Origin of the sequence: Lentzea albida (assembly GCF_900111005.1) — a bacterium.
In the GTDB taxonomy this organism is placed as follows: Bacteria; Actinomycetota; Actinomycetes; order Mycobacteriales; family Pseudonocardiaceae; genus Lentzea; species Lentzea albida.
On record NZ_FOFV01000004.1, the window covers coordinates 447,856 to 504,846 of the forward strand.

The following is a 56,991-nucleotide window of genomic DNA, read 5'->3' on the forward strand; positions in this document are numbered from 1 at the left end:
GTCCGGCCACGCCACGGTCGAGTCGTGCGTGGGGTCACCCGGCTCGCCGAAAGTCACCCGCAGCACGAACGAGATCGGCAGCCGCGAACGCAGTTCCTCGGTCAGGTGGTGCGGGGTCCACGACGACGAGTCCGCCGCGTTGACGACACCCGCGTCCGGAACCCACGAGTAGCGCACCGGACGCACCTCGCCGGCGGCGTCGCGCCAGAGGAAGGCATGGATGGCCCAGTATTGCGAGGTACCGTAGCTCTCGGGGATGCCGACAGACTTGGCCGCCGCCAGCGCCGGGCCGACCGTCGGGTGCGCGCCCACGAACGACTTGATGTGCGGCACGGAGGGATCGGCGGCATCGGTGTCGGCCTTGGCCGCCTTGATGAAGTCCACGAACTCCTCGGGCGTCGCCGCCACGAACCGCTCCACGTTCACCATCACCAGGTCGGTGTTGGTGCCGTCGGCGAGGTGGAACTTCGTCGCGAAGCCGCGCACGGAACGGTCGCTGTCGAACGCGTGCGGGTTGGCGTCGGTGTGCGACAAGCGGACCGTCGCGCGGACAGGGGAACCCTGCAGGTGTGGAGCGGTGGTGAACGGCGCCGCCGAACCGTTGGGCGTGAACGTGGCCTCGTAGACGAAGCCTCGGGCGTGGGCTCGGCGGAAGCCGTGGTGGGTGCCCTTCAGTTCCTCGATCGCGTCCACGATGGTCGAGGAGATTTGGGACTTTGCAAGCTCGGATGACATGCGCCGAAGCTATCGGCGCATGTCATCCGCTGCTAGAACAACGTTCCATTTGGAGGTGATTCACTAGGGCGCCGGGCGGAAGCCCGCCTTCTCCGCGTCCGCCTCCGTGCGGAACCACACGTCGGCGCGGGTCTCGCCGAAGTTCGCCGACCCCTCGCTGTAGTAGCGGCGGCCGGTCAGCGTGGCCTTCACCGCGAAGTCCGCGGCCGGTGCGTGGCCGTCCGACTTCGGCAGCACCGAGCCCGGGCCGAACGGCGAGCGCGGGTTGAAGCCCTCCGGCTGCTGGAACCTCGCCGGCGCGGCCGAAGGAGCGGTGCCGTTCGGGCGGCCGCCGGTGGACGGCGAGAAGCCGACCGGGCGGGGGCGTTGCGGTAGTGCCGCCGGGGCGGCGGGCGCTTCCGGCTTCGGGGACTCGAAGGCCGCGAACGCCGGGAAGCTCTGCTGGCGTTGTTGCGAGGTGCTGCGCCTGGCCTCGCGGATCGGGAGGCCCGCCTCGGTGTGCCGCAGTTCGACCGGGGCCGGTTCTGGTTCCGGCTCCGGCGGGGCGGCCAGCAGGGGCTCGTCGCTCGGCACGAACTTCGGGACGAACGGCTGGTCGTTCGACGTGTCCGGGAGCGTGCGGGTCTGGCCGAGGGCCGGCAGCGGCTCGTCGGCGTCGAGCAGCGGCTCGAAGAGCGAGCGCGGGCGTTCGGCTGCGGGAGCGGCCGGGGGCGCGGGGGTTTCCGTGCCGTGGGAGAACGCGGCGCCGACGGCACGTGGGGTGCGCTCCGGCGTTTCCTCGGTCTCCACGCGGGGTTCGAAGGCCGAGAACGGCGCGGGCGGCGGGGCGCCGGGCGTCGTGAACGGCTGGGTGAACGACGCCGTGTACTCGGGCTCGACGAACTCCCGGTAGACCGGCTCCTGATAGGCAGGTTCCTCGTGGGCAGGCTCGTGGTGAACCGGCTCCTCGTGGGCCGACTCGTCGCGCAGCGAGTGGGTGGACTCCCTCTCGGGCTCCTGCTCCTCGGCGAGCGTCGACTCGAAGACGCCGTTGCGGACGCTCGGGGCGTCGAGGTCGGCGGGCTCGTCGGTGATCGGCTCGATCAGGCCGGTCTGCTCGGCCGGGGACTCCGGCTCCACCTCGGGCTCGGCGTCCGGCTCGGTGAAGCCGTCCAGCTGGCCGGAGAGCTCGTCGCGCAGGGCCGGGTACTCGCCGGTGAGGTCGTTGTCCGGCCAGCTGCTCTCCTCGACGGCGATGAACGTCGTCTGCTCGGAGCGGGTGCCGGCGGGCTCGTCCTCCTGCTCGGCGGCCTCGTCGAGGAACGTCTCCGGTTCCTCCTGCGCCCACACCTCGCGCGGCTGGTAGATGAAGTCGTCGGCCTGCTCGTCGACCTCGGGACCGGCGGTCGGCCGCGGCGACGGGACGCCGGGCTCGGCGACCGGTTCGACGGTGGGCACGTACGACGTCTGCTCGGCCGGGAGCTCCGGCTCGTCGTCGAAGTCCGCGGCCTCGAGGCCCGACTGCGACAGGACCGTCGTCTGCTCGGCCGGCGTCTCGGCGGGGACCTCGCCCGGACCGAGGCGCTCGAACAGCGACCGCGGGCGGTCGTCGTCGGCCTCGGCCAGTGCCTTCTGCTCTGCCAGCTGCTCCTCGAAGCGGCGCTGGGCCTCGTCGGGCTCCAGGTACTGCCGGACGGGCGCGGACGGCTCCTCGTCGACCTCGGGCCGGGACTCGAGCACGGAGGTCTCGTGCGGAGCGGGCTCGTCGACGACCGGCGGCAGCACCGGTGCGGGCGCCTGCACGGGCTCGCCGAAGTAGGCGGGCGGCTCCACGTACGGCGCCGGTGCCGGAACGGGTGCGGGCGGCGGCGCCAGCACCTCGTCGGTCAGCGACCGCGGAGGCGCGTTGTCCCAGTCGTCGACCTCGAAGTCGTCGACCGGAACGGGCTTCGCCGCCGGCCGGGCCGACTTCCGCGCGTCCTGAAGTTGATCATCGAGGTCGGCGATCTGCTTGCGTGCGGGGCGCACATACACCAACCAGGTGATCAGCGCTCCCGCAACGAAGGACAGCAGGCTCCACAGCCAGACCTGCCCGAAGATGTTCACGGGTAAGCCCCTTCTACGACCACACTCCGACCCCACTCACTCGGAAGGGTGAGCATGGCCAAACTACAGTGCCTTTGATGATGCTCCGTCACTACGCCGTTCAGCGCAAATAACGGGTGGAAAGCCCAGCGTAGAGTGGGATTTTGTGCCCCCTCTGACCACCTCTGCCATCAGTTCGCCAGAACTTCACACCCAGGGGCGAGGGGTCACCAGCGGCGCACTCGCCTACGTCCTTTGGGGCTTGTTCCCGGCGTACTGGCCACTCCTCGTACCCGCCCAGCCGGTCGAGGTGCTCGCGCACCGGATCGTCTGGTCGTTCGTCACGCTCGCCGTCGTCGTCGGGGTCCTCCGGCACTGGCGGCCCTTCCTCGAACTGTCGGGGAAGGGCTGGTTGATCGTCACCGCAGCGGCCGTCCTGATCACGGTCAACTGGGGCACCTACATCTACGCCGTGAACAGCCATCATGTCGTCGAGGCCGCCCTCGGCTACTTCATCAACCCGTTGGTGAGCGTGGCACTAGGCATGATCTTCCTCAAGGAACGATTGCGCATCACCCAGGTGGCCGCCATCGGTGTGGCCGTGGTCGCTGTGATCGTGCTCACCGTCGACTACGGCCGGCTGCCGGTGATCTCCCTGGTCCTGGCCTGCTCGTTCGGCGTCTACGGGTTGCTGAAGAAGAAGGTGCCGCTGGACGCGATCTCCAGCCTCACCGCCGAGAACGCCGTCATCGCGCCGATCGCGCTGGTCTACCTGCTGACGCTGGGCAGTGCGAACACCTTCGGTTCGGCCGGCACCGGCCACGTCCTGCTGCTGCTCAGCACCGGCGTCGTGACGGTGATCCCGTTGCTGCTGTTCGGCGTCGGTGCGCGGCTGATCCCGTTGAGCACCATGGGCATGCTGCAGTACATCGCGCCGATCCTGCAGTTCGCGTGGGGCGTGTTCGTCGTGCACGAGTCGATGCCGGCCAGCCGGTGGATCGGGTTCGGCCTGGTGTGGCTGGCCCTGGCGATCTTCACGTTCGACGCGCTGAGCAACCGGCGCAAGCAGGCGCTCGCGCCGGTCAGCTGATCAGCGGGTGCGCTCCACCACGTACGTCGCGAGCTCCTCGAGAGCGTCCCGCGCGGCGCACGGCGGCAGCTTGCCCAGCTCCGTGCGGGCCCGGTCCGCGTACTCGTCGAGGACCTCGCGCGACCTGTCCATTCCGGACGACTTGCGCAGCAGGTCGAGGGCCTCGTCCACCAGCTCGTCGTCGCTGATCGGACCGGCCAGCAGTTCGGCGAGCCGCGTCTCGGACGGGTCGGCGAGCGCGTAGAGCATCGGCAGCGTCTTCACGCCCTCGCGCAGGTCGGTGCCGGGGGTCTTGCCGGACTCCACGGACGGCGACGCGATGTCGATCACGTCGTCCGAGATCTGGAACGCGGCCCCGATCACCTCGGCGTACGCGCGCAGGGCGTCGATCTGCTCCTCGGTGGCGTCGGAGAACATGCCACCGAACCTCGCCGCGGTGGCGATCAGGACGCCGGTCTTCTCCTCGATCACCTTGAGGTAGTGGGAGATGGCGTCCTCGCCGGGCTGCGGGCCGACGGTCTCGCGCATCTGGCCGGTCACCAGGACCGAGAAGGTCTCCGCGATGATCCGCGCCGCGTCCGTCCCCAGGTCGGCCGTCAGCCGGGACGCGTGGGCGAACAGGAAGTCGCCCGTCAGGATCGCGATGCTGTTGTCCCACTTGACGTTCGCGGAGACCGCTCCGCGCCGCATGGTCGCCTCGTCCATGACGTCGTCGTGGTAGAGCGTCGCGAGGTGGGTGAGCTCGACCACAGTGGCCGCCTTGACGACCTTCTCGCGGTCCCAGTCGGCGCCGAACTGCGACGCGAGCAGTGTGAAGAGCGGGCGGATCCGCTTTCCGCCCGCCTCCACAAGGTGAAGCGAGGTCTCCGTCACCGGGGCGAACTCGCTCTGCACGACGTCGTGCAGGTTGCGCTCAACCTCGGCCAGGCCGTCCTGGACTACCTCGGTGAGCACGGGGTCCACCAACGCGAACCCCGGTCCCACATGCTCGCTACTGGTCACACCAGCAGACTACGTAGTCCTAGCTGAGGAAGGTGCCGGTACCCGCCCAATCGAGCACGAAGGTGGGCCACAGACCCAGCACCAAGGTCACGACGGCACCCAACGTGATGGCGATCGTGGTGAACGCGCCGGGCACCGTGACGGTCGGGCCGTCCGGGGCCGGGTCGCTGAAGTACATCAGCACGATCACCCGCAGGTAGAAGAACGCCGCCACGGCCGAGGCCACGAGAGCGATCACCACGAGCGGCGTGAGGCCGGCGTCGATCGCCGCGCTGAACACGACGAACTTGCCGATGAAGCCGGACGTCAGCGGGATGCCGGCCAGGGCCAGCAGCAGGAACGTGAAGACCGCCGCCACGATCGGCGACCGCTTCGCGAGGCCCGCCCACTGCGACAGGTGCGTCGCCTCGCCGTCCGAGTTGCGGACCAGCGACACGATGCCGAACGCGGCGATCGTGGTGAAGCCGTACGCCAGCAGGTAGAACATGGTCGCGCTCACACCGGGGGCGTCGCCCTCCGGCGTCAGGGCGATCGAGCCGATCAGCAGGAAGCCCGCGTGCGCCACCGAGGAGTACGCGATCATGCGCTTCACGTCGGTCTGGGTGAGGCCGAGGATCGCACCGATCACCATCGACACCACCGCGACGCCGTAGAGCACGCCACGCCACTCCCACTGCGTGTTCTCGAACGCCACCGTGAGCACGCGCAGGATGCCGCCGAACGCGGCGACCTTCGTGCACGCGGCCATGAACGCCGTGACCGGCGTCGGGGCGCCCTGGTAGACGTCCGGGGTCCAGGCGTGGAACGGGCCGACGGCGGCCTTGAACAGCAGGCCCACCACCAGCAGGCCGAAGCCCGCGAACAGCAGCGTGTCGGAACGGTCCGTGCCGCCCGCGGCCGTCGCGATGGCCGAGAGCTTCACCGAACCCGCGTAGCCGTAGAGCAGAGCCACGCCGTAGAGGAAGAACGCGGAGGCGAACGCGCCGAGCAGGAAGTACTTCACGGCCGCTTCCTGCGAGAGCAGGCGGCGACGGCGAGCCAGGCCGCACAGCAGGTACAGCGGCAGCGACAGCACTTCCAGCGCGATGAACATCGTCAGCAGGTCGTTCGCCGCGACGAACGTCATCATGCCGCCGAGCGCGAACAGCGTGAGCGGGAAGACCTCGGTCTGCATGCCGGTCTTCGTCGCCTGGGCGCGGTCCTGGACGGTGCCCGGACGGATCGCGGCCTGCGCCACGAACGCGCCGCCGGGCTCCACCGAGCGGTCGGCGATCAGCAGCACCGAGCCGAAGCCCAGCACCAGCAGCGTGGCCCACAGGAAGAGCGACGGCGAGTCGACCGCGATCGCCCCCGACAGCGTCGAGACGCCCTGCTCCGGGCGCTCCGACGTCGCGTAGAGGATCAGCGAGCCGACGGCGCCGACCAGCGTCACGAGCGTGAGCACGAGCTGCACGGCCCACCGCTGGTGCTTGGGCAGCAAGGCCTCCAGCAGCACGCTGACGCACGCGGCACCGAGCACGATCAGCAGCGGCGCGATGGCGCCGTAATCGATCTCCGGCGCCTCGATCGTCTGCGCCTGAGCGACGAGAAGGTTCACGTCACTTGCCTTCCTGCACGGTGACCGGGTCGGTCACGCCGACCTCGGTCAGCGTCGCCCCGACAGTCGGGGTGATGACGTCGAGCACCGGCTGCGGGTAGAACCCGAGGGCCAGCACGATGACAACGAGCGGTGCCAGGATCGCGATCTCGCGCTTGTCGAGGTCGCCGATCGTGGTCTTCTTCTCCGGGTCGCCGACGGCACCCGGACCGGCCGCGGCACCGATGAGGGCGTCGCCGCGCAGCGGGCCGGTCATGACCCGCTGGTAGAGCCACAGCACGTAGAGGGCCGCGAGCACCATGCCGACCGTCGCGATGATCGTGAACACCGGCTGCGTCGGGAACGAGCCGATCAGCACGAGGAACTCCGAGACGAACGAGTTCGTGCCCGGCAGCGACAGCGTGGTCAGACCCGAGATCAGCAGCATGCCGGCGAGCAGCGGCGCCACCTTCGACATGCCGCCGTAGTCGGAGATCAGCGACGAACCACCGCGCGCGATCACCATGCCGACCACCAGGATCAGCATGCCGGTCGAGATCGAGTGGTTGAGCATGTACGACACCGAGCCCACGCCGGCCTGCGACGTGAACGAGAAGATGCCGAGCGCGATGAAGCCGAAGTGCGCGATCGAGACGTAAGCGAGGAACCGCTTCATGTCCCGCTGGCCCGTGGCGAGCAGCGATCCGTAGAGGACACCGGCGACCGCGAGCACGAGCACGAACGGCGCCAGGTTCTTCGACGCCTCCGGGAACATCGGCAGCAGGTAGCGCAGCATGCCGAACGTGCCGACCTTGTCCAGGATGCCGACGACGATCACCGTGACGCCGATGGGCGCCTCGGCCGCGGCGTCGGGCAGCCAGGTGTGGAACGGCACGAGCGGCGCCTTGATCGCGAACGCCAGGAAGAAGCCGAGGAACAGCCAGGTCTGCGTCGTCGAGTCGGCGTCGCGGACCACGGTCACGAGCGTCGCCCAGTCGAAGGTGCCCTTGCCGAGCTCGTCCGACGCCATCGCGTAGGCGCCGATCGCGGAGGCCAGCATGATCAGGCCGCCGAGGAACGAGTACAGGAAGAACTTGACCGCCGCGTACTGCCTGCGCGCGCCGCCGTAGCCGCCGATCAGGAAGTACATCGGGATGAGCATGACCTCGAAGAGCACGTAGAACAGGAAGACGTCGGTGGCGGCGAACACCGCGACCGTCACGGCCTCCTGGACGAGGATCAGCGAGAGGTACCCGCCCTGCGACCGGCCGGCGGGCAGCTTCTCCGTCCAGCCGGCGCCGATCACCAGCGGGATCAGCAGCGCGATGACCGCGATCATCACCAGCGCGATGCCGTCGATGCCGAACGAGAGCCGCACGCCGAACGCCGGGATCCAGTCGACGCCGGTGGCGAGCTGGATGCGCTCGCCGTCCGGGTCGTAGGCGATCCACAGCAGCACGCCGAGCACGAGCTCGACGAGCGAGAACGCGAGCGCGACGAGCTTGGCCTTCTTGTCGTCCTTGCGCAGGAACGCCACCACCAGGGCGCCGACCAGCGGCACCACCAGCAGTGCGATCAGAACCCAGGTCACGAGAACCTCACCACCAGGAGCGCCCCGAGCACGAAGATCGAGCCCAGCAGCATGGACAGTGCGTAGGAGCGGACGAACCCGGTCTGCAGCCTGCGCAACCGGCCGGAGCTACCGCCGAGCAGCGCCGCGGTGCCGTTGACCAGACCGTCGACGCCCTTCAGGTCGAGGAACACCAGCGCGCGGGTGAGCCAGGTGCCCGGCCGCGCGAAGAGGGCCTCGTTCAGTGCGTTGCCGTAGAGGTCCGCACGGGCCGCGCGCACCGGGAACGACACGCGCACCGGGCGTTCGACCGGCTGCTTGCCGCGGCCGAAGAGCAGGAACGCGAGTCCGGCACCCACCAGCGCGAGGGCGACGGTCAGGATGCCGACCAGGCCGTGCGAGATGACGCCGTGCTCTTCCTTGAGCTCGCCGAGCGACGGCTCCAGCCAGCCGGCGAGACGTCCGCCGGAGGAGAGGAACCAGCCGCCGCCTATCGAGCCGACCGCGAGGATGATCATCGGAACGGTCATCGACAGCGGGGACTCGTGCGGGTGGTAGTCCTTGCCGTTCTCCGCCTTCAGGTCCTTCCAGCGGGGCTGGCCGAGGAAGACGAGGATCAGCAGACGCGTCATGTAGAACGCGGTCAGCGCGGCACCCAGCAGTGCGACACCGCCGAAGACCCACGGGCGCCAGCCTTCGCCGGTGAACGCCGCCGCGATGATGGCGTCCTTCGAGAAGTAACCCGCGAACGGCGGGATGCCGATCAGCGCGAGGTAGCCGAGCGTCCAGGTGACGAAGGTGATCGGCAGGAACTTGTAGAGCCCGCCCATCCGGCGGATGTTGCCCTCGTCGTTCATGCCGTGCATGACCGAACCGGCACCGAGGAAGAGCCCGGCCTTGAAGAAGCCGTGCGTCAGCAGGTGCATGATGCCGAGCGCGTAGCCGATCGGGCCGAGGCCCACGGCGAGGATCATGTAACCGATCTGCGAGACCGTCGAGTACGCCAGGACCTTCTTGAAGTCGTCGTAGGCGCAACCGATGATGCAGCCGATCAGCAGCGTGACGGCACCGATGATCATGACGACCAGGCGGCCGTCCTCGCTCAGGTTGTAGAGCGGGTTCGAGCGGGCGATGAGGTACACGCCCGCGGTGACCATCGTCGCCGCGTGGATCAGGGCCGAGACGGGGGTCGGGCCGGCCATCGCATCCGGCAACCAGGCCTGGAGCGGGAACTGGCCCGACTTGCCGCAGGCGCCGAGGAGCAGCAGCAGCGTGATCGCGAGGACCTCGGCCGAGGAGAACTCGCTGACGCGGCTGAAGACCTCGGTGTACTGCGTCGTCCCGAGCTTGTTGAACATCAGGAAGATCGCGATCGCGAGGCCCAGGTCGCCGACGCGGTTCATCAGGAAGGCCTTCTTGGCCGCCGACGCCGCTTCCGGCTTGTACTGGTACCAGCCGATCAGCAGGTACGAGGCGAGACCGACGCCCTCCCAGCCGAAGTACAGGGTCACGAAACCGTTGCCCAGCACCAGCAGGAGCATCGCCGAGACGAAGAGGTTCAGGTAGGCGAAGAACTTGCGCCTGCCCTCCTCGTGCGCCATGTAGCCGATCGAGTAGATGTGGATCAGAGAGCCCACACCGGTGATCAGCAGCACGAACGTGAGCGACAGCGGGTCGAGCCGCAGTCCGAACTCGACGGTCAGCGCGTTGACGTCGATCCAGTTGAACAGGTGCAGGTTCTGCACCCGCTCCTCGGGGTTCGAGACACCGAGCGTCGAGAAGAAGAGCGCGAGCGCGTAGGCGAACGACGCGAGCAGCACACCGCTGCCGAGCAGGTGGCCCCACTTGTCGGCGCGCTTGCCGCCGACCAACAGCACCGCCGCGCCGAACGCGGGCAGCGCCAACAGCAACCAGGCGAAGCTCGCGACCCCGCTGGCGACAACAGGTTCCGTCACCGGTGACCCCTCAGTACTTCAGCAGGTTCGAGTCGTCGACCGAGGCCGAGCGACGCGTCCGGAAGATGGACATGATGATCGCGAGGCCGACGACGACCTCCGCCGCGGCGACGACCATCACGAAGAACGCCATCACCTGACCGTCGAGCGAGCCGTTGATCCGCGCGAACGTCACGAGGCTCAGGTTGACCGCGTTGAGCATGAGCTCGACGCACATGAACACCACGATGGCGTTGCGCCGCACCAGCACGCCAACGGCGCCGATGCTGAACAGCAGTGCCGACAGCAGCAGGTAGTAGGTGGGGGTCACGACTCACTTCCCTTGAGCGCGTGCGCGTCGGGCTCGTGCGCGGTGCCGGCCACCTCGGCGACGTCGTCCGAGAGCTTGGACTTGTCGGTCGCCTCGATGACCTCGAACAGCGACTCCTCCGCCACCGTGCCGTCGGGCAGCAGTGCGGGGGTGGCCACCGAGTTGGCGGTGGCGAAGACGCCGGGGCCGGGCAGCGAGCCGACCCGCTTGCCGTCCTGGAAGCGCTCCTCGACGAGTTCCTTCTGCGTCTTCTTGGCGGGCTTCCCGTCGCGGCCGACGAAGGCCAGGATCATCGCGCCGAGGGCGGCGGTGATCAGCAGGGCCGACGTGAGCTCGAACGCGAACAGGTACTCCGTGAAGAGCTTCGAACCGATGTTGCCGACGTTGCCGCCGTTGGTGGTGTTCACCTCGGCGAGGCCGCGGGCGTCGACACCGGTCAGCGCGCGGCCGACCGAACCGACCAGCAGCACGGCGAACCCGATGCCGAGCAACGCGGCCGCGAGTCGCTGGCCGCGGATCACTTCGACGACCGAGTCCGAACTGTCGCGGCCGACCATCATCAGCACGAACAGGAACAGCATCATGATCGCGCCGGTGTAGACGATGATCTGCACGAAGCCGAGGAACGGCGCCTGCTGGATCATGTACAGCACACCGAGGCTGAGCATCGTCACGACGAGCCACAGCGCGGAGTGCACGGCGTTGCGCGCGAAGAGCATGCCGAGCGCGCCGGCCAGGGCCAGCGGGCCGAGGACCCAGAACGCGATGGCCTCGCCCGTGGTGACGGTGTCGACCACGCGCTGCACCGGTTCCGGCTGCTGCTGCGCGAGGAACTGGACCAGGAGGCTCACTGCTGAGCCTCCTTCGCCAGGCGCGGGCCGTTCACGTAGTAGTCCTGCTCGTTGTCGCCGAGCCGCATCGGGTGCGGCGGCTGCTCCATGCCGGGCAGCAGCGGGGCGAGCAGGTCCTCCTTCGTGAAGATCAGGTCCTGGCGGTTGTCGTCGGCGAGCTCGTACTCGTTCGTCATCGTGAGCGAACGGGTCGGGCAGGCCTCGATGCACAGGCCGCAGCCGATGCAGCGCAGGTAGTTGATCTGGTAGTCGGCACCGAAGCGCTCACCCGGTGAGTAGCGGGCTTCCTCGGTGTTGTCGCCACCCTCGACGAAGATCGCGTCCGCGGGACAGGCCCACGCGCACAGCTCGCAGCCGACGCACTTCTCCAGGCCGTCCGGGTGCCGGTTCAGCTGGTGACGGCCGTGGAACCGCGGCGCGGTCACCTTCTTGACCTCGGGGTACTCCTCCGTCACCACCTTCTTGAACATGGTGCCGAAGGTGACGCCGAAGCCTTTCAGGGACTCGAACATCCCTACTCAGCCTCCTTACCGGTGGTGACGGCTGCCTTGTCCGCGGGGATGTTGGCGACCTTGACCTTGCGCTTGGGCGCTGACTTGGGGACCGCGAGGTCGAGCGGCGGGACGGGGAAGCCCGAACCCGCGAGCGGAACGCCCTTGGTGTCCTGGACCTTCTTGTCCGGCAGCAGGAACGAGACCAGCAGCACGAGACCGACGACGACGCCGAGCGCGATGAGCCGCTGCGCCGTGGAGAGCTGCTGGATCGCACCGGTGCGGATGACCGCGACGGCCATGATCCAGACGAGGCTGGTCGGGACCAGCACCTTCCAGCCCAGGCGCATGAACTGGTCGTAGCGCATGCGGGGCAGCGTGCCGCGCAGCCAGATGAAGAGGAACAGGAAGGCGAGCGTCTTGATGATGAACCAGAGCAGGCCCCACCAGCCGGTGTTCATGAACTCGCCGCTCCACGGGGCGTGGTAGCCGCCGAGGAAGAGCGTGGTCGCGAGCGCCGAGACCGTCACCATGTTCACGTACTCGGCGAGGAAGAACAGCGCGAACTTCAGCGAGCTGTACTCCGTGTGGAAACCACCGACGAGCTCCGACTCGGCCTCGGGGAGGTCGAACGGGGCGCGGTTGGTCTCGCCGACCATCGACACGACGTAGATCGCGAAGCTGGGGAAGAGCAGCAGGCCGAACCAGCCGGGGGCGAACCCGAGCACGGTCGAGGCCTGGGCGCCGACGATGTCACCGGTCGACATCGAGCCGGTGAACATGATCACCGCGACGATCGACAGGCCCATCGCGATCTCGTAGGAGATCACCTGCGCGGCCGACCGCAGCGCGCCGAGCAGCGGGTACGGCGAGCCGGAGGCCCAGCCGGACAGCACGATGCCGTAGACGCCGATCGAGGAGCAGGCGAGCACCACGAGCACGCCGACCGGGAGGTCGACGAGCTGCAGCGCGGTCTGCTCGCCGAACAGGTTGACCTCACCCGCGAGCGGGATCACCGAGAACGCGAGGAACGCGGGGATGCAGGAGATCACCGGGGCGAGGAAGAACACCCACTTGTCCGCGAGGACCGGGCGGATGTCCTCCTTGAACGCGAGCTTCAGACCGTCCGCGAGCGACTGGAGCCAGCCGTTCGGGCCGACCCTGTTGGGGCCGGGACGGTGCTGCATGCGCGCGACGACCTTGCGCTCCCAGTTGATCATGAACAGGGTCATGACCACGAGGAAGGCGAAGATGGCGACGACCTTGATCAGGACGAGCCAGATCGGGTCGTCCGCGAGGAGCTTGGCGGTCTCGCCGATCTCCGCTGCGACGACGTGCTGGGTCATGAGGTCCCTCCGCTGACGGAGACGATCGAGCCGTGGCCCGCGCCGAGAGTGGCCCGCACGGTCACGTCACCCGAGTTGGTGGGCAGCCAGATGACGCCCTCGGGCAGGTCGTCGGTCTCGACCGGGAGCGTGATCGCGCCGCGGTCGGTGGAGACCGTCACGTAGCCGCCGGTCACGAGCCCGAACTGCTGGGCCGTGGCCTCCGCGACCTTCGCGACGACCGGACGCGCGGTACCGGCCAGGTGCGGCTCGTCGACCTGCAGCGAGCCGTTGCCGATCAGGCGGTGCCACGTGGCGAGCACGGCCTTGCCGGGGCCCGCCGGGGACTGCAGCGGCGCGGCGACGTTCAGCGAGGAGCCGGTGACGGCGCCCTCACCGAGCCGGGCCAGGTCGGCGGCCGAGGCGGCGGGCGTCTGCGTGAACAGGTCCGCGTCCATCTCCACCGCGAGGGTGTCGAGCACGCGGCAGTCCGGCAGCGAACCGGTGCCCTCGAGCGTGGTGCCGAACTCGCGGCGGCGGCCCTCCCAGTTGAGGTAGCTGCCGGCCTTCTCGACCGCCGGGGCGATCGGGAGCACGACGTCGGCGTGCGCGGTGACCGCGCTCGGACGCAGCTCCAGGCTCACGATGAAACCGGCCCCCGCCAACGCCTTCTCCGCGAGTCGCGGGTCGGGCAGGTCGAACGGGTCGACGCCGCCGACCACCAGGCCGGACAGCTGACCGCTCGCGGCGGCCTCGAGGATGCCCGTGGTGTCGCGGCCGGGCGTCGCGGGCAGCGAGCCCTCCTCGACGCCCCAGGTGCGCTCGACCTCCAGGCGGGCCGCGGCGTTCGCGACGTGGCGGCCGCCGGGCAGCAGGTTCGGCGTGGCACCGACCGCGAGCGCACCGCGCTCACCGGCGCGGCGCGGGATCCACGCGACCTGGGCGCCCGTGCGCTCGGCCAGGCGGGCGACCGCGGTGAACGCGCCGGGGACCACGGCGGCGCGCTCGCCGACCAGGATCACCGCGCCGGGCTTGGAGAGCAGCTCGACGACGTCGGACGCGTGCTCCGGCAGCGCGTTGATCGCGTTCGCCTCGGCACCGGGCACGCAGGCGAGCAGCGTGCCGAACGTCTTCTCCACGGCCGGGGTCGTGAACTGGCCGAGGTGGAAGACCTTGGTGCCCTTGCGAGCGGCCTTGCGCAGGCGCAGGAAGACGATCGGGGCCTCCTCCTCGGGCTCGAAGGCGACCAGCAGCGCGGCCGGTGCCTTCTCGATGCCCTGGAAGGTGACGCCGTTGTCCGGGTTGGTGAACACCGTCGTGCCGGACAGGAACTCCAGCTCCTCGGCGCTGTGCGGCCGGGCGCGGAAGTCGATGTCGTTGGTGTGCAACGCGATCCGGGCGAACTTCGAGTACGCGTAGGCGTCCTCGACGGTCAGCCGGCCGCCGGTGAGGACACCGACGCCGTTCGCGTCGCGGGCCGCCGCGAGACCGGCCGCCGCGACCTGCAGCGCCTCGGTCCAGGACGACTCGCGCAGCTCGCCGCTCTCCTTGTCGCGAACCAGGGGCCGCTTGATGCGGTCACCGGTCGTGGCGTAGCGGAAGGCGAACCGGCCCTTGTCGCAGATCCACTCCTCGTTGACCTGCGGGTCGTCGCCGGCGAGCTTGCGCTGCACCTTGCCGCGCCGCCAGTCGGTGCGCTCGGCGCAGCCGGAGGAGCAGTGCTCGCAGACGCTCGGCGTCGACACGAGGTCGAACGGGCGGGCGCGAAAGCGGTAGGCGGCGCTGGTGAGAGCACCGACCGGGCAGATCTGGATGGTGTTGCCGGAGAAGTAGCTCTGGAACGGCTTCTCCTTGGCCACACCGATCTGCTGCTGCGCACCGCGCTCCAGGAGCTCGATGAACGGGTCGCCGGCGATCTGCGCGGAGAACCGGGTGCAGCGCTGGCAGAGCACGCAGCGTTCGCGGTCGAGCAGCACCTGCGTGGAGATGTTGATCGGCTTCGGGAACGTGCGCTTGTGCTCGTGGAAGCGGGAATCGCTGCGGCCGTGGGCGATCGCCTGGTTCTGCAGCGGGCACTCACCGCCCTTGTCGCAGATCGGGCAGTCCAGCGGGTGGTTGATGAGCAGCAGCTCCATCACACCCTGCTGGGCCTTGTCGGCGACCGGCGAGGTCAGCTGGGTCTTCACGACCATGCCGTCCGCGACCGTCATCGTGCAGGAGGCCTGCGGCTTCGGCATCGGCCGGCCGCCCATCTCGACCTCGACGAGGCACTGGCGGCAGGCGCCCGCGGGCTCCAGCAGCGGGTGGTCGCAGAAGCGCGGGATGACCGTGCCGAGGCGCTCGGCCGTGCGGATCAGCAGCTCACCCTTGGGGGCCACCACCTCCACACCGTCGATCACGAGCTTGACGTGGCCTTCCGGCACGACGAGCTCGGTCGCGTTGGGCTTGTCAGGCGCGATGGTCATGCGTTCGCTCCAGCCAGGACCTTGGAGTTCTGGTCGCACAGGGCGAGGAACTCGTCCTTGAAGTACTTGATGCCGCTGGTGATCGGGCTGACGGCACCGTCACCGAGCGCGCAGAACGAGCGGCCGAGGATGTTGTCGCAGACGTCGAGCAACGTGTCGATGTCGCTCGCCGTGCCGTTGCCCGCCACCATCCGCTGCAGGATCTGCACGAGCCAGTACGTGCCCTCGCGGCACGGCGTGCACTTGCCGCACGACTCGTGCTTGTAGAACTCCGTCCACTTCATGACGGCCCACGGCACGGACACGGTCTCGTTGAAGATCTGCAGCGCGGTGGTGCCCAGCATCGAGCCGGCCTCGGCGGCGCCCTCGAAGTCCAGCGGCACGTCGAGGTGCTCCGCCGTGAACAGCGGAGTGGACGAGCCACCCGGCGTCCAGAACTTCAGCGGGATGCCGTCCTTCATGCCGCCGGCCATGTCGAGCAGCTGCCGCAGGGTCGTGCCCATCGGCGCCTCGTACTGGCCGGGCCGCGTGACGTGGCCGGACAGCGAGTAGATCTTCGGACCGGGCGACCGGTCGCGACCCATCTCGCGGAACCAGTCCGCGCCACCGTTGACGATGAAGGGAACCGACGCGATGGTCTCGACGTTGTTCACCACGGTGGGCGACGCGTAGAGGCCCGAGGTCGCGGGGAACGGCGGCTTGAGCCGCGGCTGGCCGCGACGGCCCTCCAGCGAGTCGAGCAGCGCGGTCTCCTCGCCGCAGATGTACGCGCCGGCGCCGGCGTGCACGACGAGGTCCAGGTCGAACCCGCTGCCGAGGATGTCCTTGCCCAGGTAGCCCTTGGCGTACGCCTCGCGCACCGCCGCGTTGAGGCGGCGGATGCAGTGCAGGACCTCACCGCGGACGTAGATCGCCGCGAAGTTCGCGCGGATCGCGTACGACGTGATGATCACGCCCTCGATCAGCGAGTGCGGGTCCGCCATCATCGTGGGGATGTCCTTGCAGGTGCCCGGCTCGCCCTCGTCGGCGTTGATGACGAGGTAGTGCGGCTTGCCGTCGCCCTGCGGGATGAAGCCCCACTTCATGCCGGTGGGGAACCCCGCGCCGCCGCGGCCGCGCAGTCCGGAGTCCTTGCACTGCTGGATGAGCTGGTCCGGGTGGGCCTTGAGAGCCTTCGGCAGCGCGGTGTAGCCACCGGTGCGCTCGTAGGTCTCCATGGTCCAGGACCTGGGCTCGGTCCAGCGCTTGGTGAGAACGGGAGTCAGCGGGTCAACCATGTGCGTTCCCTACTTCTTTTCCGGCAGGGCGGGGAACTCGGCGTTGGACGGCATGGCAGGCGCGTCCCAGCCGCGTTCCTTGGCGATCTGCGCACCGGCCAGCGTCTCCGGCGCCGCCGACGGGCCGTCGAGGTCGGCTTCGCGACCCTCGAAGAACCCGGCGAGCTGGAGCTCGGCCTGCTTGAAGTCGGTGAGCGGGGCGCCGCGGGTCGGGGCGGGCTTCTCCCCCGCCTGCAACGCCTTCACGAGTCCCAGGGCCTTCTCGGGCGTCTGGTTGTCGTAGAACTCGTAGTTGACCTGGAGCACCGGGCCGAGGTCGCACGCGGCGAGGCACTCGGCGTGCTCCAGCGTGATCGAGCCCGGCGTGCCCGGCTCGCCCGCGGTCTCCTCGTGGCCCACGCCGAGGTGCTTCTTGAGCGTCGAGTAGATGTCGTCGCCGCCCAGAGCCGCGCACAGCGTGTTGGTGCAGACGCTCACGAGGTGCTCACCGCACGGGCGGCGCTTATACATCGTGTAGAACGTCGCGACCGCGCTGACCTCGGCCTCGGTCAGGTCGAGCTGCCCGGCGCAGAACCGGATGCCCTCCTGGGAGACGTACCCCTCGACGGACTGCACGAGGTGCAGCATCGGGAGCAGCGCGCTGCGGGACTGCGGGTAGCGGGCGATGATCGCCTGCGCGCGGTCCACGGAGGACTGGTCGAACGTGGTGTTCTCAGCTGCCTGAGTCATCGGTCGCAACCACCCATCACCGGGTCGATCGAGGCGACGGCGGCGATCACGTCGGCGACCATGCCGCCCTCGCACATCGCGGGCATCGACTGGAGGTTCACGAAGCTCGGTTCGCGCAGGTGCACGCGCATCGGCCTGGTGCCGCCGTCGGAGACGACGTGGTAGCCGAGCTCGCCGCGCGGCGACTCGACCGGCACGTAGACCTGGCCCGCGGGAACCTTGAAGCCCTCGGTCACCAGCTTGAAGTGGTGGATCAGGGACTCCATGGACTGGCCCATGATCTTGCGGACGTGCTCGAGCGAGTTGCCCATGCCGTCGCTGCCGATCGTGAGCTGCGCGGGCCACGCGATCTTCGCGTCCTCGACCATCACCGGACCCGTCGGCAGGCTCTTCACGACCTGCTTGATGATCTTCAGTGACTGGTGCATCTCCTCGAGGCGCAGCAGGTACCGCGCGAAGCAGTCCGCCGCGTTCGAGGTCGGGACGTCGAAGTTGTAGTTCTCGTAGCCGCTGTACGGCTCGACCTTGCGCAGGTCCCAGGGCAGGCCCGCGGAGCGCAGGATCGGGCCGGTGATGCCGAGCGCGAGGCACGCGTCGACGGGCAGGTAGCCCACGCCCGCGAGGCGATTGCGCCAGATCGGCTGGCCGGTGAGCAGCTTGTCGTAGTCGGGAAGCCGCTTCTCCATGATCTTCACGAAGGCGTTGATCTTCTCGACCGCGTCCGCCGGCAGGTCCTGCGCGAGGCCGCCGGGACGGATGAACGCGTGGTTCATGCGCAGACCGGTGAGGTGCTCCAGCAGGTGCAGCGCTTCCTCGCGCTCGCGGAAGCCGGAGGTCATGCCCGTGAGGGCGCCGAGCTCCATGCCGCCGGTGGCGAGGGCGACGAGGTGCGAGCTGATGCGGTTGAGCTCCATCAGCAGCACGCGGATGGCCTGCGCCTTGTCCGGCACCGTGATGCCGAGCAGCTTCTCGACCGACATGCAGTACGCGGCCTCGTGGTGCAGCGGCGCCAGGTAGTCGGTGCGCGTCACGAACGTGACGCCCTGGACCCAGTTCCGGTACTCGACGTTCTTCTCGATGCCGGTGTGCAGGTAGCCGATGACGCTGCGGGCGTGGGTGACCGTCTCGCCCTCGAGCTCGAGCACCAGGCGGAGCACGCCGTGGGTCGAGGGGTGCTGCGGGCCGAGGTTCATGACGATGCGCTCGTCGTGGACCGCGTCCGCGAGGACCTCGTCCCAGTCGCCGCCGGTCACCGTGTAGACGGTGCCCTCGGTGGTCCGGCGCGAGTCCGCGACCTCCGGGGTGTTCGGGCTGGTGTCGACGTCGTCCGTGCTGTCGCTACCGGTCGCGCTGGTGTTCGTCCCGGTGGTGACGTCGGAAAGCCGCTCGGTCATGAGTAGGACCGCCTCTGGTCCGGCGGAGGAATCTCCGCGCCCTTGTACTCGACCGGGATGCCGCCCAGCGGGTAGTCCTTGCGCTGAGGGTGGCCGTCCCAGTCGTCCGGCATGAGGATGCGGGTCAGTCCGGGGTGACCGTCGTAGATGATCCCGAACATGTCCCAGGTCTCGCGCTCCTGCCAGTCCGCCGTCGGGTAGACCTCGACGAGGCTCGGCACGTGCGGGTGCTCGACGTCGACCGCGACCTCCAGCCGCACGCGGCGGCGGTACGTCATCGACGTGAGGTGGGTGACCGAGTGCAGGCGCTGCGGCACGTCGGCGCCGTAGTCCACACCGGACACCGAGCTGCAGAGCTCGAAGCGCAGCGACGGGGTGTCGCGGAAGATCCGCGCGACCTCCGGCAAAGTCTCCGGCCTGAGGTAGAAGGTGATCTCGCCGCGGTCGACCGTCACCTGCTGCACCGTGTCGGCGGGCAGGCCCTTGTCGCCGATGGCGGCGAACAGCTCGTCCGCGACCTCGTCGAACCAGCCGCCGAACGGGCGCTCGGACGGCGCCGCGACGTGGGCGGGCAGGCGCAGGCCGCCGAAGCCGGACGTGTCACCGGAGCCGGTGACGCCGAAGAGGCCCTTGCGCTCCTTGCCCGCGAGGATCGGCGCCTTCTCGCGCGCCTCGACGGGGTTGGTCTTCTCGAGGTCCTCCCCAGCGCGGTTGACGCTGGAGTGCTCTCCCCCTGGCTCGGTCACTTCTTCCTCGCAAAACGCTCGGACGACGGGATGAGATCGGTGCGGTAGCCCGAGTCGGCGAGCGCCTTGGCGCGCACGGCGCCCAGCGGCTCGTCCATGATCTTGGCGTGGATCTTGAGGATCGCGTCCATCAGCATCTCCGGCCGCGGCGGGCAGCCCGGCAGGTACATGTCGACGGGCACGACGTGGTCGACGCCCTGCACCACCGCGTAGTTGTTGAACATGCCGCCGCTGCTGGCGCACACGCCCATCGCCAGCACCCAGCGCGGCTCGGGCATCTGGTCGTAGATCTGCCGCAGGACCGGCGCCATCTTGTTGGTGACGCGGCCGGCCACGATCATCAGGTCCGCCTGGCGCGGTGAGGCCCGGAAGACCTCCATGCCGAAGCGGGCGAGGTCGTAGCGCGGACCACCCGTCGTCATCATCTCGATGGCGCAGCAGGCCAGGCCGAAGGTGGCAGGCCAGAGCGAGGACTTGCGGGTCCAGTTGACCAGCTTCTCGACGCTGACCAGCAGGATGCCGTTCGGGAGCTTCTCCTCGAGACCCATGACTTCCTCAGTTCCAGTCGAGGCCGCCGCGACGCCACACGTAGACGTACGCGAAGCCGACCGTGGCGACGAACAGGACGATCTCCACCAGCCCGAACAGGCCGAGCTTGTCGGCCGCTACGGCGAACGGGTAGAGGAAGACCATTTCGATGTCGAACAAGATGAACAGCATCGCCGTCAGGTAGTAGGCGACGGGCATGCGCCCACCACCCACGACCGGCTGCGGGCTCGGCTCGATGCCGCACTCGTACGCGTCGAGCTTCGCCTTGTTGTAGCGGCGGGGTCCGATGTAGGGAGCTGCGGTCACCGAGAACAGCGCGAACGCCCCGGCAAGCGCGAACATCAATACGAGGGGGAGGTAAGGGTCAAGCACGCTCCGTCGTCCTTTCCTCGCGGTCGACCGCACCCTAAGGGTGTTGTTCTCCGACTCGTTTGTTAGGCGAACCTAACAAACGCTTGTGAAACAGTTCACAAGCTTGTTCACACTGTTGTGAAGTGATTCACAAGGTCGCTCGCCAGTGTAGAACGCCTGTAAATGACCTGGATCACAGGGTCTGACCTGGGGGTTTAACTTGACGGACACAAACGAAACGGCACCGGCTCGTATTGAGCCGGTGCCGTCACCTATTCGGAGTAATTTACGCCGTCGGAGCGAGCTTCGTGGCGGCCACGATCAGCTTGTCCATTGCGTCGCCGTCCTTGGGGTCGTAGAGGCCCGCAAGTAGCTTGAGCACGAGTTTCATCAGGCGTTTCCGCGGCATTCCGTACTTCGTTGCGGTCCGCATGATCGCCGGGTTACCGATGAGCTTCGAGAAGACGTTCCCGAGCCGGTAGTAACTGCCGAGCGCCTCCTCGATCCGCACCGGGTAGCCGTGCAGCGCCCGTTCACGGTTGACGCCGGTCCGCGCGAGGGCCTGGACGATCGACTCGGAGGCGATCTTGGCCGACTCCATGGCGTAGCCGATGCCCTCGCCGTTGAAGGGGTTGACCATGCCGCCCGCGTCACCGACGAGCACCAGGCCCGCCCGGTAGTGCGGCTTGCGGTTGAGCCCCATCGGCAGCGCGGCGCCGCCGATCCGGCTGGTGGCGTTCTCCTCGCGGAAGCCCCACTCCTCCGGCGTCGCGTCGAGCCAGCTGCGCAGGAGCTGCCGGTAGTCCGTGGTGCCGTAGGCCTTGGACGTGCTGAGGATGCCGAGGCCGACGTTCACGCTGCCGTCGCCCATGCCGAAGATCCAGCCGTAACCGGGCAGCAGCTGCCCGTCCGGCGCCCACAGCTCGAGGTGGCTCTCGAGGTAGTCGTCCTTGGTGCGCGGGCTGTTGTAGTAGCGGCGGACCGCGACGCCCATGGGCTTGGCGTCGTCCTTCTGGAGGCCGACGCTGAGTGCCAGGCGCGCGGAGACGCCGTCGCAGCCGACGACGATGGGGGCCCTGTAGGTGACCGGGTTCTTCTCCGGTCCCTGCTTGGCCTCGACGCCGACCACGCGGCCGTTCTCGATGATGGCCTTCGTGACGGTCGTGTGCTCGTGCATCCGCGCGCCGGCGGCCTTCGCGGCGTTCGCGAGCATCTCGTCGAAGTCCATGCGCGGCCGCACGACGCCGTAGTTCGGGAACGTGGCCAGGTCCGGCCAGTCGAGCTCCATCGTGACGCCGCCGCCGACGACCCGGAGGCCCTTGTTGTGCAGCCAGCCGTTGCTCTCGCGGGTGTCGATGCCCAGGTCGATGAGCTGCTTGACGCCTCGCGGGGTCAGGCCGTCGCCGCAGACCTTCTCCCGGGGGAAGGTGCTCTTCTCGAGGAGGAGGACGTCGAGGCCCGCCCTGGCGAGGTAGGTGGCCGCGGTCGAGCCCGCCGGTCCAGCGCCGACGACGATGACGTCGGCGTCCTCGTTGATCCCGCGCCTGCTCATCCAGACTCCCTGCGTGTACCGGTTGCAGCTTCTGTTTCTGACTCTAACCGGACGTTGCTGAGGGTTCTGTGGGGAGCGGGTGCGGGTCGGCTTGTGTGGGCTGGTGGCGGTCCCAGCGGGGTTGGTCGCGTTTGTGGGGTCGGGTCGCCATGCCAGGCTGCCTGCACAAGCGGCTTGTGCGTGCGGCTGTCCTGTTGGCACCGCGCGCCGGGCCTGCGTACGTGCTTGCGGCGGGAGGGCGCGTGCCCGTTCCTCGCGGCTTGCCCCTACGCCTCGGCGGGCTCGTCCGCCTTCGGCTTCGGCTTGGTGGCGCGGTGCAGCGCGACCATGCCGCCGGTCAGGTTGAACCAGGCCACGTCCTCCCAGCCCGCCTGCGAGATGAGCTCGCCCAGGGCGCGCTGGTTCGGCCACGTGGCCATCGATTCGGCCAGGTAGGAGTATGCGACCGGGTTCGAGGACACGAACTTCGCGATCAGCGGCAGGAGCTTGAGCAGGTACCGCATGTAGACGAAGCGGAACGGCTTGAAGACCGGGGTCGACACCTCGCAGATGACCATGCGGCCGCCCGGCTTGGTGACGCGCGCCATCTCCTTCAGGGCGGCGACGGTGTCGTTGAAGTTGCGGATGCCGAAGGACACCGTGACGGCGTCGAACGAGTTGTCCTTGAAGGGGAGGCGGAGGGCGTCCGCCGCCACCTTCGGGACCCGGCGGTGCGCGCCCGAGGCGAGCATGCCCACGGAGAAGTCCGCTGCCACGCACCAGGCACCCGAGGCGGCGTACTCGACGGTGGAGACGGCGGTGCCCGCGGCGAGGTCGAGGACGCGCTCACCAGGGCGTGCGTCGAGCACGCGGCGGCTCCACTCCCGCCAGCGGCGGTCGAAGCCCAGCGTCATGACCGAGTTCGTGCGGTCGTAGCCCTTGGCCACGCCGTCGAACATCTCGGCTACCTCGCGCGGGTTCTTGTCCAGGCCGGCTCGCGACATGACTAGAGACTAAGTCAGGGTCGCTGAGATCATCTTCAGGGCACCTTCAGCGCGGTGAGCATGCCGGTGACGGCGGTGTGCCATGGGTACTGCTCGGCGCGGGCCCTCGCGGCCTCCCGGGAGCCCGATTCCAGCAGGTGTCTGGCCGCGGTGGCGAAGGCCTCGGCGTGGTCGTCGACGGCCGCGCCGCAGGAGGGTTGGACTATCTCCTTGAGGGCGCTGCTCTGGCTCACGACCACCGGGGTGCCGCTGGCCAGGGCTTCGAGGGCGGCCAGGCCGAAGGTCTCGTGCGGGCCCGGTGCCAGGGAGAGGTCCGCCGACGCCAGGAGCGAGGCCACGTCGAGGCGTGACTTCACGAAGCCGAGGAAGGTGACCGGCAGGCCCGCCGCGCGTTTTTCCAGGGCGGTGCGTCTCGGGCCGTCGCCGGCGATCACCAGGCGGGCCGAGTGGCCCTGTTCGTGGAGTTCGGCGAGGGTGTCGACGGAGCGTTCGACGTGCTTCTCGGGTGAGAGACGTCCACAGTGGATCAGCAGGTTCTGCTTGCCCTGCAACAGGTCTTGGCGGAGGTCTGCGGAGTGTCTGCTCGGGGTGAACGTGGCCAGGTCCACGCCGAGCGGGACCTGGGTGACGTTCGTGGCGCCGATGCGGTCGAACTCCTCGCGCGCGAAGCCCGTCGTGCAGACGACCGTGTCGTAGGAGGCGGCCATGCGGCGGTTCGCCCAGTCGGCGCCGCGTTCGGCCGGGCTCTCCGGCAGCACGAACCGGAGCAGGCGGTCGAGGCGTTCGTGGGAGATGACGACGTTCGGGATGCCGTGCTCGCCCGCCCAGGCGCCCATGCCGCGAAGGGTGAGGCGGTCGGAGACCTCCAGGCGGTCGGGTCTCAGGTCGTCCACCAGGGACTTCACCCGCCACGGGTCGACCACGCGGTAGCCGCCGGTGTACGGGATCTTGAGCGCCGGGAGCGTGATGCGGCGAACGCCGCCGGGCAGTTCCTCGTCCGCCGCGCGGGCGCCGGGCACGACCAGCACCACCTCGTGGCCGAGCTGGCTGTAGCCGGTGCCGAGGTGGTGCAGTGCCGTGCGGAGACCGCCGGACTTCGGTCCGTAGAAGTTGGCGAGCTGGACGATCCTCAAGCGGCCGCCTGGTGGGTGAGTCCCATGACCGCCGCGTAGTGGCCCATCAGCTGGTCGCAGATCGCGGGCCAGGTGCGGGTGAGCACCGACTTGCGGGCGGCCAGGCCGAAGCGCCTGCGGCGCAGCGGGTCGCGCAGCAGGTCGACGTACTGGGTGATGTCGTCGTCGAACAGGTAGCCGGTGCGGCCGTGGTCGACCAGGTCGCGGGGTCCGCCCGCGTTCGGTGCCAGGACCGGGAGACCGGTGGCGAGGGCTTCCTGGACGGCCTGGCAGAACGTCTCGTGCGGGCCGGTGTGGATGAAGACGTCCAGTGACGCGTAGGCCTCGGCCAGCTCCTGGCCGGTGCGGAAGCCCAGGAACTCGGCGGCCGGCATGTCCTTCTCGAGCTGCTCGCGGTCCGGGCCGTCGCCGACGACGCGGAGCTTCACGCCAGGCAGGTCGTGCAGCTCCCTCAACCGCTGCACCTGCTTCTCCGGGGCCAGCCGGCCGACGTAGCCGATGGTCAGCTCGTCGTTGTGCCTCTGACGCGGGTGGAAGAGGTCGATGTCGACGCCCCTGCCCCACCTGTGCACGCGCGGGACGCCGTGCTCCTCCAACGCTTCCACCGCCGAGCTCGACGGGGCGAGCGTGCGGTCGGCGAGCGTGTGCAGGCGCTTGGTCCACCGCCACGCGGCGCGCTTGGTGAGGCCGAGCCCGTAGTTGCCCGCGAACCCGGCGACGTCGGTCTGGTAGACCGCGACGGTCGGGACGTCGAGCTTGCGCGCGGCTCTGAGGCCGTACGCGCCGAGCACGAACGGGGAGGCGAGGTGCACGACGTCGGGCCGGAAGTCCGCGAGCGCGTGCAGCACTCTCGGGCCCGGCACACCGATGGGGAGGCTCGTCACCAGCGGCACGTCGACGGAGGGGACCCTGACGACGGGCGTGCCGTGGTGTTCTTCCGCGCCGGCGCCGGGCGCGACGACCAGGGCCTGGTGGCCGCCTCTGCGCAGGTGCTCCAGCACGCGGAGCACGGAGTTGGTGACGCCGTTCACCTGGGGCAGGAAGCTCTCGGTCACGATCGCTACTCGCACACCGACACCTTGAGGTGCCCGCATGAAGTCCGCGTGACGCACGATTTGACGCGGACGGAACACCTCACGTCGTGGCCAGGTGATCGTCGATTCGTCATCTGCGCTTCGGTTTCCGGACACACGACGCGGTGAAACTAGGCCAGCATGACCGTCTTGTCGTCCCGTCCCGCGCACCCGGTGGACCCCGGACTCGTGTCCATCGCACTGGAAGTGGCCGGTCGCCTGGCGAACGACGCCTCGGACGTCATCATGGCCACCGCCGGCCGCGGCGTGCGTCCCGACTCCGGCGAGTCGCCGTTCGACTGGGTCACCGACACCGACCGCACCCTGGAACGCCACACCCGGCGCGTGCTCACCGCCGAGTTCCCCTCGATACCGGTGTTCTGCGAGAACTCCGACGACGTGACCGGTGACTCCGAGTTCCGCTGGGTCGTCGACCCCGTGGACGGCACCGCGAACTACACGGCGGGCATGCCCTGGTGCGCCTACAGCCTCGCGCTGGTGGACCGCTGGGGCCCGGTCGTCGGCGTCGTCGCGGACCCGTACCGCTCGCAGATCTACGCCGCCGCCCGCGGCCGCGGCATGCGCGCGAACGGCACCCCGGTCCGCCTGACCGAACGACAGGGCGACTCCCTGGTCGTGTGCACCGAGATGACGCGCACCGGTCCGTGGCCGGGCATGGGCGAGTTCATCTCCACGGCCGCGATAGCAGGCACGGGCGTGCGCGTCCTCGGCTCGAAGTGCCTGGCCGTCGCACAAGTGGCGCTGGGACACGTGGCCGCCGCCGTGCTGCACGGCTACCACGAGTGGGACGTGGCCGGTGCGGTCTCGTTGGCCGTGGAGTCGGGTGCGGTCGTGCTCGACAGACGCGGCGAGGGCGCCCAACTACCCGTGGACGGACTCCTGGTGGCCGCGCCGGAGGCGGCCGACGAGGTGCTGAGCTGGTGGCAGTCGGCGCTTCAGGTCGACAGCTGAGGGAGCTGCTTCTCCAGCACCTCGAGGTGCGTGCGCGCCTCGTCCAGCTCCGGGTGGTCGAACATCTGCAATGCCACCCGCCCCACCTCGTTCTCGAACGCGTGGAAGTCGTGCGTGGCCTTCAGCAGCCGCTGGTAGACGGGGTGCTGCCGGTCGACGGCCCCGAGCGCCCGCCCGAGCTGCGCGATGCCGCGCACGTCGTCGAGTTCCGTCACGAGCTTCTCGGTGATCCGCGGCAGCCACTCCTTGGCGGGCGAGTTGGGCACCGTCTGCACCGCGGCCGACACCCGGCGTGTCGACTCGGCACAGCGTTCGACCAGGTCGGACCACATGTCGTAGGGCTGCTGCGGGACCGGCGGGTGGTACATCGGCGGCGGCACGTGGCGCGGCTGCCGGACCGCGTTGCGGATGGCTCCGACGACCGTGCCGACGACGGCTCCGGGGATGCCTCCGAACAGGAAGGAGACGAAGGCGATCGCGATGAAGGTGACGAACACCGACGAGTCGGTGTCACTCGGCGTGGACACGTCGATGACCGTGGTGAGGGCGCCCATGAGCAGGGTGCCGATCAGGGCACCCCAGAGGGCTGAACGGACGACCACCATGCTTTCGATCGTGCCACGTTCACCGGCTGTTCGTGGCGTTGTCTGAGATCACGGTATGTGTATCTCAGCTCGGCCCGCTCCGCTCAGGCGTCGAAGTCGACCGTCACGGACTCGCTCGTCGGCAGTGCCTGACAGGTCAGCACGAACCCCGCCGCCACCTCCGACTCGTCGAGCGCGTAGTTGCGCCGCATCTCGACGGTGCCCTCCGTGACGAGCGCACGGCACGTTCCGCACACACCGCCCTTGCAGGCGAACGGCAGGTCGGCGCGCACGCGTTGGGCGGCGTCCAGGATCGGCTCGTCGGCGGGCAGCGGCAGGGTGGTCGTCTTGCCGTCCAGCACGACCGTCACCGAGGCGGCGGCGTCCACCACGGCCTCCTTGCGGCGCGGTGGGGGCGGCGGCTCGTCGACGTAGAAGAGCTCGTGGTGCACGCGGTCTGGAGCAACGCCTCGATCGCGCAGCACGGCCGTGGCGTCCTGCACCATCTCGTAGGGGCCGCACAGCCACCATTCGTCGATGGCGTCGAACGGGACGACGCTGCCGAACAGGGCCGTGAGTTTCGAAGCGGTCAGGCGGCCCGTGAAGAGTTCCACGTCGCGCGGTTCGCGGGACAGGACGTGGATCAGCTGGAACGCGGCCGGGTAGCGGTCCTTCAGGTCGGCGAGCTCGTCGGCGAACATCACCGTGTTGGTGCTTCGGTTGCCGTACAACAACGTCACGCGCGCGCCCGTGGCGAGGACCGTGGCGGCGATCGACAGGGCCGGGGTGATGCCCGAGCCCGCGACGACCAGGCCGTGGTGGGTGCCGGTACCGGACGGCGTGAACTTGCCCAGCGGTGGCAGGACTTCGAGCACGTCGCCGACGGCGACGCGGTCCACGAGCCACGTCGAGAACTGGCCGCCGTCGACGCGTCGCACGCCGATGCGCGGGGCGGCGCCGGTGGGCGCGCAGATCGAGTACGAGCGGCGTTCGTCGCCCTGGCGCAGGGTCAGGTACTGGCCCGCGGTGAAGGCGAACTCGTCCGCGAGGTCCTCCGGCACGGTGAAGGTGACGGCCACGGCGTCGTCGCAGAGGCGGTCGACGCTCGCGACCGTCAGCTTGTGGAAGGCAGCGCGGCGGGCCACTCAGATCTCCTTGACGTGCTCGAACGGTTCGGCGCAGGCGTGGCAGCGGCGCAGGGCCTTGCACGCGGTCGAGCCGAACCGGGAAATCTCCGACGTGTTCGGCGAACCGCACTGCGGGCACGCGACCTGGCGTGACGGCGGCACGAGGTTCAACGGGACTGGGCCCGCGGCGACGGGGCCGATGCGCGCCGGGGGTGCGATGCCGGCCTCGGCCAGCTTCGCGCGGCCCTCGTCGCTGATCCAGTCCGTGGTCCAGGCCGGGGAGAGCGACAGGCGCACCTCGACGTCGGTGAAGCCCGCGCTCACGAGCGATCGGCGCAGGTCGGCGCCCATCTCGTCGATCGCGGGGCAGCCCGAGTAGGTCGGGGTGATGGTGACGACGACGCGACCGTCCTCTTCGGACACCTCGCGCAGCACGCCGAGGTCCGCCAGCGTGAGGACCGGGAGTTCCGGGTCCCGCACGGCCGACGCGACCTCCAGCGCCGTCGTCACCAGACGGCTCCGGGCAGCGAGCGGTGCAGGTGCTGCATCTCGGCCAGCAGGTAGCCCATGGCCTCGGTGTGCACGCCGTCACGACCCGCCATGCCCGCCACCCGTGCTGCCTTCGTGTCCGCGGGACGCGTGAGGCCGGCGGCGTCGAGAACCGCCTCCAGCACACCGTCCACTTCGGACCGCAGTGACGCCGGGTCGACGGCCACTCCGGCCAGCACGGTGTCGACGGAATGCGTCGCGAACAGCTCGTCGACGAACGGCCACACGCGGTCGAGGCCCGCCTGCATGCGGCGGTGCGACTCGTCCGTGCCGTCGCCGAGGCGCACGGTCCACTGGGCCGCGTGGTCGCGGTGGTAGGCCAGTTCCTTCAGGCCCTTCTCGGCGATCGCCTTCAGGACCGGGTCGGCCGAGCCGCGCAGGCGGGAGAAGAGCGCGAGCCGCCACGACGAGAACACCAGCAGGCGCGCGATGGTCGTCGCGAAGTCGCCGCCGGGGCCCGGCCCGCAGTCGATCTCGGCCAGGTGCACGTTGCGGAACTCGCGTTCGTCGCGCAGGTAGGCGAGCTCGTCCTCGTCCTTGCCCAGCACCTCGCCGGCGCGCGTGAGCAGCATGCGCGCCTGGCCGAGCAGGTCCAGGGCGATGTTGGCGAGCGCGATGTCCTCCTCCAGCTCGGGAGCGCGCGAGCACCACTCCGCGAGCCGCTGGGAGCAGATCAGCGCGTCGTCGCCGAGCATCAGGCAGTACGCGGCGAGCGCGTCCCTGTCGACGCCCGCGGGGAACTCGCGGTTCACGCCGGACAGGGCCTCCGAGAAGCCCGTTCCGAACGCCCAGTGCGCGTCCTCGCCACCCAGCAGCGACTCGTAGGCGTTGTCGAAGCTCATAGGTGCGGCACGTCCTCGGGGATCGCGTAGAACGTCGGGTGCCGGTAGACCTTGTCCCCGGACGGCGCGAAGAACGGGTCCTTCTCGTCCGGCGAGGAGGCCGTGATCTCCGTGGCGGGCACGACCCAGATCGACACGCCCTCGTTGCGACGCGTGTAGACGTCACGGGCGTTGCGCAGCGCCATCTCGGCGTCCGGCGCGTGCAGCGAACCGACGTGCACGTGGTTCAGGCCGCGCTTGCCGCGCACGAACACTTCCCACAACGGCCACGACGTGCTCACGCGGCACCTTCCTTACGTGCGTCGTGCTTGGCAGCGTGCGCGGCGGCGGCCTCACGGACCCATGCGCCGTCCTCGTGCGCCTTGCGACGGTGGGCGATGCGCTGCTCGTTGCAGACTCCGCCACCCTTGACGACCTGCCAGAACTCGTCCCAGTCGGGCGAGCCGAAGTCGTACTGCCCGCGCTCTTCGTTCCACTTCAGCTCGGGGTCGGGGAACGTCACGCCGAGGGCCTCGGCCTGCGGCACGCTCATGTTCACGAACTTCTGCCGCAGCTCGTCGTTGGTGTCGCGCTTGATCCGCCACGCCATGGACTGCTCGGTGTTGGTCGACTCGGCGTCCGGCGGGCCGAACATCATCAGCGCCGGCCACCACCAGCGGTTCACCGAGTCCTGGACCATGTCCTTCTGCTGCTGGGTGCCGCGCATCATCGTCATGAGGAGCTCGTAGCCCTGACGCTGGTGGAACGACTCTTCCTTGCAGATTCGGATCATCGCGCGCGCGTACGGCCCGTAGGACGTGCGGCAGAGCGGCACCTGGTTGCAGATCGCGGCACCGTCGACCAGCCAGCCGATGACGCCGACGTCGGCGAACGTGAGCGTCGGGTAGTTGAAGATCGAGGAGTACTTCTGGCGGCCCTCGATGAGCTTGGTCGTCAGGTCCTCGCGGTCGGCGCCGAGCGTCTCCGTCGCCGAATACAGGTACAGGCCGTGCCCCGCCTCGTCCTGCACCTTCGCCAGGAGGATCGCCTTGCGGCGCAGCGAGGGCGCGCGGCTGATCCAGTTGCCCTCCGGCTGCATCCCGATGATCTCGGAGTGCGCGTGCTGGGCGATCTGCCTGATCAGAGTCTTGCGGTAGCCGTCGGGCATCCAGTCGCGCGGCTCGATGCGCGATTCGGCCTGCACGGTGCGCTCGAAGCGCAGCTCCAGGTCATCCGCCATACACCGATGTTACATCCGGGCGCCGAACCTGCGTAGAACTGTCACAACCGCGGCGATGACGATCCAGACGGACACGAGGAACGTTCCGACGGGGAGCAGGGACAGCACGGCGGTCCGCCCGGCGACGCGCGTCAGTTCGGGGTTCGTCTGGTCGTACTCGACCCGCACGTTGTCCCCGACCTTGAGTCCGTCCGGGTAGAGCACGCCCTGGGACGGGATGATCACGCGCCCGTCCGGTGTGGCGTAGCGCACAACCGTCCGGTTGAAGGACACGGAGTCGACCTGCGCGACCGCCTGCCCCATCGACCGCTCGATGGCCACGTCGTCCCGCCAGCACGCGATGGGCAGAAGCACGCACACGAGCGTGATCACGCCACCGACGACGAACAACGCTCTGCAGACCGCACGGCGGACGCGTACACCGCGGGGCGTCTTGGTCACTGCGTCCTCCACCACAACTGAGAAGTCTAGAGCCGGGCGGATGCCGCGCTTTCAGGTTCATGTCCATACAGTCGGACTGTGACCTCTGCACCGACATCGAGAGCACGGCAGCGAATTCGCGTCCGGTCGAAGCGGGACACCGCCGGTGACCTGCTCGGACTGCTGCCGGATCCGGAGCGCGCGCTCGCCTGGGTGCGCGAGGGGTCCGGGCTGGTCGGCTGGGGCGAGGCCGCGCGGTTCGAGGTCAGCGGCCCCGACCGGTTCGCGAAGGCCGACAAGTGGTGGCAGGAGTTCGTCTCCCACCTCGACGTGGACGACGAGCTGGGCGTACCGGGCAGCGGTCCGGTGGCGTTCGTCTCGATGGCGTTCGCCGACTCACCGGGTGACTCGGTGCTGATCGTGCCCGAGGTGGTCGCCGGGCGGCGCAACGGTGAGCAGTGGGTCACGACGATCGGCGCCTCCGACCCGGCTCCGCACGTCGCGCCTCTCTCACGCCCGACCTCCGTCCGTTACTCCAACGGGCAGCTGCCGGTCACGCAGTACCGCGAGGCCGTGCGCGAAGCCGTGCGGCGGATGCGCGCCGGCGAGCTGGACAAGGTGGTGCTGGCGCACGACCTGATGGCCGTGACCGACAAGCGGCTGGACCAGCGGTTCGTGCTGCAGGGGCTCGCGCGGCGTTATCCCGAGTGCTGGGCCTACGCCGTGGACGGCCTGGTCGGCGCCACGCCGGAACTGCTGCTGCGCCGGACCGGTTCGGTCGTGGACTCGCGGGTGCTGGCCGGCACGACGTGGCCGCACGACGGCATGTCGGACGAGGAGCTCGCGGCGGCGTTGATGTCGTCGGAGAAGAACCTCGAAGAGCACGACTACGCGATCCGCTCTCTCGCGGACACCCTGCGGCCCTTTTGCACGACCATGTCCGTGGAGGGGCCCTCGGTCCTGAGGCTGCCCAACGTGTCACACCTGTCGTCTGACGTGATCGGCACGCTGGAGTCGTCCGTGTCGCTGCTGCACCTCGGCTCGGCGGTCCACCCGACCGCCGCCGTGGGCGGAACGCCGCGACTGGACGCCACCCGGCTGATCTCGCAGCTGGAGGGCATGGACCGCGGGCGTTACGCGGGGCCCGTCGGGTGGATCGACGGCAACGGCGACGGGGAACTCGGCATCGCCCTGCGGTGCGCGCAGATCTCGGGGTCGACGGCCCGGTTGTTCGCGGGGTGCGGGCTGGTGGCCGACTCCGATCCGGACATCGAGGTGCAGGAGGCGCACGCCAAGATGCGCCCCATGCGCGAGGCCCTCGAAGGCATCTGACCGTCTATCCGTGCGGCCCGCCGCTGACGTAGATCACCTGACCCGTGACGTAGTCGGCGTCTTCCGCCGTGAAGAACAGCACGGCACGTGCGATGTCATGTGGCGTGCCAACACGCCCGCGTGGGATCGACTGCCGCTGCACCTCGATGTGCTCGTCGAGCGTGCGCCCCGCACGGGCCGCGGACACCTTGGTCATCTCGGTCACCACTACACCGGGCCCGATCGCGTTCACCGTGATGCCGAACGGCGCGAGGTCCAGCGCCGTGGCGCGGGTGAAGCCCTCCAGGCCAGCCTTGGCGGCGACGTAGTTGGCGCGGTCGCCGTCGACCAGCGCCGAGATGCTGGAGATGTTGACGACGCGACCCCAGCCCGCCTCGCGCATGGCCGGCGCTGTGGCCTTGAGCATCAGGAAGCTACCGCGCAGGTGGGTGGCCATCACGGAGTCCCAGTCGGCGAGCGGCATGTCGAGGACCATGTTGTCCCTGGCGAACCCGGCGTTGTTGACCAGGACCTCGACCGGGCCCAGGGTGGCGGTGACCTCTTCGACGGCCTGGGTGACGGCGTCGGGGTCGCTGATGTCCGCCTGCACGGCCATCGCCGTTCCGCCGGACTCCCTGATCTCGTCGGCCACGGCTTGCGCGCGGTCGCTTCTGTCGACCAGAGCCACCCGGTTTCCTTGGGCTGCCAGGGCTTTTGCTGTTCCGGCGCCAATTCCGGAGCCTGCGCCGGTGACGAGCGCGACACGAGAGTTCACCCGTTGATCGTGCTCGTCGCCGGGGTTGAGGGCCACTGAGTTTGCGGCGGTCAGTCGCCGATCACCGGCGGGGCGACCATGCGGTCGTCGTCGAAGTACTCGTCCGTGGGCACGAGGTAGTTCGACTTGTGCTCCTTGTCCTCCTCGCCGTTGCCCGCGCCACCGCCCATGCCACCCGCGCCGGCACCTGCGGCGCCGGGCCTGCCCGTGCTGCCCGCGTTGCTGCCGCCGCGGGCGGTTCCCTCCGGGCCGTGGGCGACTCCGGCGGCGCCGCCGGGGTTGGAGGGGCCGAAGGTGCCGCGGCCCGCCTGCGAGCCGGCGTTCGGGCCGAACCCGCCTGCTCCACCTGCGCCGAAGCCGCCGGCACCGCGACCACCTGCGCCGGGGCCGAACGCACCCGCGCCACGTCCGCCGGCGCCTGCCGGGCCACGGCCGGTCCCGCCCTGCCCGGTAGGGCGGGGGTCGTTCGGCCACATGCCGGGCGGGAACGGGCCGGGGCCGGGAAGCGGCGGCCTGCGGTCGCTCGGGTTGCCACCGTTGGGGAGCTGGCCCGGTCGGGTGGGCTGGGTGGTCGGCGGCGCGACCCACGAGGGGTTGGTGGTGCCGTTGTTCTGGCCCGGGTTGCCGATGGGCGGGGTGCCCGCGACGGGGTTGCCGACAGCGGGGTTTCCGACGGATGCGATGCCGGTGGAAGAGTTGGCGGTGCTCCCCACCTGCGAGGACGGCGTCACCGAACTCGTGGTGTGCGCGTACGTCGTGCTGCTCGTCGTGGTGACCCCCTGGTCGCCATTGGGCAACTGAGGGGCCTCCTCGAACGTGGGCATCGTCGCGGCGGCCGCGGCGAGCGAGTTGTCCCGCTCCTGCATGACCCGCTCGGCCTCCTGCTTGGCGGCCTGCGACTTCTCCCGCTGAGCAAGCATCTCGAACGGCGCCGCGGCCATCTTGAGCGGGTTCAGGCTGGTCGCGGCGTCCTTCAGCATCTGCTGCGGGTTGTACGGGACTTCCTGGGGGAACTTGTTCTTGGTGGCTTCCGCGGCCTCCACCTGGCGGTTGATGACGCCGCTGGTCGCCGAGAACGAAGCCGACAGCTGGTCGGTGAAGTTGCCGACCTTCGTCAGGGCTTGGGAGGCTGCGGCGCCCGCGCTACCGGTCCAGCCGGCCCGCAGGCCGTTGACCACGGTGTTGAGTCCGACGGCGACGTCGACCAGTTCAGTCGAGATCGACTTCCACATCGCCGCGATCTTGCCCGCCTCACCCGGATCGTTGCCGTCCATCGCCTGCTGGTGCATGGCGGCGTGGCTGTGTCCTGGGTAGTTGGCGGTCGGCTGTGGAACCTGCGGTCTGTCGTACGCCATCGGTCATCCCTTCGAACTGCGGCTCAGGACAACTTGCCCACGACGAAGTCAGCGGACTTCTTGGCCATCTCGCACGCCTTGGCCGTGTCGGTGGTCGCAGCACCGGCACTCGCGATGATCTGCACGCTCGACGACTCACTGACCGAGATCACCGCGTGGCACATGTAAACGGTCTTCTTCGCCCCTGCCACCGTGAAACCGTCGTACTTCCCGAATTTCGAGGGAGTTTTCACATCGCCCTCGTAGTTGAGGCTGTCCGCCCCCTTCTCCTGCTCCACTGCGACCGTGAGGCCGCCGTTGCCGACGCCGTCCCACTCGCACACCCCTTGACCGAGGGACTGGCTGGGCGTCGGCGACTTGATGCTGAGGTCGCTCGCCTCACCGTCGCTGATCAGTTCGCACGGTTTCACAGAGGCGAGTCGGGAGTCGCCTGTCGCTGACGGCGACGTGCTGGTCGGGCTCTCGCTGGTGCCGCCTGGCTTGGCTTCACCCGTGGTCGGCCCACCCGAGCAGGCCGCAGCGAGCAGAGCGAGTCCGGCAATGGCGATACGCGCGTGCTTCATGAGTTCCTGTCACAGTCGGTTCATGGTGCCGGACGTGCCCTCATCCACGTTCCGGTAGGACTTGCGGCTCTTGTCCAACTGGGCCTTGAGCTCACTGATCGCCTTGATCAGGCCCGGGATGACCTCGGATCGTGCGGCCTCACCGATTCCCTCGTTGAACTTGCCGATCTGGTCGGCGTATCCCCCGCCCAACGGGGTCTTCGTCGCCAGGTACGCAGAGTTTCGGGCGATCTTCTCCAGGACGGCCGCGAAGTCGTCCAGCTTCTTGATCGCCGTGTCCACGGCCTCCGGGTCGTGCTGGAGCGCGCCCGCCTCCGCCGCGGCCTCCACAGACTTGGCCGCGGCCAGGATCGTACTGACGCCGCCGCTCATGAAACCCATCAAGGGGCCGCCGGACTGCGCGTAGTAGCGCTCCAGGGCGTACGCCTGCGCGCTTTCCTGCGCGCTGCTCTGACCCGTCACGAGTTCACTCCCCCACGTGCACTGCGAACTGTCGTTTGAAGGTAAAGCAAATGGGGCGGAGCGCGGATCGGTACGACTACTTACACCCGTTCGACGTAACCAGCAGCACCCGATCCAGGGTCACACGAACACGAGCCGTGCAGGCCACCTGGAGTGGCCTGCACGGCTCGTGAACGGAAAAGCGATCTACTTGTGGGCGTCCAGCAGTTGGTGCGTCAGCTGGATCTTGGCGCGCGACTTCGGTTCCGCGGTGACCGACAGGGTCTTCGCGGCCGCGTCGGCGGTGCGGCCCGGGGCCTCGTCCGGCTTGCCCTTCGTGAAGAGCCACGTCTGGAAGAGCTGGTCGAGCTGCTGGCCCGAGACCCGCTCGGCGACGGCGATGAACTCCTCGATCGTGGCGTCCGAGTACTTCTTCTCGGCTACCCAGGTGCGCAGGATCTCGAAGAACTTCTCGTCGCCTACTGCCACGCGCAGGGCGTGCACGGCGAGGGCGCCTCGGTCGTAGACCGCGCCGTCGAAGACCGCGCCGGCGCCGGGGTCGCCGGGCAGGACGTTCCAGAACGGGCTGTCGGCCGGGTACGAGTCGTAGGTGAAGTCGGCGTTCTCCTGGGCGGTGCCCTCGCCGATGTGCTCGGACCACAGGAACTCCGCGTAGGAGGCGAAGCCCTCGTTCAGCCAGATGTCGCGCCAGTGGTGCACGGACACGGAGTCGCCGAACCACTGGTGGCCCAGCTCGTGCGCGACGACGTAGGTGTTGGCGCCGCGGCGGAAGAAGCCCGTGTCGTAGGTCGGGCGGGTCTGGTTCTCGAGCGCGTAACCGAGGTTCGGGGTGACTACGCCGCCCTGTGCCTCGAACGGATACGGGCCGAAGTTCTCGGCCAGGAACTCGGTGATCTCCGGCGTGCGCTCGATGCTGGCGCGAGCGGCGTCTGCGTTCTCGCCGAGGCGCTCGGAGTACGCGTTGACGTACGGCTGGCCCGAGGGCGTGGTGCCCTGGCGGAGCTCGAACTGGCCGATCGTCAGGAACGTCAGGTAGGTCGCCTGCGGCTTGGTGCTGCGCCAGTTCCAGCGCGTGTAGCCGTTGATCTGGCGGGTCTGGCCGACGAACGTGCCGTTCGAGATCGCCTCGACGCCGTTCGGGACGGCCACGTTGACGTCGAAGGTGGCCTTGTCGGTCGGGTGGTCGTTGGACGGGAACCACCAGGAGGCGATCTCCGGCTCACCGATGGCCAGGGCGCCGTCGACGGTCTTCGTCCACGCCGTGAAGCCGTTGCGGTCCTTCACGGTGGACGGGCTGTCGGCGTATGTGACGACGATCGTCAGGTCCTGGCCCCTGCGGACGCCGCCGCGCGGGGTGAGCGTGAGCTCGCCCTGGTCCGAGACGAACGACGTCGGCACGTTGTTGACGCGCACCGACTTCACCTTGAGCAGGAAGTCGAGGTTGAACTGCGTGAGGTCCTCGGTCGCCTTGGCGAGGATCGTCGTGGTGCCCGAGAGCTGGTCGCCGTTCGGGTTGTAGTTGAGCCTGATGTCGTAGTGGGAGACGTCGTAGCCGCCGTTGCCGTACGTCGGGAAGTACGGGTCGCCGGCGCCGGGAGCACCTGGAGACGCCGCCAGCGCCGTACCCGCGAAAAGGGTCATCGCGGCCGCGGACGCCGCCGCGGCCGTCGCCTTCGATCTGATCGACATGCGGCGGACGCTATCCAGACGATCATGGGCGAGCCACCGACTTACGTATGTTTCCTATCTGGTGAAAACGGTTGACACCGTCGCCTTGAGACGTTGGTGCAGTGCGCGCAGTTCGTCGCGTTTTGCCTGCACTTCGACCACTTGGAGGCCCTTCGGCGCCGCAATCGCGCTACGGAACTCCTCCTGGTCGTCCACAATGGAGTGCGGAATTCGGTAGCCCGCGCACAAAGCGGTCAGATCAGTCCCGTGCGGGGTGCCGAAAATCCTCTCGAAACTGCCGTCGTACTCCGGAGCGCCCTGTTCCAGCAATGAGAAGATCCCGCCTCCGTCGTCGTTCAGCACGACGATCGTGAGGTCGGGCCGGCGGTCGGCGAGCAGGCCGTTGCTGTCGTGCAGGAACGTCAGGTCGCCCATCAACGCGTACGCGGGCCCGTCGTGCACGAACGCCAGGCCCAGCGCCGTGGACACGCTCCCGTCGATGCCCGCCGCACCCCGGTTGGCGTGCACGGCGACGTCCGAACGGCGTTCCGCGGCGAAGTCCACGTCGCGGATCGGGTTCGACGAGCCCACGAACAGCAGCGACCCCGACGGCATCCCCTGCACCAGGTCGCGCGCCACGTGCAGACCCGTCGGCCACGGCGTGGCGTCCAGCAGGTCGTCGACGGCCACGCCGACGTCCTTCACCGCGCGCTGCCACGCCTGCGTCCACTCGCCGTCCAGGGCGGCGGGCTCCGGCAACCACGTGGAGGCGCGGGTCGCACTGAACGGGACGTCCGGCCACTGCGCCTGATCCCCCACGGCGTGCACGATTGGAGTCGCTCCAAGCAGGGTCTGCTGTCCCCTCGACAGGGTGACGCGCCCCACGACGAGCACCGCCTCGGGCCGCAGGTGCTCCGGCAGGCCCGCGTTGAGCAGCAACGACCCGTGGCGCAGGCCGCCGGGCGCGGTCGGCTCGGCGATCACCGGCCAGCCGAGCCGCGAGGCCGCGAGCAGCCGCTCCGGGCGGTCGTCACCGAGCAGCACGAGAGTGCGGGCGGGCAACTCCGACGCACGGGTCTCCACCGCGAACGCGCGGTCCGTCTCCGTCCACGCGCCGCGGCCCGACGCCGGCCACTCGTCGTCGGAGGGCGTCAGCGGAGGCCGGAACGGCACGTTGACGTGCGACGGACCGTCCGCGGCGATGGCCCGGCAGATCAACGACCGCGTCACGGCCTCACCGCCGCCCTCCGGCATGTGCAGCGTCGGGATGCCCAGGAGGTCGTACTGGTTGATCGTCTGGCTCGCGCCCGTGCGGTAGAGGTCGACCGGCCGGTCCGCGGTGAGTGCGATCAACGGCACGTTCGTGAGCTGCGCCTCGATCACGGCCGGGTGGAGGTTCGCGACGGCCGTGCCACTCGTGCAGGTGACGACGGCGGGCGTGCCGGTCTTGGCGAGACCGAGCGCGAGGAAACCGGCGCTGCGCTCGTCGATGCGCACGTGCACCGAGAGCAGGCCCTTCTGTTCGGCCTGGTGCAGGGCGAACGACAGCGGGGCGTTGCGCGAACCGGGGCACAGCACGGCGTGGTGGACGCCGTTGCGGACCAGTTCGTCGACGATCACCCTCGCCTGCGCCGTGGACGGATTCATGCGCCTAGAGTCTCAGACCGTGGCAGATCAGGAGCTCTTCGACCCGTCGTTGTGGAAGCCGATCGAGGGCTTCGACTTCACCGACATCACGTACCACCGCGCGCTCGACCAGGGCACGGTCCGCATCGCGTTCAACCGGCCCGAGGTGCGCAACGCGTTCCGGCCGCACACGGTGGACGAGCTGTACCGGGCGCTCGACCACGCGCGGATGTCGTCCGACGTCGGGTGCGTGCTGCTGACCGGCAACGGGCCGAGCCCCAAGGACGGCGGCTGGGCCTTCTGCAGCGGCGGTGACCAGCGCATCCGCGGCCGCAGCGGCTACCAGTACGCCTCCGGTGAGACGGCCGAGACGGTCGACCCGGCACGCGCGGGGCGGCTGCACATCCTCGAGTGCCAGCGGCTGATCCGGTTCATGCCCAAGGTCGTCATCGCGGTCGTGCCCGGCTGGGCCGCGGGCGGTGGCCACAGCCTCCACGTCGTGTGCGACCTCACGATCGCGAGCGCCGAGCACGCCAAGTTCAAGCAGACCGATGCCGACGTCGGCTCGTTCGACGGCGGCTACGGCTCCGCGTACCTCGCCCGGCAGGTCGGGCAGAAGTTCGCCCGCGAGATCTTCTTCCTCGGCCGCACGTACTCCGCCGAGGACATGTACAAGATGGGCGCGGTCAACGAGGTCGTGCCGCACGCCGAGCTCGAGACCACGGCGCTGCAGTGGGCGCGCGAGATCAACGGCAAGTCGCCGACGGCGCAGCGCATGCTCAAGTACGCGTTCAACCTGATCGACGACGGACTGGTCGGCCAGCAGCTGTTCGCCGGCGAGACGACCCGGCTCGCGTACATGACCGACGAGGCCGTCGAGGGCCGCGACAGCTTCCTGGAGAAGCGCGACCCCGACTGGTCGAACTACCCGTACTACTTCTGAGCCCGCACTCCTCATGGGCAGGTAAGAGCATGCTCGACGAACTGCGCGCGGCCCTGAGCGGCGGCGAGCCCCTGGTCGACGGACCGCTCGACGGCTGGGAGAAGCGCGCCGTGCTCGGCGTGCCCACCTCCGGGTCGACGGGCGAGCCGAAGACCGTCCTGCTCGACGCGGACGCGCTGACGGCGTCCGCCGAGGCCACCCACGAGCGGCTCGGCGGGTCCGGCACGTGGCTGCTGGCGCTGCCCACCGGCCACATCGCCGGGGTCCAGGTGCTGGTCAGGTCGATCATCGCCGGCACCGCGCCCGGCGTGCTCGACCTGTCCGGAGGCTTCCGCGCCATGGGCTTCGCGCAGGCCGCACGGCCCGTGCTGGCCCAGCCCGGCCGCCACTACACCGCCCTGGTGCCCACGCAGCTGTCGCGGCTCGTCGTGGGCGAGGGGCCGGGGCTGGAGGCGCTGCGGCAGTTCGACGGCGTGCTCATCGGCGGGGCCGCCACCCCGCCGAAACTGCTGGAGCAGGCGCGCGCTCTGGGCGTGCAGGTCGTCACGACGTACGGCATGAGCGAGACCTCAGGCGGGTGCGTGTACGACGGCGAACCGTTGCGTGACGTGTCGTTGCGCACCGACGACGTCATCGAGATCAGCGGACCGGTGCTGGCGCTGGGGTACCGCGGCAGCCCCGAGCCGTTCGGCGAGTGGTTCCGCACCGGCGACCTCGGGCGGCTGCGCGACGGGCGGCTGGAGGTGCTGGGCCGCGCGGACGACGTGATCGTCACGGGTGGCGAGAAAGTGCCTCCGGTGCTGGTCGAACGGGCACTGGCGACCGTGGAGGGCGTGCTGGAGGCCTGTGTCGTGGGCGTGCCCGACGACGAGTGGGGCCAGGTCGTGGCCGCGGCTGTCGTGGCACACGACGGGGAACCGTCGATCGAGGAGCTGAAGGCCGTCGTGACCGAGGCCGTCGGACGGGCGGCGGCACCGAAGCTCGTGCGGTTCGTGCACGAACTGCCGCTGCGCGGACCGGGCAAGGTCGACCGGACCGCGGTGGCCAACGCTTTTAGGTGAACCTTTACCGCTGAGGAAGACCCTCGCCGCGAAGCGTGCGGAACTTGGCCGTGCGCGTTAGCGATGGGGGTTTCTTCATGCGCTACCTGTTACCGCTGGTCGCCGGCGCCGCGTTGGTGGCCGGACTGGCGTCTCCCGCGCAGGCGGCTCCGGCGTCGAACGAGTGGACCGCCGACGTGAGCGGCCGCGCCGTCACGTGGGGCGGCTCCCCGCGCACGGGCCTGGTCGAGCTCGGCACGCACAGACTCGCGCAGCCCGCCAACGCGGTCACGGCGGCGGTGACCGGCGACGGCGTCGTCGACGTGCGCGGTCTGCGCGCGGACGGCCAGTGGACCGAGTGGCTGGAGGCTCCGGCGACGTTGCCGGTGACCACCTCCACCGTCGAGACGCGCGTGGTCCTGAGCAGCGGCAAGGCCTCGAAGGTGAGGCTGACGGCGTCGAAGGTGCCCGCGGCGGAAGACGTTTCCGTTGCCGCTGCTGGACGTTCGTACCGCGTCTACGCGACCCGCGAGGGCCTCGTCGGTGGCACGACGGCGAACGGGCACGTGATCCGATCGCGCGACCACTTCGTGGCGCTGCCGTCACGGCGTGGGCTCGCCAACAACAACTCCGGCAACTACAGCGTGCAGGTGTGCGCTTCGAACGGTCGTTGTGAATGGGCGCCCGTGTGGGACGTCGGCCCGTGGAACACCAAGGACGACTACTGGAACCCGTCCACCACCCGGGAGATGTGGAAGGACCTGCCGCAGGGCAAGCCCGAGGCGCAGGCCGCGTACGAGAACAACTACAACGGCGGCAAGGACCAGTTCGGCCGCGAGGTCGCGAACCCGGCCGGCATCGACCTCGCCGACGGCACGTTCTGGGACGGCCTCAAGCTCACCAACAACGCGTGGGTGACCGTGACGTACCTGTGGACCGGTTCCGGTCCTGTGGGGACGGTCCGCACGTCCGCCGCCAACGGCACGGTCAACGTGCGCAGCGGAGCGAACTCCTCGTCCACGCAGGTCGGGCTGGCCGCGAACCACGCGCAGGTCAGGGTGACGTGCCAGCTCACCGGTGAGTCGGTGTCGGGCACGCAGGGCACCTCGAACGTCTGGTACCGCATCGCGTCCGGCAAGCACATCGCGAAGGCGTACGTGGCGGGCGTCTCGGGCGCCACTGCCTGCTGATACACCCCTTCGGCGGGTCCTCAGGAGTCATGTCGGAGGATAGGGGCATGGCCTCAGTCGTCCAGTGGATCCAGGGGACCCGCCCGCGCACGCTGCCGAACTCGATCGCCCCGGTGGTCGTCGGAGCGGCTGCGGCGCACCACATCGACGAGTTCAACGCGCTCTACACGGTGCTGGCGCTCGTCGTCTCGGTGGCGTTCCAGATCGGCGTGAACTACGCCAACGACTACTCCGACGGCATCCGCGGCACGGACGACAACCGGGTGGGGCCGTTCCGCCTGACCGGGTCCGGTGCCGCCGAGCCGAAGAAGGTGCGGCTGGCGGCCTTCATCTCGCTCGGCATCGGCGCGCTCGCGGGTGTGGCGCTCGTGGTGTTGTCCGGGTTCTGGTGGCTGCTCGCGCTCGGTGCCGTGTGCATCCTCGGCGCCTGGTACTACACGGGCGGCAAGCGTCCGTACGGCTACGCGGGCCTCGGCGAGATCGCGGTGTTCCTCTTCTTCGGACCGGCCGCGGTGCTGGGCACGCTGTACGTGCAGACCGGTGAGATCACCGGCATCGGCATCGGGGCGTCCATCGCGATGGGAGCGATCTCGGCCGCGGTGCTGGTGGCGAACAACCTGCGCGACATCCCGACGGACGCCGTGTCGGGCAAGCGGACGCTGGCCGTGGTGCTGGGCGACAAGGACACGCGCCGGCTCTACCTGGCGCTCATCGCCGTGCCGTTCCTGATCGCGCTGGGCATGGTCGTGCGGGTGCCGTACGCGTTGCTCGGGTTCCTGGCGGCGCCGATCCTGCTGCCCGCCGTGCGTCGCGTGGCCGCGGGGCGGGGCGGCAAGGACCTGATCCCGGTGCTGCAGTTCACCGGGATCGCCATGCTGGCGTGGGCCGTGCTGGTCAGCGTGGCCCTGGTGCTCGACTAGGGCGCTACCAGGCGTCTTCGGTGAACTGCACGGGCTCGTCGTCGTCCGTTCGCGCGGGCCTGCGCGGGGGTGGCGGCGGGGCCGTCTCACCCTGGATCAGCTCGTCCAGCTTCGCGCGGTCGGCGTCGAGCGCCTGGCGCACCAGCGGGTCGTGGCCCGCCTCGCCGGTGAGGACCTGACGCCAGCTCAGACCGGCACCGCGCGCGATGCGGTCCGCGAGTTGACGCATCGCCGGAGAGGCTTCGCTCGACTTCGCGAACTGCATCACCCTGCGGATGTCCTCAGTGGACGGCTCCTTGCCCCGGAGGTTCTGCTGGGCCGTCCGCATCGCACGCTCCGCGTCGGCGACGGCGCTCGTCAGGAAGTCCTCCGCCGCGAGGACGTCCGGTGTCCGCCAGACCGTCATCACCACTTGTCCTCCGTGAAGATGTCGGGGTCGAGCGCGTCACCGTCGTCGTCGGGACCCCGGCGCGGCCGCTGGGCCTCCATGATCTCGTCGGCGGTCATGCCCTCCTGCAACATCTGGAAGGCCTGCTTCATCTTCTTGACGTTCTCCTGCTGCATGGCCTGCACGTCCGGGTCCTGCGCGGCCTTGCCGGAGACGACGTCCTCCCAGGTGAACTCGCCCGCGTCCACCTTGCGCTTCAACGCCTTGAGCTGTTCGGGCGCGTCCCGCTCCTGCGCGGCCCGCTCGACCTGCTGGGCGATCGCCTTGAAGTCGACCGGCGGGACGGGCGGCAGCGGCGTCTCCTTGAGCCGGTTCGCGAGGTCCTGCGCCTCCTTGAAGCGCGCGTCGACCTGCGCCTCGGCGGCCCTGAGCTCGGCGGACTTCCAGCTGTCGTTCGGGGTGCTCATCTAGTTCTCCCTCCCGAACAGACCGCGCCGGATCGGCCGCGCGTCACCGCGGATGTCGGTGACCTCGCTGCGCTGCGCGATCGTGCGCCACTGGCGGAAGTCCACCTCGGACAGACCGAGCTCCTGGGCGGTTTCGTAGTTCTCGCCGAGGAAGTGCAGCACCGCCTGGTCGCCCAGGACACCGACGATCTCGAACTCCGCGCCGCGGTACGTGCAGACCGTGCGGACGAGCTGGAGGTCCTCCACGACCGCGTCCGGCACCTCGAGGAACCCCTCGGTGAAGTCCGGGGGCGTGGGCCTGCCGGCGAGCGGGTGCAGGAGGACGGACCCGGCCCTGGGCCCGAAGTCGACGTCGAAGTCCTCGTCCCGGTAGCGGCCGATCAGTCCACGACGGACGGTCGGGCGGTGCGGAACCGGTGCCTGCCAGTACCTCCCCGGCCCGAAGCCGACGTCGCCGGTCGGGATCCAGCCGGTCTGGCGGTGGACGTACTTGCCGACGCTGCGGCCGGTGCCGTCCGGTTCGAAGCGCCACAGCTCCGTGCCCGCCGGGAGCTCGGCGAGCTCCATCACGTACTCGGGGATCGGGTTCGCGCTCGGCGTGTAGCCGGTGCCGGTGAACGGGACCGGGTAGACGCGGGTGGTGCCCATCTTCTGCGCGCCGTCGAGCGTCGGGCCGCCGAAGCTCGTGTCGAAGAGCTCCGCGGTGTGGGCGAGGAAGCGCAGCAGGTACTGCGTCCCGCGCGGCCAGTCCGCGACCTTGTCGACGCCGAACGCCTCGGCGAACTGGTCGGACGTGCCCTGCGGGAAGTCCTGCCCGCGCGTCACGAACCCGGCCGCGCGGTGCGGCTCGAACTTGCCGGGCACCACGACGTTGCCCAGGTAGAGCTGCGCGACGGCGGGGTGGACGATCTTCTGCAGGATCGTCTCCGGCCCGATGCCGGCCGCCTTGCGCACGGCCTGTGGGGTGCTCATCCCGGGTTCTTCTCCTTCCACCGCGCCAGGAAGTCGGTGCGGTCGACCTGCACGTCCTCCAGTTCGCCCTCGTCGAGCGTGGCCGTGTAGCCGTTGTACTGGTCGCCTTCGAGCCCGTTGCGCTGAGCCCAGACGTACTCGCCGCCCGCGTACCCGGCCTCCGCCTTGCCGTCGTGCGTGGCGACGACGTTGAACGGCTGCCCGCGCCACGTCGCCTTGCAGGTCTCGCGGTACCAGGCGTCGAGGTCGGTGACGGCGACCGTCTTGAGCTCACGGTTGCCGTACGTCTGGAAGCCGTCGTTGTGCTCGTAAGACACGCCTGGGACCTTGCGGATCCAGACGTGGTCGGGGCCTTCGGCGCCGGCGAAGAACGTCTCGCCCCGGTACTCGGCCATCTCCTGGGAGTACTGGGTCATCAGAGCTTCGTCCAGCCGAACCTGCGGTCGTACACAGCGTGCAGTTTCTCAGAGCCGTCCGCGTTCACCTGCCAGATCTCGGCACGATCGGGCAACGGTGTGCCGCCGTCGACGCGCCACTCCGGCATCCCGCCCATCGTGGAGCCCGTACCGGTGAACGGGTCGAAGCCGTCGTAGACCTTGGTCGTGCCCCCGGCCGCCGCCATCTGCTGCTGCGACGCCTCGTAGTGCGCCTTCTCCTGCGGCGACTGGTACTCGTTCGCCCCGTACGGCCCGGGCTGGCTGAAGTCCGGCGTGTCCTTCTTCGGCCCGCCGAACGGCACGTTGTGCGCCGCTTCGTTCTGGGCGGTCACCTCGTACCGGAGCTGCATCGCCTCCTGCGCGCCCGCGGGGATCGGGGTCCAGCCCTGGCCCTTGTCGTCGAGGGCGAGGCCGTCCCGCAGGCCCTGCGGTGTGTTGACGCCGACCACGTCCTGGCCACGGGCGACCGAGCCGCCCATCTGGTTCTGCCAGGTCTCCTTCTGGCTGCCCGGCGCGTGCGGCGTGTCGGGCAGGTACGTGCTGAGCGCGCCCTGGTTGAGGGCCTTGGTGACGATGTCGCCGCTGCCGACCGTGATCTGGTTGCGGACGTCGGCGACGTGCTGGGCCTCCTGCGGGCTGAGGTTGGTGGAGAGCTCCTTGCTCAGCTCGACGTAGCGGTCGCGGTCGGCCTGGTCGGGCAGGATCTGCTCCAGCTGGTGCTGGTAGCCCTGGCCCTGCGCGGCCATGGCGGCGGCGTCGAAGTGGCCCTTGAGGTCGGGGCCGGTGGGCGGCGGCGGGTTGCCGCCGTCGTGGTCGCCGGTGTTGCCCGGGGTGGCGTCTTCGTTGCCGGGCCTGGGGTCGGTGTCGTGGGCCGGCGGGGTGTCGTGGTCGGGCTGGGGGTCGTGGGGGCGGGCGTCCTCGGCACCGCTGGTGTCGGTGTCGTGGGGCTTGGGGTCGGCGTCGTGCGGCTTGGGGTCGGCGTCGTGCGGCTTGGGGTCGGCGTCGTGAGGCCGGGTGTCGCCGTCGTGGGACTTCGGGGGCTGGCCGTCCGTGTCGTGGGGCCTGGGGCCGGAGTCGTGCGGCTTGGGGTCGGCCGGCCCGCCGGACGGGGTGTCGTGGGGTTTCGGCTCGTGCGCCCCGCCGGACGGGGTCGTGTCGTGCGGGCGCGGGGTGGTCGAGTCGTGCGGCGTGGTGCCGGACGGCGTCGGGTGGTCCGTGCCGGGGCTCGGGTGTCCGGGAGGCGACGGCAGGCCGCCGCCCGCGCTCGGAGCGGGGTGTCCCGGGGGCGAAGGGAGGCCACCACCGGCACTCGGGGTCGGGTGTCCCGGAGGCGACGGCAGGCCGCCGCCCGTGTGGGACGGCGCCGGGGCCGTCGCGGTGCCGGAACTGGCGCTCGGGTGGTCCGGAGGCGTGGGCAGACCGCTGCCCGGCGTCGGGTGACCGCCGGAGTTCGGCGGCGTCGGCAGGCCCGAGCCACCGGGCGTCGTGTGGCCGCCCGTGTTTGGGGGCGTGGGCAGGCCGCTGCCAGAGCCCGGCGTCCGGTGCGGGTCCGGCGTCGGGTGCGTGCCGGGGCCCGACGGGGGCGTCGGCAGGCCCGTGGACGGCCTCGAGCCCGAAGCGGGCGTGCCCGACCCCTGGCTGGGAGGCGTCGGGAGGCCCGAGCCCTGTCCAGGAGGCGTGGGCAGGCCGGTGGACGGCTTGGGGCCGCCCGTGGGCGCGCCCGCGGACGGGAACGCCGGCACGCCGCCCGCGCCGGGGCGCGAGCCGGAGCTGCGGGTCTGGTCGCCGCCGCCCGCTCCCGGCGCCATCGGGGCGCCCATCGGCATCGCGCCGCCCATCGGGGTCTGGTGCGTTCCGGTGGGGGCGGCCGCGGGGGCCGCTGCTGCCGCGTGCGTCGTGTCCGGGCGGGCCGGAGTCGCCGGGCCGCCCGAGTGGCCGCCGCCCGCGGGGGCGCTGGAGTGGCCGCCGGTGGGGACGCCGCCCGTGGGCGCTCCGCCGCCGCCACCTCCGCCGAGGGAAGGCGGTGCCGTGGCGGCCGGGCCCGTGGCCGCTGCCGCGTGGGTGGAGGTCGGGGCGTCGGGGCCGCCGTGCAGGGTCGGCGGGGCGGCTGCGGGGGCGCCGCCCGGTGCCACCGACGAGACGGCGGCCGGTTTGGTCTCCTCCGAGCCGCCTGGCGGGGTGTAGATCTCGCGGACCTGCGAACCGACGTCACGGCCGCGGTCGGCGATCTCCGTGGCCGACTCCTTGATGTTCGAGAAGTCGTCGTGGATGTCGTTGACGGCGTTGCGGACGTCGCGGCCCGCCTCGGCCACCTCCTGGGTGGCGTTCATGGCCTCGGCGAGGGAGTCGGCGTCCTTCAGCTTGCCGATGGCGGAGAAGACGCGGCCGACGGCGTCGAACAGGGCTTTGACGTCCGAGATGAGCTTCTGGACCGTCTCGATGATGTCCATGACGCGCCGGTAGATCTGGTACGCGTTCCAGACCATCTCGGCGGCCTTGATCCAGCCCGCGACCGGGATCCAGACGGTGGCGGCGGCCTCGAGCAGCTTGTTGACCAGGTAGTCGAGCAGGCGCGCGGCCTGCTTGCCCAGGGCCTCGGCGCCGGACGCGACCGTGTCGAAGCCCTTCGCGATCAGCTGGGCGACGCCCATCTCGGCGAGCAGGCCCGCCTTCCAGCCGAGGGCGATGTACTTCTCGTGGGCCTTGGCCGCGTCGCCGTCCCAGTGGCCGCGCACCTTGCCCACGGCGTCCGTGAGGTTGTACGAGACGTCGTTCATGGCGTTGCCGACCATGCGCCACGCGTCGCCGTCCGCGCGGATCTTGGACCAGTCGCCGGTGATCGGCGTGATGATCGTGGAGACCAGCGACTCGCCGGTCACCGCCTCGAACACCCAGTTGACGGCCTGCACGCCCCAGCCCTGGTCGCGCAGGACGTCGTTCAGGGACGCCGTGTCGACGTCGGGCTGCTTCAGCGAGGCCGCGACGGGACGAACGGCCTGGTAGGAGGTCGTCACTTGAGCAGCCCCTCGAAGATCCGCCGCTGCAGGGCGTCGATGTCCTCGTAGGTCTTCGCCGTCGCGTCCACCGCCGTGGCCGTGCCCTCGAGCTTCGACTTGCCGAAGTCGAGCGTCTCGTCGAACAACGCCCGCACGACGTCCACGCCCGGCTGCAGCAACGCCAGCAGGCCCGTGAAACCAGCCTTGTCGCACGCCGTGGCGTGGACGTACTTGCGGATCGTCTCGAACTCTTGGGCCTCGGTGCGCAGGTACTCGGCGTACGCGCGCATCTCGGCCGCGTCGGTGAACAGCGACGACACAGCGTCCCCCCTGCGGACTCGGTGCTCAGGTCACGCTGTGACGCACAACCCTCGTCACCAGTTCCCCGTGCGGTGGAAGTTGTTCAGGCGTTCGTGGCAGGGGTCGAGGTGCAGGCCCTGTGCCGCTACCCATGTGTCGTCGTAATAGGTGTTCGCGTAACGCTCGCCGCCGTCGCAGAGCAACGTCACCACGCTCCCGCGCGCACGGGACTGCCGCATTTCGGCGATGATCTGGAACGCGCCCCACAGGTTCGTGCCGGTCGACCCGCCGACCCGCCGTCCGAGCAGGTCCTCGACGTACCGGATGGTCGCGATGGACGCCGCGTCCGGCACCTTGATCATGCGGTCGATGACCTCGCCGATGAACGACGGCTCCACCCGCGGCCGCCCGATGCCCTCGATGCCGGACCCGCGCGTCGCCACCAGGTCGCGGTTTCCGTCGCGCCACGCGTCGAAGAAGACCGAGTGCTCGGGGTCGACGACGGCGAGGCGCGTGTTCAGCTTCTGGTAGTGGATGTACCGGCCGATCGTGGCGGACGTGCCGCCCGTGCCCGCGCCGACGACGATCCAGTCGGGCTCGGGCGACGGCTCCAGCTTCATCTGCTGGAAGATCGACTCGGCGATGTTGTTGTTGCCCCGCCAGTCCGTCGCGCGCTCGGCGTGGGTGAACTGGTCCATGAAGTGGCCGCCGAGCTCGGAGGCCAGCCGGCGCGACTCGTCGTAGAGGGCCGACGGCTCGTCGATGAAGTGGCACTTCCCGCCCTGGCGCTCGATCAGCGCGACCTTCTCCGCCGAGGTCGAGCGGGGCATCACCGCGATGAACGGCAGACCCAGCAGCCGCGCGAAGTACGCCTCGGACACTGCCGTGGAACCGGAGGAGGCCTCGATCACGGGCGTGCCACCGGTGATCCAGCCGTTGCAGATCGCGTAGAGGAACAACGAGCGGGCCAGCCGGTGCTTCAGCGAGCCCGTGGGGTGCGTCGACTCGTCCTTGAGGTAGAGGTCGATGCCCCATTCGAGTGGCAACGGGTACCGCAGGAGGTGCGTGTCCGCGCTGCGGTTCGCGTCCGCCTCGATGATCCCGACGGCCTCGCACACCCAGTGCCTGGTCCTGCTGCAAACGCGGTCAACGGAGGTACTCACAGCCCGCACGATAACCGGGCAGACGTCCTACGCCTGGGTGACAGGACCTTCGTCACCACGCAGTTCGCTGCGCAGCTTGTCGCGCTCGGACCTGCGCGCGGCCTGGTGCGCGTCGAGACCGACCGCCACGCGCTGCCGCAGGCCCTTGAAGATGAACAACGACGCCGGCAGCGCCACGACCACACTCACGGCCAGGGCGGGCAGCAAAGGAACCTTGAACAAGATGAGCGCGCCCGTCACCACCGCGACGAGGCCGAGGCGGGCGAGGACGTAGAGCGTCACATCTCGAGCGAGCACCCGTTCAGGTTACGTCGCCTTCCTCGTCCCCGGTGTTCGGGCGTCCCTCGAACCGCGTGGAGAGCACCACAGTCGTCCGTGTGCGGGCCACGCCGTGGATGCGCCGCAACCGCCCGAGCGCGCGCTCCAGGTCGTCGACCGTCGCCACCCGGACCTTCACGACGAACGACTCGTCACCCGCGACCCGGTAGCAGGACTCGACCTCGTTGAGCTCGGCCAACGCGACCGCGACCTCGTTGTCGTCGGCGATGTCGGTGGGGTGGATGCCGATCAGCGCGGTCACGCCCAGACCGACGGCGCTGGGGTCGACGACCGCGTGGTAGCCGACGATGACGCCGCTGGACTCGAGTTTGCCGACCCGCTCGTGCACGGCGGACGCGGACAGGCCGACCTGCCTGCCGAGGTCGGCGTACGTGGCCCGTCCGTTGGTGCGCAGAGCGGCGATGATCTGTCGATCAAGAGCATCCACCTGGGTAACCCTATGCCCCACGCGTGCACTCACGTAGCAGCGGTCACATGTGCGGGGAGTGTCACCCGTGTCCGGTTCGCGACGCTCGTCCCTTACTACCTCTTTACCAAAAAACAAGCGTTCGAGTACCTGATGGGTCAGATGCCACGATCAGACCAGAACGTCTGATCTGAGGAGGACGAGTGACTGCAGCCACCGAGCGGCTCTTGACGCCTGGGGAAGTCGCCAATCTGTTCCGGGTCGACCCGAAGACCGTGACCCGATGGGCCACCGCAGGTCGCATCGGCTCGATCCGCACCCCTGGAGGACATCGCAGGTTCCGTGAGACCGAGGTGAAGCAGCTCCTTTCGGAGCTGACGACCGAGGCGACTGAACCCGTTCGCCACTGAAACCGTAGTTATCCCTGGGCCGCGGGTAATCTCGTGGCAAAGGGAGGTGGCGACACGATGATCTACCTGCTGGCGGTGATCGGTGCGCTCACCGTGGCTGTGCTCGTGTGGCGAGCGTTCGCCCCGCAGCACTCGGAGTACACCCCAGGCCGCAAGGTGATCGCACCCGACGACGACCCGGAGTTCCTGCGCAAGCTCGACGAGCAGCGCAAGCGCGACGAGTGAACGGAAAAGGGGCCCTGATCCCAGGACCCCTTTCCGCCACTGCAGACCCGCTCAGTTGTGCGGGAAGTCGTCCGCGACGACCGCGGCGAGTTCCAGCAACGCGAGGCGGGTCTCCGGCGCGAGCTGGTCCAGCGCGATCTCGGCGCCCTCTTCGAGGTGCTCGTCGAACGGCAGGCGGACCACGGCACGGCAGCGCTGCTGGAAGTGGGCGGCGAGCTTGTCGAGGTCGACCTTGCCCGACTTCGGGCGCACCGAGTTGATGACGCACACGGACTTCGCGACCAGTTCGCGGTAGCCGTGCGCCTCCAGCCAGTCGAGCGTCGCGGCGGACGTCTGCGCGCCGTCGACCGAACCGGACGACACGAGGACCAGAAGGTCCGCCTCGTCCAGCACGCCCTTCATCGCGGAGTGCATCAGGCCGGTGCCGCAGTCGGTGAGCACGATGTTGTAGAAGTGCTCCAGCAACGCCACCGTGCGCCGGTAGTCGTCCTCGCTGAACGCCTCCGACACGGCCGGGTCCTGCTCGGACGCCAGCACCTCGAGGCGCGCCGGCGACTGCGAGGTGTACGCGCGCACGTCGCTGTACTTCGTGATCCGCGGGGCGTCGCGCAGCAGGTGCCGCACGGTCGCCGTGGTCTCGCGCGGGATCTTCAACGCCAGCGTGCCGCGGTCCGGGTTCGCGTCGACGGCGATCACCCGGTCGCCGCGCAGCGACGAGAACGTCGAGCCCAGCGTCGTGGTCGTCGTGGTCTTGCCGACGCCGCCCTTCAGGGACAGCATCGCGATCTTGTAGCACCCGCGCAGCGGCTGGTTGATCCGGCCGATCAGCTCACGGCGCCGCACGTCGGCAGGGCTCTCGCCGAGGTTGATGGCGCCGCCGGTGATGGAGTGCAGCGACTTGCGCCAGCCGGACGTCGGCGGGCGCTTGTCCTTCTTGATCAGCTGCTGCGACGACACCTGCTCGGCCTGCGAGCGGTACTCCTGCTGCGGGAAGTTGTTCGGGAACGGCTGGCCCGAGAACTGGCCGTACTGGCCCGTGGGGTGCGGGCCGGACTGGCCGCCGCCGACCGGGTACCCGCCCGACTGCGAGCCGGGCGCCGGGTAGGGACCGGACGCGTTGCCGGGCACCGCGTAGGGGCCCGAGGCGTTGCCGGGGACCTGGTACGGCCCCGAGGCGTTGCCCGGCACCTGGTACGGGCCGGAGGCGTTGCCGGGAACCGCGTACGGACCTGAGGCGTTGCCCGGCACCTGGTACGGGCCGGAGGCGCTCTCGGGCACCTGGTACGGGCCCGAGGCGTTGCCCGGCACCTGGTACGGCCCCGACTGGTTGCCCACCTGGTGCGGGCCCGATTGGCTGCCGCTGACGTTCTGCGGGCCGGATTGCTGCGGGTCGAGGTAGGCCGCCGCCTGCGGGTCGACGTACTGCGGGCCGGAGCCCTGTTCCTCACCCGGTGATTGCCAGTTCACCGCTGTGGCCCTCCCTGAGCAAGAGAGACCGAGACTTCCCCGACCCCCGGGTTGCGACGGTACGCAACCGCCGACGGTTCCATCGAGGTGGGGGCTAACTCGTTAGAGACCTGCGTACGAATGCAACCCAGTAGTGACCAAGTTGATGAAGAACAGGTTGAAGACGTTCAGGGCGAAGCCCGCGACGTTGATCCAAGCCGCCCCACGGCCACGCCAACCGGCCGTTGCGCGCGCGTGCAGGTATGCCGCGTAGACCACCCACGAGACGAACGCCACCGTCTCCTTCGGGTCCCAGCCCCAGAACCGGCCCCACGCCGCCTCGGCCCAGATCGCGCCGCAGATGATCCCGGCCGTGAACAGCGGGAACGCGAGCACGGTGGTCCGGTACGACATGCGGTCGAGCACGTCGGCGGACGGCAGCCGCGGGAAGCGGTCGGCCTTCGAGTCCTTGAGCAGGTAGAGGATCGACGTCACGCCGGGGATCAGCAGCACGCCGGACGAGATCGAGATCACCGAGACGTGGATCACGAGCCAGTACGACCGCAGCGCCGGCTGGACGGGCGCGGACTCGGCGTACAGGACGGTGCCGCCGAGGAACAGCAGCACCAGGATCGGCGTGAGCACGAACGCGCCGAGGCGGCGGATCGGGAACTTGGCCATCAGCACGATCCACGTCACCACGGCCGCGAGGCACAGCAGCGACATGTACTCGTACATGTTGCCCCAGGGCGCGCGCCCGGCGGACAGACCGCGCATGACCAACGACCCGAGGTGCAGCACGGCACCGAGGACGGTCAGGGCGGCGCCCATGCGGCCGATGCGCTCGGCCCGGCTCAGCTCGGCCTTCGGCTCGTCGACGAGGACGTCCGGGCCGCTGGCGCCGACCAGCGCCTTGCGCGGGGCGCGGGCGAAGGCCTGCTCCACCGCGTACAGCAGGATCGCGAAGAGGTAGACGCCCAGCGCGCTGCGGTACAGCCAGTCGCTGTAGGTCGCCAGTGTCTCGTTGACCGGCATCAGGACTTCTCCTCGTTCAGCACCGCGCGGGCGAGCCGCGTGAACTCCTCGCCGTATCCCGCCTGGTCAGTGCGGGCGAGGCCACCGACCTCGACCAACGTACGCCCGTCGTCCAGACGGGTCGCACGCACCCACACCCTGCGGCGCTTGACGGTCAGCGAGACCCCCAGGCCGAGGATGATCAGGACGGCGAACGCGAGCACGTAGATCTGCGTCGGGTCGTGCGAGACCTGCAACGACACCCAGTCGTTCACGGAGTCGAAGCGCACCTTCGTGCCGTCGTCGAGCACGATCTCCTCGCCCAGCGCGAGGTTCTTGCGCGCGACCTTGGCCAGACGGCCCTGCTCGACCATCTTCTGGTCGATCGAGAAGATCGACTGGCCGCGTCCGTCGTCCACGCCCAGGTCGCCCCGGTACACGTCGACCGCGACCATCGGGTTGTCCAGAGCGGGGAACTTCGAGTTCAGGATGCCGCCGTGCAGCAGCGGCGTCGGCGCCAGCAGGCCGGTCACGGCGATCTGGTTCTTGCGGCGCGTCTCGGAGTCGGTGATGCCCGGCGGGTCGAACTTCGTCGCGCCCTCGGAGGCCAGCGTGACCTGGTCGGCCGGCAGCCACTGGATGCCCTGCGTGCGCTTCTCGCCGTTGGGGAACGTCACCGTGAACGTCGGCGTGTAGCCGTGGCCGAGCAGGTAGACGCGGTCGCCCTCGGTGCGCAGCGGGTGGTTGACCTGCAGCGTGTACGGCTTCCACGTGTTCGACGCGAGGTCGTCGCCCGACTGGTAGCGGATGTCGGCCTGGTAGCCGACGGGCTGGCCGTTCTCGAGGTACTCCGCGGAGAACTTGCCGATCTCGACGCAGAACGGCGTGAGGTCCGTGCCGTCGACCCGCAGGCCGGGCCGGAACGAGTCGTAGTTGAAGATGCCGCCGTTGCAGAACTGGCCGCCGTCGGCCTGGACGATGACCTGGCCCTCGTAGCTGAACATCTTGCCCAGCGCGAACGACACGAGCAGGCCCAGCAGCGCGAAGTGGAAGACCAGGTTGCCGGTCTCGCGCAGGAACCCGCGCTCGGCGCTGACCGTGCCCTCGCCGGTCTCCATCCGCCAGCCGCGCATGACCTTCCGGGCCTTGTCGACGGCCTCTTCCGGCGTGATGTCGAGCTCGGCCTGCGCGTGGTGCGGCATGCGCGAGAGGTTGCGCGGCGTCAGCACCGGCTTCGAGCGCATCTGCTTGAAGTACTCCCACGTGCGGGGCAGCAGGCACCCGACGAGGGACGTGAACAGCAGCAGGTAGATCGCGGCGAACCACGGCGTCGCGTACACCTCGAAGAAGCCGAGCTTCTGGAGCAGCTCGCCCCACCAGCCCTTCTCGGCGACGTACTCGTCGACCTTCCTCGCGTTGAGCGAGAGCTGCGGCAGCAAAGCGCCGGGCAGCGCCGCGAGCGCGAGCAGGAACAGCAAGGTGAGCGCGGTCCTCATCGAGGTGAGGCCGCGCCACGTGTTGCGCAGGAAGGCGATCACTAGAGCGGCAACTCCACGACGTCGACGAACGAGTAGCGCAGCCACCCGACGAACTCACCCCAGAGCCCCGTGACCAGCGCGATCCCGACCAGGATCAGCAGCACGCCACCGAAGATCTGCACCTGCCGGGCGTGCGTGCGCAGCCACTTCGTCACACCCAGCGCCCACCGCGCGCCGAGCGCGAGCACCACGAACGGCAACCCGAGCCCCAAGCAGTACGCGAGCACCAACACGGCCCCACGTGCCGTGGACGACCCGATCTCCGTGCTGCGCGCCACGGCGAGCACGCCCGCGAGCGTCGGTCCGAGGCACGGCGTCCACCCGAGCGCGAACACGGCCCCGAGCACCGGCGCCCCGACCAGCCCGGCCTTGGGCTTCGCGTGGAACCGCACGTCCTTCTGCAGCGCCGGAACGAGCCCGAGGAACACCAGTCCCATCAGGATCGTGACGACACCACCGATGCGTTGGAACAGATCGGCGTTGAGCAACAACGCGTCTGACGCACCGAGGATGGCCATCGAGGCCAACGCGAAGACGACGGTGAACCCGAGCACGAACAACAACGAGGCCCCGGCGACCCGCCACCGCCCCTGCTTCGCCGGTTCGTTCGCCTCGACCCGAGGCGCCTCGGCCCCGACGAGCCCGGCGAGGTAGGCCAGGTAGCCGGGCACGAGCGGCACCACGCACGGCGACGCGAACGAGATGAAACCAGCGAGCAGCGCAACCCCGGTGGCCAGCAGCAACGGCCCGGAGATCGCCAGATCGGTGGGGTTCACACATCTCAGAGTAGGTAGTTGCCCAGATCACGCCACGACCGGTGTCCGTTTTCCAGGCCGGAACAATCCTTGGGCCAAAAGTGCCAACTATTGCCGCTTGTGGGTGACGTCACGGTTGCTTAGCGTCAACACATGCATCGTTCGCGGCTGCTCCTCCCAGCTCTGACCGTCACCGCGCTGACCCTATTCGCGCAGGTACCGGCCGGCGGCGCCGCCCCGGCGATGGAATGGCGCGAGGTCTTCAACGAGGACGGCACCATCACCCAGGCCCTCACCCCGAGGGCCCCGGCGGAGAAGCCGGCGGACCTCCGCCTGATGGCCGCCGCGGAGGTGGTCCCCGTCCAGGTGACCGGCGACTCGGCAGACCGCTTCGACCTCGTCTTCGTAGGCGACGGCTACACCACCGACGACCTCCCGACCTACACCGAGAACGTGAAGAGCAAGTGGGAGGAGCTCTCCGCGGTCGAGCCCTTCGCCAGCTACAAGCAGTACTTCAACGTCTGGCAGGTCAACGTCGTCTCGCCGGAGTCCGGAGTGGACAACGACCCGACCAAGGGCATCGTCAAGGACACGGCCCTGGACATGGGCTTCTGGTGCCAGGGCCGCGACGCGAACACAGAGCGCCTCCTCTGCGTGAACGAGACGAAGGCCAAGGAGTTCGCCGCCCTGGCCCCGGCCTCCGACCAGGTCATCGCCCTCGGCAACACCACGAAGTACGGCGGCGCAGGCGGCTCGGTGGCCACCGCCGCAGGCTCCAACGCCCAAGCGGGCCAGATCGCCATCCACGAACTCGGCCACTCCATCGGCGGTCTAGCGGACGAGTACGACTACCCGTACCTCAACTACACGGGCACCGAACCACGCGAGATCAACGTGACCAAGGACCCCACGGGCGCCAAGTGGGGCGAGTACCTGGGCCAGCCGTCCCCGGACGGCGGCGTGATCGCCCCGGTGGAGGGCGCGCGCTACTACAAGACCGGCCTGTACCGCCCGACCGCGAACTCGATCATGCGAACCCTGGGCAAGGAGTTCAACTCGATCGGCAGGGACGCGATGGTGAAGGCCTTCAAGGCGAAGATCCCGTCGCTGAACGAACCGGCGGTCCCGGCCGCGCGGTAGGGGTGGGCTGCGCAGCGCTGGTGGAGGCTGGGGCGGTACCGGGTCTGGGCTGGGCCTAGGCCGGGATGGGCTGGGGCCGGGCTGAGGCCGGGACTGGGCTGAGGCCGGGGCCGGGGCCGGGGCCGGGCTGGTAGCGCGGCGAGGCTGGCAGGGCGGGGTCTCGGGTAGCGGCGCGGCAGCAGGTGGCGCGGCTGAGGCAGGCAGGAAG

At 69.6% G+C, this 56,991-nt stretch carries 57 protein-coding genes (1 of these 57 only partly in view); 10 read left to right on the top strand and 47 right to left on the bottom strand.

Translation table 11 applies throughout. The features are described from left to right. Both BMY74_RS14215 and BMY74_RS14220 read right to left on the bottom strand, forming a co-directional pair. Positions 1-735 carry the 5' portion of a catalase family peroxidase gene (locus BMY74_RS14215; protein WP_089915489.1) on the bottom strand. It extends 189 nt beyond the left edge of the window, so 735 of the gene's 924 nt are visible here — the first part of the coding sequence; it begins with the start codon at positions 733-735; its stop codon lies beyond the left edge, outside the window. Positions 736-798: 63 nt separating this feature from the next. After that, a complete protein-coding gene (locus BMY74_RS14220) occupies positions 799-2,820 on the bottom strand; it encodes a sunset domain-containing protein (RefSeq protein ID WP_089915492.1) in 2,022 nt (673 codons plus the stop codon). 145 nt (positions 2,821-2,965) lie between these two features. Here BMY74_RS14220 and rarD point away from each other — a divergent pair, with 145 nt between their 5' ends. After that, positions 2,966-3,889: an EamA family transporter RarD gene (gene rarD, locus BMY74_RS14225; protein ID WP_089915495.1), complete on the top strand. Its 924-nt coding sequence runs from the start codon at positions 2,966-2,968 to the stop codon at positions 3,887-3,889. Here rarD and BMY74_RS14230 read toward each other — a convergent pair whose 3' ends face one another. From BMY74_RS14230 to BMY74_RS14320, 19 genes are all read right to left on the bottom strand, one after another. Next, positions 3,890-4,873 carry a polyprenyl synthetase family protein gene (locus tag BMY74_RS14230; protein WP_245786118.1) on the bottom strand — a complete coding sequence of 328 codons (984 nt, stop codon included), beginning with the start codon at positions 4,871-4,873 and terminating at the stop codon, positions 3,890-3,892. A gap of 37 nt (positions 4,874-4,910) precedes the next feature. Continuing rightward, positions 4,911-6,488 (bottom strand): NADH-quinone oxidoreductase subunit NuoN, encoded by a 1,578-nt coding sequence (gene nuoN, locus BMY74_RS14235; protein WP_089915501.1) that lies wholly within the window; start codon positions 6,486-6,488, stop codon positions 4,911-4,913. Position 6,489: 1 nt separating this feature from the next. Further along, a complete protein-coding gene (locus tag BMY74_RS14240) occupies positions 6,490-8,058 on the bottom strand; it encodes an NADH-quinone oxidoreductase subunit M (protein ID WP_089915504.1) in 1,569 nt (522 codons plus the stop codon). Continuing rightward, the gene (gene nuoL, locus BMY74_RS14245) at positions 8,055-9,992 is read right to left on the bottom strand and encodes an NADH-quinone oxidoreductase subunit L (RefSeq protein WP_089915507.1); all 1,938 of its coding nucleotides are present in this window, start codon (positions 9,990-9,992) and stop codon (positions 8,055-8,057) included. The genes BMY74_RS14240 and nuoL overlap by 4 nt, the downstream gene beginning before the upstream one ends. A 10-nt stretch (positions 9,993-10,002) precedes the next feature. Continuing rightward, positions 10,003-10,302 carry an NADH-quinone oxidoreductase subunit NuoK gene (gene nuoK, locus BMY74_RS14250; protein WP_030473209.1) on the bottom strand — a complete coding sequence of 100 codons (300 nt, stop codon included), beginning with the start codon at positions 10,300-10,302 and terminating at the stop codon, positions 10,003-10,005. Next, positions 10,299-11,144, bottom strand: a complete 846-nt coding sequence (locus BMY74_RS14255) for an NADH-quinone oxidoreductase subunit J (protein ID WP_245786119.1) — start codon at positions 11,142-11,144, stop codon at positions 10,299-10,301. Before BMY74_RS14255 ends, nuoK begins: the two co-directional genes overlap by 4 nt. Positions 11,145-11,149: 5 nt before the next feature. Further along, positions 11,150-11,665, bottom strand: a complete 516-nt coding sequence (gene nuoI, locus BMY74_RS14260) for an NADH-quinone oxidoreductase subunit NuoI (protein ID WP_089915513.1) — start codon at positions 11,663-11,665, stop codon at positions 11,150-11,152. A gap of 2 nt (positions 11,666-11,667) precedes the next feature. After that, positions 11,668-12,963 (bottom strand): NADH-quinone oxidoreductase subunit NuoH, encoded by a 1,296-nt coding sequence (gene nuoH, locus BMY74_RS14265; protein ID WP_089915791.1) that lies wholly within the window; start codon positions 12,961-12,963, stop codon positions 11,668-11,670. A gap of 23 nt (positions 12,964-12,986) precedes the next feature. Continuing rightward, on the bottom strand, positions 12,987-15,434 hold the full coding sequence (locus tag BMY74_RS14270) for an NADH-quinone oxidoreductase subunit G (RefSeq protein WP_089915516.1): 2,448 nt from the start codon (positions 15,432-15,434) through the stop codon (positions 12,987-12,989). Beyond that, a complete protein-coding gene (gene nuoF, locus BMY74_RS14275; protein WP_089915518.1) occupies positions 15,431-16,711 on the bottom strand; it encodes an NADH-quinone oxidoreductase subunit NuoF in 1,281 nt (426 codons plus the stop codon). The genes BMY74_RS14270 and nuoF overlap by 4 nt, the downstream gene beginning before the upstream one ends. Before the next feature lie 9 nt (positions 16,712-16,720). Next, positions 16,721-17,440, bottom strand: a complete 720-nt coding sequence (gene nuoE / locus BMY74_RS14280) for an NADH-quinone oxidoreductase subunit NuoE (RefSeq protein WP_089915522.1) — start codon at positions 17,438-17,440, stop codon at positions 16,721-16,723. After that, positions 17,437-18,834 carry an NADH-quinone oxidoreductase subunit D gene (locus tag BMY74_RS14285; protein ID WP_089915527.1) on the bottom strand — a complete coding sequence of 466 codons (1,398 nt, stop codon included), beginning with the start codon at positions 18,832-18,834 and terminating at the stop codon, positions 17,437-17,439. Before BMY74_RS14285 ends, nuoE begins: the two co-directional genes overlap by 4 nt. Further along, positions 18,831-19,580 carry an NADH-quinone oxidoreductase subunit C gene (locus BMY74_RS14290; RefSeq protein WP_089915530.1) on the bottom strand — a complete coding sequence of 250 codons (750 nt, stop codon included), beginning with the start codon at positions 19,578-19,580 and terminating at the stop codon, positions 18,831-18,833. The genes BMY74_RS14285 and BMY74_RS14290 overlap by 4 nt, the downstream gene beginning before the upstream one ends. Then, positions 19,577-20,128 carry a NuoB/complex I 20 kDa subunit family protein gene (locus BMY74_RS14295; RefSeq protein ID WP_089915533.1) on the bottom strand — a complete coding sequence of 184 codons (552 nt, stop codon included), beginning with the start codon at positions 20,126-20,128 and terminating at the stop codon, positions 19,577-19,579. The genes BMY74_RS14290 and BMY74_RS14295 overlap by 4 nt, the downstream gene beginning before the upstream one ends. 7 nt (positions 20,129-20,135) lie before the next feature. Continuing rightward, on the bottom strand, positions 20,136-20,501 hold the full coding sequence (locus BMY74_RS14300) for an NADH-quinone oxidoreductase subunit A (RefSeq protein WP_030478224.1): 366 nt from the start codon (positions 20,499-20,501) through the stop codon (positions 20,136-20,138). 265 nt (positions 20,502-20,766) lie between these two features. After that, positions 20,767-22,032 carry a geranylgeranyl reductase family protein gene (locus BMY74_RS14305; RefSeq protein ID WP_089915536.1) on the bottom strand — a complete coding sequence of 422 codons (1,266 nt, stop codon included), beginning with the start codon at positions 22,030-22,032 and terminating at the stop codon, positions 20,767-20,769. A 266-nt stretch (positions 22,033-22,298) separates the two neighbouring features. Beyond that, on the bottom strand, positions 22,299-23,015 hold the full coding sequence (locus BMY74_RS14310) for a demethylmenaquinone methyltransferase (protein WP_089915539.1): 717 nt from the start codon (positions 23,013-23,015) through the stop codon (positions 22,299-22,301). Positions 23,016-23,050: 35 nt separating this feature from the next. Continuing rightward, the gene (locus tag BMY74_RS14315; RefSeq protein ID WP_089915541.1) at positions 23,051-24,148 is read right to left on the bottom strand and encodes a glycosyltransferase family 4 protein; all 1,098 of its coding nucleotides are present in this window, start codon (positions 24,146-24,148) and stop codon (positions 23,051-23,053) included. Continuing rightward, entirely contained in the window at positions 24,145-25,218 is a 1,074-nt protein-coding gene (locus tag BMY74_RS14320) for a glycosyltransferase family 4 protein (protein WP_218159617.1), read from the bottom strand. The genes BMY74_RS14315 and BMY74_RS14320 overlap by 4 nt, the downstream gene beginning before the upstream one ends. A 144-nt stretch (positions 25,219-25,362) precedes the next feature. Here BMY74_RS14320 and BMY74_RS14325 point away from each other — a divergent pair, with 144 nt between their 5' ends. Next, complete coding sequence (locus BMY74_RS14325; protein WP_089915543.1) at positions 25,363-26,193, top strand: inositol monophosphatase family protein; 831 nt, start codon at positions 25,363-25,365, stop codon at positions 26,191-26,193. Here the strand turns inward: BMY74_RS14325 and BMY74_RS14330 are convergent. The 7 genes from BMY74_RS14330 to BMY74_RS14360 all read right to left on the bottom strand — a co-directional run bounded on the left by BMY74_RS14330 (position 26,178) and on the right by BMY74_RS14360 (position 30,955). Next, positions 26,178-26,798, bottom strand: a complete 621-nt coding sequence (locus BMY74_RS14330; protein ID WP_089915546.1) for a hypothetical protein — start codon at positions 26,796-26,798, stop codon at positions 26,178-26,180. The two genes, BMY74_RS14325 and BMY74_RS14330, sit on opposite strands and share 16 nt — an antisense overlap. A gap of 83 nt (positions 26,799-26,881) precedes the next feature. Next, positions 26,882-27,922: a 1,2-phenylacetyl-CoA epoxidase subunit PaaE gene (paaE, locus tag BMY74_RS14335; protein ID WP_089915547.1), complete on the bottom strand. Its 1,041-nt coding sequence runs from the start codon at positions 27,920-27,922 to the stop codon at positions 26,882-26,884. Then, entirely contained in the window at positions 27,923-28,414 is a 492-nt protein-coding gene (gene paaD / locus BMY74_RS14340; RefSeq protein WP_089915550.1) for a 1,2-phenylacetyl-CoA epoxidase subunit PaaD, read from the bottom strand. It abuts the gene before it with no gap. Beyond that, positions 28,411-29,295, bottom strand: coding sequence for a 1,2-phenylacetyl-CoA epoxidase subunit PaaC (paaC, locus tag BMY74_RS14345; RefSeq protein ID WP_089915553.1), 885 nt, complete (start codon positions 29,293-29,295; stop codon positions 28,411-28,413). Before paaC ends, paaD begins: the two co-directional genes overlap by 4 nt. Beyond that, positions 29,292-29,576, bottom strand: a complete 285-nt coding sequence (gene paaB, locus BMY74_RS14350) for a 1,2-phenylacetyl-CoA epoxidase subunit PaaB (protein ID WP_089915556.1) — start codon at positions 29,574-29,576, stop codon at positions 29,292-29,294. Before paaB ends, paaC begins: the two co-directional genes overlap by 4 nt. Next, entirely contained in the window at positions 29,573-30,514 is a 942-nt protein-coding gene (gene paaA, locus BMY74_RS14355; RefSeq protein ID WP_089915559.1) for a 1,2-phenylacetyl-CoA epoxidase subunit PaaA, read from the bottom strand. Before paaA ends, paaB begins: the two co-directional genes overlap by 4 nt. Before the next feature lie 9 nt (positions 30,515-30,523). Then, positions 30,524-30,955, bottom strand: a complete 432-nt coding sequence (locus BMY74_RS14360) for a DUF3592 domain-containing protein (RefSeq protein WP_245786112.1) — start codon at positions 30,953-30,955, stop codon at positions 30,524-30,526. 78 nt (positions 30,956-31,033) lie between these two features. On the opposite strand from BMY74_RS14360, the gene BMY74_RS14365 reads away from it, so the two are divergent. Beyond that, positions 31,034-32,266 (top strand): isochorismate synthase, encoded by a 1,233-nt coding sequence (locus BMY74_RS14365; protein WP_089915565.1) that lies wholly within the window; start codon positions 31,034-31,036, stop codon positions 32,264-32,266. Positions 32,267-32,270: 4 nt separating this feature from the next. Here BMY74_RS14365 and BMY74_RS14370 read toward each other — a convergent pair whose 3' ends face one another. The 6 genes from BMY74_RS14370 to menD form a co-directional block, all read right to left on the bottom strand. After that, positions 32,271-33,020, bottom strand: a complete 750-nt coding sequence (locus BMY74_RS14370) for an SDR family NAD(P)-dependent oxidoreductase (RefSeq protein ID WP_089915797.1) — start codon at positions 33,018-33,020, stop codon at positions 32,271-32,273. Between the two features lie 50 nt (positions 33,021-33,070). Beyond that, positions 33,071-34,375 (bottom strand): hypothetical protein, encoded by a 1,305-nt coding sequence (locus tag BMY74_RS14375; protein ID WP_143091568.1) that lies wholly within the window; start codon positions 34,373-34,375, stop codon positions 33,071-33,073. A 23-nt stretch (positions 34,376-34,398) separates the two neighbouring features. Further along, on the bottom strand, positions 34,399-34,938 hold the full coding sequence (locus tag BMY74_RS14380) for a DUF3558 family protein (protein ID WP_089915571.1): 540 nt from the start codon (positions 34,936-34,938) through the stop codon (positions 34,399-34,401). A 9-nt stretch (positions 34,939-34,947) separates the two neighbouring features. Next, on the bottom strand, positions 34,948-35,400 hold the full coding sequence (locus BMY74_RS14385) for a hypothetical protein (protein WP_089915574.1): 453 nt from the start codon (positions 35,398-35,400) through the stop codon (positions 34,948-34,950). A 186-nt stretch (positions 35,401-35,586) separates the two neighbouring features. Then, positions 35,587-37,089, bottom strand: coding sequence for a M1 family metallopeptidase (locus tag BMY74_RS14390; protein ID WP_089915577.1), 1,503 nt, complete (start codon positions 37,087-37,089; stop codon positions 35,587-35,589). Between the two features lie 54 nt (positions 37,090-37,143). After that, positions 37,144-38,715 (bottom strand): 2-succinyl-5-enolpyruvyl-6-hydroxy-3-cyclohexene-1-carboxylic-acid synthase, encoded by a 1,572-nt coding sequence (gene menD, locus BMY74_RS14395; RefSeq protein WP_089915580.1) that lies wholly within the window; start codon positions 38,713-38,715, stop codon positions 37,144-37,146. Between menD and BMY74_RS14400 the strand changes: the two genes are divergently transcribed. From BMY74_RS14400 to BMY74_RS14415, 4 genes are all read left to right on the top strand, one after another. Continuing rightward, positions 38,714-39,637, top strand: a complete 924-nt coding sequence (locus BMY74_RS14400) for a 1,4-dihydroxy-2-naphthoyl-CoA synthase (RefSeq protein ID WP_089915585.1) — start codon at positions 38,714-38,716, stop codon at positions 39,635-39,637. The genes menD and BMY74_RS14400 overlap by 2 nt on opposite strands. A gap of 29 nt (positions 39,638-39,666) precedes the next feature. Beyond that, positions 39,667-40,698, top strand: a complete 1,032-nt coding sequence (menE, locus tag BMY74_RS14405) for an o-succinylbenzoate--CoA ligase (RefSeq protein ID WP_089915588.1) — start codon at positions 39,667-39,669, stop codon at positions 40,696-40,698. Positions 40,699-40,775: 77 nt separating this feature from the next. Then, positions 40,776-41,867 carry an SH3 domain-containing protein gene (locus BMY74_RS14410; RefSeq protein WP_089915591.1) on the top strand — a complete coding sequence of 364 codons (1,092 nt, stop codon included), beginning with the start codon at positions 40,776-40,778 and terminating at the stop codon, positions 41,865-41,867. 47 nt (positions 41,868-41,914) lie between these two features. Next, on the top strand, positions 41,915-42,787 hold the full coding sequence (locus tag BMY74_RS14415) for a 1,4-dihydroxy-2-naphthoate polyprenyltransferase (protein WP_089915595.1): 873 nt from the start codon (positions 41,915-41,917) through the stop codon (positions 42,785-42,787). 4 nt (positions 42,788-42,791) lie between these two features. Here the strand turns inward: BMY74_RS14415 and BMY74_RS14420 are convergent, their stop codons facing one another. The 9 genes from BMY74_RS14420 to BMY74_RS14460 are packed head-to-tail and all read right to left on the bottom strand — an operon-like array spanning position 42,792 to position 50,276. Next, positions 42,792-43,193: a hypothetical protein gene (locus BMY74_RS14420; protein WP_089915800.1), complete on the bottom strand. Its 402-nt coding sequence runs from the start codon at positions 43,191-43,193 to the stop codon at positions 42,792-42,794. Further along, entirely contained in the window at positions 43,193-43,642 is a 450-nt protein-coding gene (locus BMY74_RS14425) for a hypothetical protein (protein ID WP_089915599.1), read from the bottom strand. The genes BMY74_RS14420 and BMY74_RS14425 overlap by 1 nt, the downstream gene beginning before the upstream one ends. Further along, a complete protein-coding gene (locus BMY74_RS14430; RefSeq protein ID WP_089915602.1) occupies positions 43,643-44,614 on the bottom strand; it encodes a hypothetical protein in 972 nt (323 codons plus the stop codon). Continuing rightward, positions 44,611-45,030: a hypothetical protein gene (locus BMY74_RS14435; protein WP_089915605.1), complete on the bottom strand. Its 420-nt coding sequence runs from the start codon at positions 45,028-45,030 to the stop codon at positions 44,611-44,613. The genes BMY74_RS14430 and BMY74_RS14435 overlap by 4 nt, the downstream gene beginning before the upstream one ends. Next, positions 45,030-48,065, bottom strand: a complete 3,036-nt coding sequence (locus tag BMY74_RS14440) for a phage tail family protein (protein ID WP_089915608.1) — start codon at positions 48,063-48,065, stop codon at positions 45,030-45,032. The genes BMY74_RS14435 and BMY74_RS14440 overlap by 1 nt, the downstream gene beginning before the upstream one ends. Then, complete coding sequence (locus BMY74_RS14445) at positions 48,062-48,367, bottom strand: hypothetical protein (RefSeq protein WP_089915611.1); 306 nt, start codon at positions 48,365-48,367, stop codon at positions 48,062-48,064. Before BMY74_RS14445 ends, BMY74_RS14440 begins: the two co-directional genes overlap by 4 nt. A 54-nt stretch (positions 48,368-48,421) precedes the next feature. Continuing rightward, positions 48,422-49,510, bottom strand: a complete 1,089-nt coding sequence (gene cds1, locus BMY74_RS14450) for an L-cysteine desulfhydrase Cds1 (RefSeq protein ID WP_089915614.1) — start codon at positions 49,508-49,510, stop codon at positions 48,422-48,424. Between the two features lie 27 nt (positions 49,511-49,537). Next, entirely contained in the window at positions 49,538-49,807 is a 270-nt protein-coding gene (locus BMY74_RS14455; protein WP_245786113.1) for a DUF4229 domain-containing protein, read from the bottom strand. 4 nt (positions 49,808-49,811) lie between these two features. Next, positions 49,812-50,276, bottom strand: coding sequence for an Lrp/AsnC family transcriptional regulator (locus tag BMY74_RS14460; protein ID WP_089915620.1), 465 nt, complete (start codon positions 50,274-50,276; stop codon positions 49,812-49,814). 182 nt (positions 50,277-50,458) lie between these two features. Here BMY74_RS14460 and BMY74_RS14465 point away from each other — a divergent pair, with 182 nt between their 5' ends. Both BMY74_RS14465 and BMY74_RS45040 read left to right on the top strand, forming a co-directional pair. Next, positions 50,459-50,665 carry a BldC family transcriptional regulator gene (locus BMY74_RS14465; protein ID WP_089915625.1) on the top strand — a complete coding sequence of 69 codons (207 nt, stop codon included), beginning with the start codon at positions 50,459-50,461 and terminating at the stop codon, positions 50,663-50,665. Between the two features lie 57 nt (positions 50,666-50,722). Further along, positions 50,723-50,890, top strand: coding sequence for a hypothetical protein (locus BMY74_RS45040; RefSeq protein ID WP_086667950.1), 168 nt, complete (start codon positions 50,723-50,725; stop codon positions 50,888-50,890). A gap of 51 nt (positions 50,891-50,941) precedes the next feature. Here BMY74_RS45040 and BMY74_RS14475 read toward each other — a convergent pair whose 3' ends face one another. The 4 genes from BMY74_RS14475 to BMY74_RS14490 form a co-directional block, all read right to left on the bottom strand. Continuing rightward, positions 50,942-52,357: a MinD/ParA family ATP-binding protein gene (locus tag BMY74_RS14475; RefSeq protein WP_245786114.1), complete on the bottom strand. Its 1,416-nt coding sequence runs from the start codon at positions 52,355-52,357 to the stop codon at positions 50,942-50,944. A gap of 102 nt (positions 52,358-52,459) precedes the next feature. Then, positions 52,460-53,371 (bottom strand): c-type cytochrome biogenesis protein CcsB, encoded by a 912-nt coding sequence (gene ccsB, locus BMY74_RS14480; protein ID WP_089915628.1) that lies wholly within the window; start codon positions 53,369-53,371, stop codon positions 52,460-52,462. Then, the gene (gene resB / locus BMY74_RS14485) at positions 53,371-54,846 is read right to left on the bottom strand and encodes a cytochrome c biogenesis protein ResB (RefSeq protein WP_089915806.1); all 1,476 of its coding nucleotides are present in this window, start codon (positions 54,844-54,846) and stop codon (positions 53,371-53,373) included. Before resB ends, ccsB begins: the two co-directional genes overlap by 1 nt. Positions 54,847-54,887: 41 nt before the next feature. After that, positions 54,888-55,664, bottom strand: a complete 777-nt coding sequence (locus BMY74_RS14490; protein ID WP_089915631.1) for a cytochrome c biogenesis CcdA family protein — start codon at positions 55,662-55,664, stop codon at positions 54,888-54,890. Between the two features lie 132 nt (positions 55,665-55,796). Here BMY74_RS14490 and BMY74_RS14495 point away from each other — a divergent pair, with 132 nt between their 5' ends. Continuing rightward, positions 55,797-56,783, top strand: a complete 987-nt coding sequence (locus BMY74_RS14495; RefSeq protein ID WP_089915635.1) for a M64 family metallopeptidase — start codon at positions 55,797-55,799, stop codon at positions 56,781-56,783. Positions 56,784-56,991 lie beyond the last annotated feature (208 nt).

Bases quoted from the DNA above. Each gene is read 5' to 3' on its own strand.
- nuoI (WP_089915513.1), bottom strand. From the start codon at position 11,665: ATGTTCGAGTCCCTGAAAGGCTTCGGCGTCACCTTCGGCACCATGTTC.
- BMY74_RS14270 (WP_089915516.1), bottom strand. From the start codon at position 15,434: ATGACCATCGCGCCTGACAAGCCCAACGCGACCGAGCTCGTCGTGCCG.
- nuoF (WP_089915518.1), bottom strand. From the start codon at position 16,711: ATGGTTGACCCGCTGACTCCCGTTCTCACCAAGCGCTGGACCGAGCCC.
- nuoE (WP_089915522.1), bottom strand. From the start codon at position 17,440: ATGACTCAGGCAGCTGAGAACACCACGTTCGACCAGTCCTCCGTGGAC.
- BMY74_RS14285 (WP_089915527.1), bottom strand. From the start codon at position 18,834: ATGACCGAGCGGCTTTCCGACGTCACCACCGGGACGAACACCAGCGCG.
- BMY74_RS14295 (WP_089915533.1), bottom strand. From the start codon at position 20,128: ATGGGTCTCGAGGAGAAGCTCCCGAACGGCATCCTGCTGGTCAGCGTC.
- BMY74_RS14305 (WP_089915536.1), bottom strand. From the start codon at position 22,032: ATGAGCAGGCGCGGGATCAACGAGGACGCCGACGTCATCGTCGTCGGC.
- BMY74_RS14310 (WP_089915539.1), bottom strand. From the start codon at position 23,015: ATGTCGCGAGCCGGCCTGGACAAGAACCCGCGCGAGGTAGCCGAGATG.
- BMY74_RS14325 (WP_089915543.1), top strand. From the start codon at position 25,363: ATGACCGTCTTGTCGTCCCGTCCCGCGCACCCGGTGGACCCCGGACTC.
- BMY74_RS14330 (WP_089915546.1), bottom strand. From the start codon at position 26,798: ATGGTGGTCGTCCGTTCAGCCCTCTGGGGTGCCCTGATCGGCACCCTG.
- paaC (WP_089915553.1), bottom strand. From the start codon at position 29,295: ATGAGCTTCGACAACGCCTACGAGTCGCTGCTGGGTGGCGAGGACGCG.
- paaA (WP_089915559.1), bottom strand. From the start codon at position 30,514: ATGGCGGATGACCTGGAGCTGCGCTTCGAGCGCACCGTGCAGGCCGAA.
- BMY74_RS14375 (WP_143091568.1), bottom strand. From the start codon at position 34,375: ATGGCGTACGACAGACCGCAGGTTCCACAGCCGACCGCCAACTACCCA.
- BMY74_RS14380 (WP_089915571.1), bottom strand. From the start codon at position 34,938: ATGAAGCACGCGCGTATCGCCATTGCCGGACTCGCTCTGCTCGCTGCG.
- BMY74_RS14390 (WP_089915577.1), bottom strand. From the start codon at position 37,089: ATGTCGATCAGATCGAAGGCGACGGCCGCGGCGGCGTCCGCGGCCGCG.
- BMY74_RS14400 (WP_089915585.1), top strand. From the start codon at position 38,714: ATGCGCCTAGAGTCTCAGACCGTGGCAGATCAGGAGCTCTTCGACCCG.
- menD (WP_089915580.1), bottom strand. From the start codon at position 38,715: ATGAATCCGTCCACGGCGCAGGCGAGGGTGATCGTCGACGAACTGGTC.
- menE (WP_089915588.1), top strand. From the start codon at position 39,667: ATGCTCGACGAACTGCGCGCGGCCCTGAGCGGCGGCGAGCCCCTGGTC.
- BMY74_RS14410 (WP_089915591.1), top strand. From the start codon at position 40,776: ATGCGCTACCTGTTACCGCTGGTCGCCGGCGCCGCGTTGGTGGCCGGA.
- BMY74_RS14415 (WP_089915595.1), top strand. From the start codon at position 41,915: ATGGCCTCAGTCGTCCAGTGGATCCAGGGGACCCGCCCGCGCACGCTG.
- BMY74_RS14420 (WP_089915800.1), bottom strand. From the start codon at position 43,193: ATGACGGTCTGGCGGACACCGGACGTCCTCGCGGCGGAGGACTTCCTG.
- BMY74_RS14425 (WP_089915599.1), bottom strand. From the start codon at position 43,642: ATGAGCACCCCGAACGACAGCTGGAAGTCCGCCGAGCTCAGGGCCGCC.
- BMY74_RS14430 (WP_089915602.1), bottom strand. From the start codon at position 44,614: ATGAGCACCCCACAGGCCGTGCGCAAGGCGGCCGGCATCGGGCCGGAG.
- BMY74_RS14435 (WP_089915605.1), bottom strand. From the start codon at position 45,030: ATGACCCAGTACTCCCAGGAGATGGCCGAGTACCGGGGCGAGACGTTC.
- BMY74_RS45040 (WP_086667950.1), top strand. From the start codon at position 50,723: ATGATCTACCTGCTGGCGGTGATCGGTGCGCTCACCGTGGCTGTGCTC.
- ccsB (WP_089915628.1), bottom strand. From the start codon at position 53,371: ATGCCGGTCAACGAGACACTGGCGACCTACAGCGACTGGCTGTACCGC.
- resB (WP_089915806.1), bottom strand. From the start codon at position 54,846: ATGAGGACCGCGCTCACCTTGCTGTTCCTGCTCGCGCTCGCGGCGCTG.
- BMY74_RS14495 (WP_089915635.1), top strand. From the start codon at position 55,797: ATGCATCGTTCGCGGCTGCTCCTCCCAGCTCTGACCGTCACCGCGCTG.